Origin of the sequence: uncultured Barnesiella sp. (assembly GCF_946496565.1) — a bacterium.
Taxonomy (GTDB): Bacteria; Bacteroidota; Bacteroidia; order Bacteroidales; family Barnesiellaceae; genus Barnesiella; species Barnesiella merdigallinarum.
Map to the genome: position 1 here is coordinate 1 of NZ_CAMMHD010000022.1, position 42,623 is coordinate 42,623.

At 56.2% G+C, this 42,623-nt stretch carries 31 protein-coding genes and 2 tRNA genes; 17 read left to right on the forward strand and 16 right to left on the reverse strand.

Annotation, left to right across the window (positions count from 1 at the left end; translation table 11 throughout):
• The first annotated feature begins 84 nt into the window (after positions 1-84).
• From Q1K76_RS10780 to Q1K76_RS10790, 3 genes are all read left to right on the forward strand, one after another.
• A tRNA-Leu gene (locus Q1K76_RS10780) sits at positions 85-169 on the forward strand.
• A 23-nt stretch (positions 170-192) separates the two neighbouring features.
• Positions 193-276 (forward strand) — tRNA-Leu (locus Q1K76_RS10785).
• A gap of 459 nt (positions 277-735) precedes the next feature.
• Positions 736-2,082, forward strand: coding sequence for a hypothetical protein (locus Q1K76_RS10790; RefSeq protein WP_300133265.1), 1,347 nt, complete (start codon positions 736-738; stop codon positions 2,080-2,082).
• 46 nt (positions 2,083-2,128) lie between these two features.
• On the opposite strand, the gene Q1K76_RS10795 is transcribed toward Q1K76_RS10790, so the two are convergent.
• Entirely contained in the window at positions 2,129-2,899 is a 771-nt protein-coding gene (locus Q1K76_RS10795; protein ID WP_300133267.1) for a hypothetical protein, read from the reverse strand.
• A 281-nt stretch (positions 2,900-3,180) separates the two neighbouring features.
• On the opposite strand from Q1K76_RS10795, the gene dnaN reads away from it, so the two are divergent.
• From dnaN to Q1K76_RS10835, 8 genes are all read left to right on the forward strand, one after another.
• Complete coding sequence (gene dnaN, locus Q1K76_RS10800; RefSeq protein WP_087409463.1) at positions 3,181-4,308, forward strand: DNA polymerase III subunit beta; 1,128 nt, start codon at positions 3,181-3,183, stop codon at positions 4,306-4,308.
• 27 nt (positions 4,309-4,335) lie between these two features.
• Positions 4,336-5,136: a 3'-5' exonuclease gene (locus tag Q1K76_RS10805; RefSeq protein ID WP_087409462.1), complete on the forward strand. Its 801-nt coding sequence runs from the start codon at positions 4,336-4,338 to the stop codon at positions 5,134-5,136.
• A 34-nt stretch (positions 5,137-5,170) separates the two neighbouring features.
• Positions 5,171-6,379, forward strand: a complete 1,209-nt coding sequence (gene coaBC, locus Q1K76_RS10810; RefSeq protein WP_300133270.1) for a bifunctional phosphopantothenoylcysteine decarboxylase/phosphopantothenate--cysteine ligase CoaBC — start codon at positions 5,171-5,173, stop codon at positions 6,377-6,379.
• Between the two features lie 52 nt (positions 6,380-6,431).
• Complete coding sequence (locus tag Q1K76_RS10815; RefSeq protein ID WP_087409460.1) at positions 6,432-7,328, forward strand: DUF4835 family protein; 897 nt, start codon at positions 6,432-6,434, stop codon at positions 7,326-7,328.
• Between the two features lie 16 nt (positions 7,329-7,344).
• Complete coding sequence (gene recN, locus Q1K76_RS10820) at positions 7,345-9,027, forward strand: DNA repair protein RecN (protein WP_300133273.1); 1,683 nt, start codon at positions 7,345-7,347, stop codon at positions 9,025-9,027.
• Entirely contained in the window at positions 9,014-9,757 is a 744-nt protein-coding gene (gene rlmB / locus Q1K76_RS10825; protein ID WP_300133276.1) for a 23S rRNA (guanosine(2251)-2'-O)-methyltransferase RlmB, read from the forward strand. Before recN ends, rlmB begins: the two co-directional genes overlap by 14 nt.
• A gap of 92 nt (positions 9,758-9,849) precedes the next feature.
• The gene (locus Q1K76_RS10830) at positions 9,850-10,401 is read left to right on the forward strand and encodes a Crp/Fnr family transcriptional regulator (RefSeq protein ID WP_300133279.1); all 552 of its coding nucleotides are present in this window, start codon (positions 9,850-9,852) and stop codon (positions 10,399-10,401) included.
• Positions 10,402-10,616: 215 nt separating this feature from the next.
• Positions 10,617-13,238 carry a hypothetical protein gene (locus Q1K76_RS10835; RefSeq protein ID WP_300133282.1) on the forward strand — a complete coding sequence of 874 codons (2,622 nt, stop codon included), beginning with the start codon at positions 10,617-10,619 and terminating at the stop codon, positions 13,236-13,238.
• Positions 13,239-13,369: 131 nt separating this feature from the next.
• Here the strand turns inward: Q1K76_RS10835 and Q1K76_RS10840 are convergent, their stop codons facing one another.
• The 4 genes from Q1K76_RS10840 to Q1K76_RS10855 form a co-directional block, all read right to left on the reverse strand.
• Complete coding sequence (locus Q1K76_RS10840; protein ID WP_300133284.1) at positions 13,370-13,876, reverse strand: copper resistance protein NlpE N-terminal domain-containing protein; 507 nt, start codon at positions 13,874-13,876, stop codon at positions 13,370-13,372.
• Between the two features lie 182 nt (positions 13,877-14,058).
• Entirely contained in the window at positions 14,059-15,027 is a 969-nt protein-coding gene (locus Q1K76_RS10845; protein WP_258327919.1) for a hypothetical protein, read from the reverse strand.
• Positions 15,028-15,029: 2 nt separating this feature from the next.
• Positions 15,030-15,560 carry a hypothetical protein gene (locus tag Q1K76_RS10850; RefSeq protein ID WP_258327918.1) on the reverse strand — a complete coding sequence of 177 codons (531 nt, stop codon included), beginning with the start codon at positions 15,558-15,560 and terminating at the stop codon, positions 15,030-15,032.
• Between the two features lie 353 nt (positions 15,561-15,913).
• On the reverse strand, positions 15,914-16,468 hold the full coding sequence (locus tag Q1K76_RS10855; RefSeq protein ID WP_300133287.1) for an N-acetylmuramoyl-L-alanine amidase: 555 nt from the start codon (positions 16,466-16,468) through the stop codon (positions 15,914-15,916).
• 229 nt (positions 16,469-16,697) lie between these two features.
• Between Q1K76_RS10855 and Q1K76_RS10860 the strand changes: the two genes are divergently transcribed.
• The 3 genes from Q1K76_RS10860 (at position 16,698) to Q1K76_RS10870 (ending at position 18,955) form a co-directional block, all read left to right on the forward strand.
• On the forward strand, positions 16,698-17,393 hold the full coding sequence (locus Q1K76_RS10860; RefSeq protein WP_300133289.1) for a hemerythrin domain-containing protein: 696 nt from the start codon (positions 16,698-16,700) through the stop codon (positions 17,391-17,393).
• Positions 17,390-18,007, forward strand: a complete 618-nt coding sequence (locus Q1K76_RS10865; RefSeq protein WP_300133292.1) for a response regulator transcription factor — start codon at positions 17,390-17,392, stop codon at positions 18,005-18,007. Before Q1K76_RS10860 ends, Q1K76_RS10865 begins: the two co-directional genes overlap by 4 nt.
• A 150-nt stretch (positions 18,008-18,157) precedes the next feature.
• The gene (locus Q1K76_RS10870; RefSeq protein ID WP_300133294.1) at positions 18,158-18,955 is read left to right on the forward strand and encodes a Cof-type HAD-IIB family hydrolase; all 798 of its coding nucleotides are present in this window, start codon (positions 18,158-18,160) and stop codon (positions 18,953-18,955) included.
• A gap of 75 nt (positions 18,956-19,030) precedes the next feature.
• Here Q1K76_RS10870 and Q1K76_RS10875 read toward each other — a convergent pair whose 3' ends face one another.
• The 9 genes from Q1K76_RS10875 to Q1K76_RS10915 form a co-directional block, all read right to left on the reverse strand.
• Complete coding sequence (locus tag Q1K76_RS10875) at positions 19,031-21,796, reverse strand: substrate-binding domain-containing protein (protein ID WP_300133296.1); 2,766 nt, start codon at positions 21,794-21,796, stop codon at positions 19,031-19,033.
• Positions 21,797-22,059: 263 nt separating this feature from the next.
• Entirely contained in the window at positions 22,060-22,956 is an 897-nt protein-coding gene (locus tag Q1K76_RS10880; protein ID WP_087409450.1) for a carbohydrate kinase, read from the reverse strand.
• A 39-nt stretch (positions 22,957-22,995) separates the two neighbouring features.
• Positions 22,996-24,159 (reverse strand): MFS transporter, encoded by a 1,164-nt coding sequence (locus tag Q1K76_RS10885; RefSeq protein WP_087409449.1) that lies wholly within the window; start codon positions 24,157-24,159, stop codon positions 22,996-22,998.
• A gap of 100 nt (positions 24,160-24,259) precedes the next feature.
• Entirely contained in the window at positions 24,260-26,455 is a 2,196-nt protein-coding gene (locus Q1K76_RS10890; RefSeq protein WP_300133299.1) for an alpha-galactosidase, read from the reverse strand.
• Positions 26,456-26,474: 19 nt separating this feature from the next.
• Positions 26,475-28,361, reverse strand: a complete 1,887-nt coding sequence (locus tag Q1K76_RS10895; protein WP_087409447.1) for a DUF4980 domain-containing protein — start codon at positions 28,359-28,361, stop codon at positions 26,475-26,477.
• A 253-nt stretch (positions 28,362-28,614) separates the two neighbouring features.
• Positions 28,615-30,903 (reverse strand): TonB-dependent receptor, encoded by a 2,289-nt coding sequence (locus Q1K76_RS10900; protein ID WP_300133301.1) that lies wholly within the window; start codon positions 30,901-30,903, stop codon positions 28,615-28,617.
• Between the two features lie 333 nt (positions 30,904-31,236).
• Positions 31,237-33,105 (reverse strand): alpha-L-fucosidase, encoded by a 1,869-nt coding sequence (locus Q1K76_RS10905; RefSeq protein WP_300133304.1) that lies wholly within the window; start codon positions 33,103-33,105, stop codon positions 31,237-31,239.
• A 142-nt stretch (positions 33,106-33,247) separates the two neighbouring features.
• The gene (locus Q1K76_RS10910) at positions 33,248-33,970 is read right to left on the reverse strand and encodes a LytTR family DNA-binding domain-containing protein (protein ID WP_087409445.1); all 723 of its coding nucleotides are present in this window, start codon (positions 33,968-33,970) and stop codon (positions 33,248-33,250) included.
• Positions 33,967-34,977: a histidine kinase gene (locus tag Q1K76_RS10915; RefSeq protein ID WP_087409444.1), complete on the reverse strand. Its 1,011-nt coding sequence runs from the start codon at positions 34,975-34,977 to the stop codon at positions 33,967-33,969. Before Q1K76_RS10915 ends, Q1K76_RS10910 begins: the two co-directional genes overlap by 4 nt.
• Before the next feature lie 217 nt (positions 34,978-35,194).
• Between Q1K76_RS10915 and Q1K76_RS10920 the strand changes: the two genes are divergently transcribed.
• From Q1K76_RS10920 to Q1K76_RS10930, 3 genes are read left to right on the forward strand one after another with little or no spacing between them, the layout of a single operon-like run.
• The gene (locus tag Q1K76_RS10920) at positions 35,195-36,316 is read left to right on the forward strand and encodes an efflux RND transporter periplasmic adaptor subunit (protein ID WP_300133308.1); all 1,122 of its coding nucleotides are present in this window, start codon (positions 35,195-35,197) and stop codon (positions 36,314-36,316) included.
• Positions 36,313-39,459, forward strand: coding sequence for an efflux RND transporter permease subunit (locus Q1K76_RS10925; protein WP_300133311.1), 3,147 nt, complete (start codon positions 36,313-36,315; stop codon positions 39,457-39,459). The genes Q1K76_RS10920 and Q1K76_RS10925 overlap by 4 nt, the downstream gene beginning before the upstream one ends.
• Positions 39,460-39,485: 26 nt before the next feature.
• A complete protein-coding gene (locus tag Q1K76_RS10930) occupies positions 39,486-40,844 on the forward strand; it encodes a TolC family protein (RefSeq protein WP_087409441.1) in 1,359 nt (452 codons plus the stop codon).
• A gap of 101 nt (positions 40,845-40,945) precedes the next feature.
• Here the strand turns inward: Q1K76_RS10930 and Q1K76_RS10935 are convergent, their stop codons facing one another.
• Positions 40,946-42,007: a hypothetical protein gene (locus Q1K76_RS10935; protein ID WP_300133314.1), complete on the reverse strand. Its 1,062-nt coding sequence runs from the start codon at positions 42,005-42,007 to the stop codon at positions 40,946-40,948.
• A 6-nt stretch (positions 42,008-42,013) separates the two neighbouring features.
• Positions 42,014-42,559 carry a hypothetical protein gene (locus Q1K76_RS10940; protein ID WP_300133316.1) on the reverse strand — a complete coding sequence of 182 codons (546 nt, stop codon included), beginning with the start codon at positions 42,557-42,559 and terminating at the stop codon, positions 42,014-42,016.
• Positions 42,560-42,623: the final 64 nt, after the last annotated feature.

Consider the following 42,623-nt stretch of genomic DNA (forward strand, 5'->3'; position numbering starts at 1 on the left):
GAGCACAACCTTGCCAAGGTTGGGGTCGCGGGTTCGAGTCCCGTTTTTCGCTCCATCGGTATCTCTATCGATGAACAATAAAATGCCCAGGTGGCGGAATTGGTAGACGCGCACGTTTCAGGTGCGTGTGTCGAGAGGCATGCAGGTTCGAGTCCTGTTCTGGGCACCAAGATGAGAGACGAGATACCGTATGTCCGGGTGGTGGAATTGGTAGACACGCTACTTTGAGGGGGTAGTGGGCGTTGGCTCGTGTGAGTTCGAATCTCATCTCGGACACTCGAAAAGGTCGGTAATCTTGCGGTTACCGACCTTTTTGTTTTTGTGCCCTTCTGGCCCCGTATCCCCTGCGAGGGGCCTCGCCTGTCATACCGCGCTACGACGCGGTATCCAGAAATACCCAGCCCGTCATTTCGCATTCGATGCGGAGGTTTGGGGCATACCGCACTTGATGCGGTATCCAGAAATTTTCTCAAGCCTATTCGGTGGTCAATCTGTTGGAGGTTATTGTGCGGGGTGGGGTAAATCCGGTAAGTCTATTTGTGGCAAGGAGAGGAAGGTCTATATCTTTTTTTTCCGATTTCTGTAAAGGAGAAAAATGAATGGCTGAATAGCAAAAGCGGTGTTATTTATTTTGTATTTTCTTAATTTAATCTATATTTGTAAATAATTTGAATTTACAGGGACTGTATCTCAGGGGACGACAGACACATTCATTTATCATAAAACCCGACGACCATGTGGAAGTGGATATTCAAACCGATAGTTTGGATTTTTTCGAAATTCCTGAAGCTGCCGCTGTGGGGGCAGATGGCTATTCTTGTGGCCGTTTCGGTGACTGCGCTTGTGCTGATGACTGTCAGTTTCGGGCATAAGGCCGATTACCGGACTGTCGCTGTGGCCGAGGGGCCGATGTTTGTGGGGCGGGGAGGTGATCTCTCCGATACCTTGCATATTTCGCCGGGCGATTCGCTGCGACTGTTGGCCCGTCAGGGCGAGATGGTCTGGGCCGAGACACCCGACGGCCGTTTCCGGGGCGTGATTCCGGCCGGGGTGGCGGTGGCTCCCGAGGGGTTGCCGGAGCGCTCACTCAAGCAGGACCGTAAGATTTCGTTCCGTAAATACCTCCGAATGGTCGACGACCCGGACTTTTCGATGGAGCGGCTGTACGATCGGGTGACGGTCAACAGCGTGAAGACGACGCCCGACTCGATTGTGGTGGTGCCCAATCTGGTGCTGCTCGACGACTGGTGGAACATGTTTCGGGTCTCATTTACCTTTAACCCCGACGGCTCGTTTGCCGGGTCGCATTATTGGCCAACCTCTTTCCGACATTGGCTTTCGGCGGTTACCTCGCACGAACCGATGATGGGGGGCGATGGCTTGCGGGCTCATATCACCGACCTCTTTTCGTGGGTCATTTCGCGCCCCGAATTTCCGGCCGTGATGTCGACCTGGCTGCTGTCGGGGATATTCCTGAATCTGGTTCCCTTTCTGCCGCTCTGTCTGCTCATGGGGCTGCTGGCGTTGCGTCGCCCGCTCTACTATGTGCCCAACTGGGCGGTCAATCTGCTGATAGCGGCCTGCATTCTTTTCGGTTTCTGGCTGTGGCCCAAGCTGATGCTGTTGCGGGGCTATCCCTTTATCTCGGCCTATCCGCTGGTGTGGGTCATTACCATTCTGGTCGTGGGGCTCTTCTGGGGGCTCTACCGAGGGTTGAGGTGCCCTCGCTGCAAGCGGCTCGAAGATCACGAACTGGTGAGTACCGAGGTACTCAGCCAGCGGTATAGGGACCGGAAGGGCGAGACGGTGAAGCGCCGCACGCATACCGGCACGACGACCGCCTACACCGAGCGTACCCGCAACGGGCAGGTAGAGGGGCGTGAAAAGGAGTGGGAAGAGAAGCACTTCGACGAGGAGGTCGAGACCTGGGTCGACCGGGTGCGCATCGACAAGGTGAGGGAGCTGTACCGATGTCGCCATTGTGGCCACGAACGGGTGAAGATACGACGCAAGGAGTCGTGGGTGAGCCGCCGCGATACCGGTAGCGAGAATCGCAAGACCTCCGATTTCAAACGATTTTGAAGGAACTTCCCGGATGTACGGCCTCAGGCTGTTGCGTTCGGGAGTGTCAGCCCGCTGTCCCGTTCCCTGTTGCAGGGGGCGGGACATTTTTTGTGTCTCGGGCGCTGTCGGTCGGGGTGGCCGGGAGGGTGTCGGGTGCGGAGGTGTGAGGATAGATAGTCTGCCCCTGCCAGCGGCCGGAACTGCGGTAGCCCAGGTCGTTGACCTGAAGCAGAAGTCGGGCGGGGGCTTGAATGTCGAGCGAGCGCAAGGTTTTGGTAAACTGCTCGCGGCGAGCCAGTACGTCGACCGTTTCGAGGGCTTCGCGGAAGGGAGCCGACTCGAACGAGAAGGCCATCACTCCCGGGGCCGAAAGGGTGTGCAGGAAAGTACCGTTGCGCAAAGGATAGTGGCGCACGGATATTTCGTCATGCGTGTGGTATACAGGTCGATAGTCGTTTGAGAGCAGACGGGGCAGCCGCCGGGCAAGGCTCTTCTGCTCTTGTGGGGAGGTGCGGTACCACAGGGTCACATTGCCGTCGCGGGTGAATGAGAGTACGATGGTATCGACTTCGGGCAGGGCCGATGCCGTGCGAATCTCTTGCCACAGGCGCACCAGCGTGCGGGCGCGTTGCCAATAGGGCAGGGCGGCGGTCGAGTCGGGCGGCAGGGCCGGGGTGGTCTCGAGAATGGCCCGGCTCTCTCCGGCCGGGATGTAGTCGTAGGGCGAGGCCGTTTGGCAGGCTTGGGCGAGCCGGTAGTTTTGCCGCGCGATATAGCCACCCGCGAACAAGATGCACAGGACGATGCACAGTATGCTGATATGTCTGGGATTCACCCTATTGGCCTGCATGATTGACAAATATAACGATAATATTCGAAAAATGAACGGTCGAGGGGGTGAAAAGCATTTCGGGCAGGGTGGGTATAACGGTGTTGATAACTTATTCATTTATTCTTGCGAATTAGTCGGTCGAGCCAAAAATTTTCATTACATTTGTTCGTTAAAGAGATGAGGAACCGTTCGGCCTGACGGCGGTTCGCCTGCTCGGGTCTGCAGGGCGCTGTCCTTTTGCAGGGAAAACAGACTAAGAAACAAATAAACAAAAAGATATATCTATGAAATTTATCGTATCCAGCACCTTGTTGCTATCACATTTGCAGACTATCAGCCGGGTAATTAACTCGAAAAACTCGATGGCTATCCTCGACAACTTCCTGTTTCGCCTCGAGGGCACGCGCCTCTCGATGACCGCATCGGACCAGGAGACTACCATGACTACGGCTATCGACGTGATGGAGGCCGAGGGCGAAGGCGTCTTTGCCGTGAATGCCAAAATCTTGCTCGAACCCCTCAAAGAGTTGCCCGACCAACCGCTGACTTTCGAAATCGACGACAATAATCTGGAAATTTTCCTCTATTTCCAGAATGGCCGTTACAACTTTATCGGCGTGAATGGCGACGAATATCCCACCAAGATGCCGATGGATACCTCGGCCGTAACCCTCTCGCTCGATGCGCAACAGCTGCTCGGCGGCATAGGCTGCACGCTGTTTGCCACGGCCGAAGACGAGTTGCGCCCCATTATGAACGGTATCTATCTCGACATCTTCGAAGACAGTATTTCGTTCGTGGCTTCCGATACTCACAAGCTGGTACGTTTCAAAAATCAGGCCGTGGCTCCCGGGGTGCGTGCCTCGTTTATCCTGCCCAAGAAACCGGCCAATCTGTTGAAGTCGATTCTGCCCAAGGAGAACGGCAACGTAGAGCTCTCGTTCGATTCGAAGAATGCCTGCTTCAAGCTCTCCGATTTCGTACTCAACTGCCGCCTTATCGAGGGGCACTATCCCAACTACAACTCGGTAATCCCTACCAACAATACCAACCGACTTATCATCGACCGCTCCCTGTTTGTGAATGTGCTGCGTCGTGTGTCGGTATTTGCCGATGCCGCTTTGGGTCTGGCCAAGCTGCAGCTGAAGAACGGCGAGCTGCTCGTGTCGACCGAAAACAAAGACTACTCCATCTCGGCCGAGGAGAAGGTGGCCTGCAACTACACGGGCGACGACCTCACCATCGGCTTCAAGGCGTCGTTCCTCATCGAGATACTCAACAATATCCCCTCTACCGAGGTGCTGGTCGAGCTCTCCGATCCCACCCGTGCCGGTATCATCGTACCGCTGGAGAACAAGGAGAACGAAGACCTGCTCATGCTGTTGATGCCCATGATGCTCAGCGATTTTTAATCAACCCAAGCTATTGAACAGTAAATCATGCAACTGAACTTAAAGAACCCGCTCGTCTTCTTCGACCTGGAGACGACGGGTACCAATATTACCACCGACCGCATTATTGAACTGGCCTATGTCAAGGTGTTCCCTAATGGCGAGGTGGAAGAGAAAGACATATTTGTCAACCCCGGCATGCCCATTCCGCCCGCTTCGACGGCGGTGCATCACATTACCGACGAGATGGTGGCCGACAAGCCCCTCTTCAAGGAGGTAGCCCGCAACATCGCCAAGGTGTTCGAGGGGGCCGATATTGCCGGGTTCAATTCCAACCGCTTCGATGTGCCTTTCCTTATCGAAGAGCTGCTGCGGGCCGGCGTCAATCTCGACATCTCGAAACGCAAGTTCGTCGACGTGCAGACCATCTACCACATCATGGAACCCCGCACCCTCAAGGCCGCCTACAAGTTCTATTGTGGCGCGCCGCTGGTCGATGCCCATTCGGCTCTGGCCGATACCCGGGCCACCTACGAGGTCTTCAAGGCGCAGCTCGACCGCTATACCGAGGCGGTGAAAGACGAGTATGAGGGAAAATACCTCACCAACGACATCGACTCGTGGGTATCGTTCTCGACCCAAAACCGCAACGTCGATTTCTCGGGCCGCATCATTCTCAACGAGCACGATGTGCCGGTATTCAATTTCGGCAAGTACAAGGGGCGTTCGGTCGAGGAGGTGTTCCAGCTCGAGCCCAGCTATTACAGTTGGATGATGCAGGGCGATTTCCCCCTGAATACCAAGAATGTGATTACCGAGATATACACCCGCGCACGCCGTCGCTTCTGACGGTGCCCGGGTCTCTCTCCAAAGATTCGAAACTATGTTGAAAGGCAAACATATCATACTGGGCATTACGGGCAGCATCGCTGCCTACAAAGCCGCCTATCTGCTGCGGTTGTTCATCAAGCAGGGGGCCGAGGTGCAGGTGGTGATGACCCCTGCGGGCAAAGAGTTTATTACGCCCGTCACCCTCTCGTCGTTGAGCGGGAAGCCTGTGGTGAGCGAATTTTTTACCGCCAATACCGGCGAGTGGCACAGCCACGTAGACCTGGGCCTGTGGGCCGATGCCATGATTGTAGCCCCCGCTACGGCCTCGACCATCGGCAAGATGGCCCACGGCATAGCCGACAACATGCTCGTGACCACCTACCTGTCGTGCAAGGCGCCGGTGTTTGTGGCCCCGGCCATGGACCTCGATATGTATGCCCATCCGTCGACCCGGCACAATCTCGATCTGTTGCGCTCCTATGGCAACCACATCATCGAGCCGGCAACCGGCGAGCTGGCCAGCCACCTCACCGGCAAGGGCCGCATGGAAGAGCCCGAGCAGATCGTGGCCGTGCTCGACCGGTTCTTTGACCGCCCGCAGCCGCTGGCCGGAAAGCGGGTACTCGTGACGGCCGGGCCCACCTACGAAAAGATAGACCCGGTGCGATTCATCGGCAACTACTCGTCGGGCAAGATGGGTTTTGCCCTGGCCGAGGCCTGTGCCGAAGCCGGAGCCGAAGTGACTCTCGTGGCCGGGCCGGTGAGCCTGACGACCTCGCATGCGTCGATACATCGGGTCGATGTGGAGTCGGCTGCCGAGATGTACCGGGCCGCCGTCGATGCCTACGACCGGGCCGATGCCGCCATCATGTGTGCCGCTGTGGCCGACTACGCTCCCGAAACGGTGAGCGACGTGAAGCTGAAACGGAGCGGCGACGAGCGTGTGTTGCGCCTCAAACCCAACCCCGACATCGCTGCCGAGTTGGGTCGCCGCAAGCGCCCCGGGCAGTGCCTGGTAGGTTTTGCCCTCGAGACCAACGACGAGGAGAGCAACGCCCGCCTGAAGATGGAAAAGAAAAATCTCGACTTCATCGTGCTCAATTCGCTGCGCGACGCAGGCGCCGGATTCCGTTGCGACACCAACAAGGTGACCGTCATCGGGCGCGAGGGCGAGCCGGTCGAGATTCCCTGCAAGCTCAAGACCGAGGTGGCCGCCGATATTGTGGACATCCTGGCCCGCTATCTGACCGACAGCCATTGACGGGCTGCGGGTCGGAAACCATTTGCGTAACCCTGTTTCAAACGATGAGAATATGAAAAGAAATCTCTTGTATGTGCTGCTCCTCCTTTGTCCCTTCCTGTCGGTAGCCCAGGAACTGAACTGCCGTGTCGAGGTGAACAGCGACCAGATACAGGGCACGAACAAGGAGGTGTTTACCACCCTCAAGGAGGCCATTACCGAGTACATCAATGACCGTAAATGGTCTACGGCACAAATTTCGCCCGTCGAACGGATAGACTGCTCGATGCTCTTTACCGTCAAGGAGTATGCCGACAACCGCTTTGTGTGCGAGTTGCAGGTGCAGTCGCGCCGTCCGGTCTACAACAGCTCCTACACCACGACGCTGATCAACTTCAAGGATACGCAGGTCGAGTTCAATTATCAGGAGTACGAGCCGCTGGTCTTCTCCGAAACCAGTATCGAGAGCAACCTCACGGCCGTCATCAACTTCTATGTCTATATGATTCTCGGGGTCGACTTCGACAGCTTCTCGCCCATGGGCGGGACCCCCTTCTACGAGTTGGCTCGCCAGGTGGTCAACCTGGGGCAATCGTCGATGGAGACCGGTTGGAAAGCCTTTGAGGACAACCGCAACCGTCACGCGCTGCTGTCGGCCTTTGTCGAGCAGAGCACGGCCGGGTTCCGCCAGTTGTGGTACGACTATCACCGCGGCGGCCTCGACGAGATGGCTCTGAGTGTAGACAAGGGACGGGCCAAGATTACCGAGTCGCTGCAACAGTTGCAGAAGGTCTACGAGGCTTCGCCCATGTCGGTGGTGATTACCCTCTTCCGCGATGCCAAACTCGACGAACTGGTGAATGTCTATTCCAAAGCTCCCACTTCGGAGAAGGAGACCGTCTACGATATACTCACCGGTATGTATCCCACCGATAGAACCATTCTCGACAAGATTAAACAGACCGAATAAAGAGAGAAACGCAATTATGATAAAGAAACTGAGTGTCTCCAACTATACGCTCATCGACGAGCTCCACATCGACTTCTCGGCCGGTTTCTCGGTCATTACGGGTGAGACGGGAGCCGGCAAGTCGATTATTCTGGGGGCTCTGTCGCTGATACTCGGCCAGCGGGCCGACCTCAAGTCGTTGCGTCGCAGCGGCGAGAAGGCTGTGATCGAGGGGGTGTTCGACATCGCATCGTATCACCTGCGCGATTTCTTCGACGAGAACGAGCTCGACTACGACGAGGGCGAGTGCATCTTGCGCCGCGAGATTCTGCCCTCGGGCAAATCGCGAGCCTTCATCAACGATACGCCCGTGTCGTTGGCTCAACTGAAAACCTTGGGCGAACAGCTCATTGACATACATTCGCAGCACCAGAACATGCTGCTGGCCGACTCGCGGTTTCAACTGCGGGTGGTCGATACCATGGCCGGCGATGCCGCTCTGCTGGCCGACTACCGCGAGCACTACCGCCGGTGGCGCGAGCGGTTGCAGGCCTATACCCGCCTGCAGGAGGAGAATCGCTCGGGACGCGAAGAGGAGGACTACCTGCGCTATCAGTTGGCCCAACTCGATGAGGCCCATCTGCAGGAGGGTGAGCAGGAGGAGCTCGAGGCCGAGTTGCAGACGCTGCAGCATGCCGAGGAGATCAAGAACGAACTGGCCGTGCTGCAGGAGTTTCTGCACGCCGAGGAGACCGGCGTCGTGTCGTTGCTCAATGCCACCCTCTCGCGCATGCGGGCCCTCTCGCGCCTCTATCCCGAGGTGGACGAGTGGGCGGGGCGCCTCGAGTCGGACTACATCGACCTCAAGGATATTGCCTCGACTGTAGACCGTTCGCAAGAGAACCTCAACATGGACCCCGAGCGGCTGGCCTGGGTCGAGAACCGGCTCGACACCTACTATTCGCTGCAACAGAAGCATCGCCTCGCCAGTGCCGCCGAGCTGCTGGCCCTGCGCGACTCGTTTGCCGAGCGGCTCACCCGCATCGAAAACTACGACGAAGAGCTGGCTGCCCTCAAGCACGAGGTCGACGAGGCCGAGAGCCAGGTGCGCAACCTGGCCGAGCAGCTCACCCGGGTGCGCCGGCAGTCGGCCGCCAACATCTCGAGCACTCTCACCGAGCGGGTCAAACCGTTGGGTATGCCTCACCTGCAATTCGAGATAGAGGTTTCGACCCGACCGCAGTTCGACGAGACGGGCGGCGACGCCATCCGGTTCCTCTTCTCGGCCAACAAGAACCAGCCCCTGCAACCCGTGTCGGAGGTTGCCTCGGGCGGTGAAATTTCGCGACTGATGCTCTCGCTCAAGGCGTTGGTTGCACACGCCATGGCCCTGCCTACCATCGTGTTCGACGAGGTAGATACCGGGGTCTCGGGCGAGATTGCCGACAAGATGGCCCGCATCATGCGCGAGATGTCCCGCTGCATGCAGGTCATCAGCATCACCCACCTGCCCCAGGTGGCTGCGTGGGGACAGACGCACTATCGCGTCTACAAGAGCGACACCGCCACCGCTACGGCCACCCATCTGGTGCGCCTTACCGATAGCGAGCGGGTCGAGGAGATTGCCCGCATGCTGAGCGGCTCGTCGCTCACGGCTGCGGCCCTCGACAACGCCCGCGAATTGTTGAACCGTAACGAACAGAACAATGGAAAAGAATGAAATGATATTTGGCATTCGGGCCGTTATCGAGGCCATCGAAGCCGGTAAGGAGATAGACAAGATTCTGATACGCAAAGAGCTGCAGGGCGACCTGGCCAAGGAGCTTTTCGACCTGATCAAGGGGCGTGGCTTCCTGGTACAGCGGGTGCCGGTCGAGCGGCTCAACCGCATCACCCGCAAGAACCATCAGGGGGTGGTCGCCTTCATCTCGTCGATTGCCTACCAGCGGCTGGGCGACATTGTGCCCACCCTCTTCGAGGAGGGTAAGGTGCCCTTCATCGTGCTGCTCGACGGGGTGACCGATGTGCGCAACTTCGGTGCCATAGCCCGCACCTGCGAGTGTACCGGTGTCGACGCCATCGTGGTGCCCGAGCGGGGCAGCGTCAGTGTCAATGCCGATGCCGTGAAGACCTCGGCCGGTGCCCTGCTGCACATCCCCGTTTGCCGCGAGCGGTCGATACACAGTGCCATCCGTTACCTCAAGGATAGCGGCATACAGGTCGTAGCCGCGTCGGAGAAGGCCTCCCTCAACTACACCCGGGCCGACTACACGCTGCCCGTGGCACTGGTCATGGGGGCCGAAGATACCGGTGTCGACCCCGACAACCTGCGCCTGTGCGACGAGATGGTAGCCATTCCCCAGGTGGGAAATATCGGGTCGCTCAACGTCTCGGTAGCAGCCGGGGTGATGATGTACGAAGTGGTGCGGCAGCGGATGTCCGAGGTTTAGGACCGATGCTCCCGGAATAAAAGACAGTATAGTAGATACCAGTAATTTTATACAAGATTCAACCGATTCGAGAAGAGATACGAGACTTGTTTTTGAAAAACTATCAGGTAGAGGAGAAGGATTTCGAACTGCTCTTTTCGAAATTCCGTCGGGTAGAGTATGCCAAGGGCGAAATCATTATCGGAGCCGACAGGTTGTCCGACGAGATTTTTCTGGTCGAGAGCGGTCTTACACGCGATTACTTCTGGGATACCAAAGGCAACGAGGTCACCGAGTGTTTCGGGGTGAGCGGCGACCTGTTTGCCTCGATGTTCTGCTACTTCAAGGGCGAGCCGGCTTTTCTGCAATACGAGGCGGTGACCCAAATGGTGCTCTATTCTATCCGTAAAGACGATTTGGAGGAGCTCTGCCGGCAGAATCCGGCTATCTCGAACCTCTTCCGTACCATCTGCATCGAAGAACTTTATTGCCTGGAACGCAAATGCAAGATCTTCGGGAAAGACGACGCCCTCAGCCGGTACATCAGCCTGATAAAGGTGCGCCCGCAAATTGTCAAGAAGGTGTCTCTCAAGCATATAGCCTCTTATCTGGGCATCACCCAGCAATCGTTGAGCCGGTTGCGCGCTTCGATTAAGAACCAGTAAACAATACACTTACACGAGTCTCGAGCCTCTATATTGCCCCCGACCGAGGGGGGATATGGCTGTCGGGGACAAATAGTATTTCCTGTTATTTTATATGGTGTGATAAATATCTTTTTATCATATGTTAATTGTTTTGTCGATAATTTTCTTTTATTTTGTAAGAAATTATCGACATTTTATTAAAATATATAGGATTGAACTAAATTTTTGTGATTATGAGAAAGTTTTACTTGTTTGCTGTGTTTTCCTTGATGGCAGGGCTGGCATTTGCCGCCGATGCTGATTCGGGGAAAAGGCTCGACCATGTATTTGTGTATGCGGGCAGCGAGGTGAGTTCGAAGATTATTTACATCTACAACAGCGACGGCTCTTTGCAGTCTATGGAGACCATGATGCTCAACAACGACGGTGTGCTGACCAACAACTCGCGCGAGGTGTATGGCTATGATGCCGAGGGCCGCATGAACGACTATGAGAGCTATGTGTGGCACGCCTCGTCGATGTCGTGGCTGGGCAGTCCCAAAGAGGATGCCAAGAAGCACATGACCTTCGACGACCAGAACCGTATTGCCGAGGTCGACTATTACAAATGGGACAGTTCCATCGAGAAGTGGGGCGAGCACGTATACCTGCACGGGGTCTATACCTACGACGGCAACGTCGCTATCGAGGACCGGGAACGGTGGCTCAACGACAAGTTCTCTACCGCCGACCGCCGTCGCTACGAATACGACGACGCAGGCCGCCTCGTCACCTATGTGCGGTACAGCAACGGGGCCTTCAGTTTCGAGGTGGGCGACTATGTCTATACCCCTACCGACAGTGTGGTGTACAGCTACGACGACCACGGCAACATTACCGAGCAGTCCTCCTTCATGTACATCGATTCGTGGGTAGACGGCGAACGCCTGAAGTATGAATATACTTACGACGAGTATGGCAATATCGCCACCAAGACTTCGTATCGTTGGGACGACTGGACCGACGACTGGATGTCGGGGTCGACGCTCACCTACGAGAACCACTACCTGGCCGACACCGATACCTACGACCTGCCCTATACACGCGACTATGCACAGTCGGGGGCCCTCGAGGCTACCGATGCGGTCGACGGCAATGCCGACGGGTCGACCTGGCGTATCGAAAACGGGGCTTTGGTCTGCTCCTCGAGCACGGCCTCCGAAGCTCCCGATATTCTCTATCTGCCGCCGTTGAACATGGCTTCGGATACCGAGGTAAAGATTGTCTTCAACGCCCGCCTGGCCAACGACTGCGATTCGGCACAGATACAGATGATTCTGTGCAGCAACGACGAGGAGCTCACCCCGCTGGGTGCTGTCGGCAACATTCACACCATCGAGCCGGGCGAGGGCAGCGAAATCGAGGGATATATCATTGCCCCCCAGAACGGAGCTTTCCGCATAGGTATCTGTTTCAACAACAGCCTCGTGGGCTCGCAGGTGGCCATCGACACGCTCACGGTCTACAACTACCGGCCTTCCAATACCCCCATGGAGCCTTACGGCTTGAGTGCTATTGCCGCCAACGACCAGTCGCTGCAGGTACAAATTGATTTCTACGCACCGGTCTATACCATCGGGGGCGATCTCCTCGGTAGTGTCGACAAGATGGAGGTTTACCGCAACGGTTCGGCCGAACCGGTCTACACCACCGAAGAGGTGGGTGCCTCGCTGGTAACCCGCTGGGTCGATACCCATGCGGTGAAGGGCGAGAATACCTACGAGATATATGCCTATGCCAACGGGCAGAAGAGCGACCCGGCTACCATTCTGGCAGTGGCCGGTTATGCCCGTCCGGCCGAGGTGCGTAACCTCTCGATTGTCGAGCAGGCCGACTACTCGTGTGTCATCTCCTGGGACAAACCCGAGGGTATCGATGGCGGCGAGATGTACGACTGCCCCATCTACTACACCGTTATCCGCAACAACGAAACCATTGTGGCCAATGCCGTCACCGAAACTTCGGTAGTCGACAATACCATACCGTGTGAGTACGGACAAACACCGGTATTCTATACGATTCTGTCGAGCAACCTCTCGGGCGAAGGCCGCCGCACCTACTCCGAACTCTACTTTATCGGAGCTCCCTATTCGGCACCCTATGCCGAATCGTTTGCCGGCGGTGCCATGAACACCATGTGGCTCTCCGATAAACTCGAAGGACTCGACAGCGGTTGGGGTATAGGCGAGCAGGCCTATTCGCCCGACGCCCAGCCGCAGGATGGCGATGGCGGTCTCGCTTCGTTCATGGCTACCAACGTGAACGTGGGTACCAAGACCCGCCTGACCAGTGCCAAGATCAACATCGGCAACCTGTCCGAGCCGGCTCTGGGATTCTATATCTATCAGACCACGGGCGAGAAGAGCAACGACAACCTCACCGTAGAGGTTTCGCGCAGCAACGGTGAATTTGTGGCCGTAGCCGGGCCCCTCTACGCATCGGGCAACGAAACCGAAGGTTGGGTGAAGAAGGTGATTCCGCTCGACGCCTATCAGGGCGAGACGGCTTTGCGCCTCTCGTTCGTGGGCGAGGCTGTAGACGGTACGACCAACATCAATATCGACAATATCCAGGTACAGGAGCGCTCGGTGGTTGGTATTGCCGACAACAGAGCCGACAAACATCTGGTATATGCCACTGCCGAGGGGCAGATTGTGGTGAAGGCACAGCCCGGTCGTGAATACGCAATCGATGTATATGGCATCGGTGTCCAGAAGGTATATGCTACACAAGGGGACGAGGCTGTCGTCGATGTGGCTCCCGGTATCTACATTGTCGATGTGGAGGGTGCCCGTTACAAGGTAGCCGTGAGATAACCCGGACAACGGCAGGGAGACAGACACCTCTCCCGCCTATGACGAAAGCCTGAAAAAAAGACGGGAGGTTCGGTTTCTGACAACCGGGCCTCCCGTCTTCCTCTCTATAAACCTAAAACAATATTGCAAGATTACAGGTGGTGCTTGTGATGTTTTACCGCTTTGAGCCGATGCTTGTCGGGTTTGTCCGGGGCCTTCATCTGGTCGTCGAGCAATACGACCGTCGTATCGGTCTCGACCCACAGGTTTACCGTCTGGTTCGAACCGCTGTCGGGAACCAGTTTATACACCTTGGCCGCTTTGTTCTGCGGGGTGCCTCGCTGGAACAGCTTCTTACCCTTGCTCTTCATCTGCTGGCCGGCTTTGCCGTCGGCCGTCACATAGGTTTGGGTCATCTGGTACACCCCGTTTACCGTGTCGATTTGCTGGGTGATAATCACCATGTAGTCGATGCTGTCGCCTTGGCCCGACTCCGACGGTACCACGCCTTCGTAGGCAAAGATGTCCACCATACCGGTCGAGTCGGTACCCATCATCTCTACGGCTTCGCCTTCGTCGATCATTTGATTTTTGTTATTGTTCGATTGGCAGGCTATGAGTGCCGCCGCAGCAAGAACTGTAAAAACAATTTTTTTCATATCGTTGTATAATTGGTTTTCTCCTATAACATGCGTGGCGGCGAAAAGTTTACCGATTGGAGGAAAATAGTTTTACGGGTAGGAGAAGAAAACCAAAAAGTCGCTTCATCTCCCGGTTATGGGAGCGAAGCGACTTTTCAGTAATTGGATAAGAAATAAATTGTCAATCCCCTTGAGAATGATTATTCTTCTTCCTTAATGAGATTGAATTTGGTCGCAATTTCTTTCTGGTCGATTGCTTGTCGCAGGTTGAACCGTTTCTTTTGAACTACGTAACCGGCTTTTTCACAAACGATTTCGATTTGTATATTCCCCGAATTATTGAATGTAAGCCCCTTTATGTCAAATGCCTCTGTCGTTTCATAAGGCGTAGTCCCCACATATGTTTGGTTGGTATTCTTTACTTCAGGAGTCGATGAAATGACGCGAGTATATACATCGGCGCCTTTGGGCGTAGAGTCGACAAACCAACGTATAATGGTCGATTCGAGAGCCGTATTGCCCTCGCCGGTCACTTGCTTGTTTTTCTCCTGTGAAGGGCTCGATTGACGTTTCAGGAAGAAAGCGATGCGATCCCAGTCAATATCTTCCAGAGCCCGTTCATAGGCCAGATTGAGTACATTTGAAGCTAGAGTGAAGTTCTGTCCGTTCCCTTGTTGGGTGGCTCGTCCCGAAACCGTCACCGTAGGATATACGGGTTGATGGTCTTTGTCGGTGACAGAAACCTGCATTTGTACCGTAGCGGCCCATCCCATTCCCGAGAGATAGTTTATTTTGTACTCGTTAACCGATACACTCATCAAGTAGTCGGTTGCAATATCGGCATCGAGGTTGAAGCCCATGACGCGCATATAGCGGCGCATGCTTTCCGATACAAAATCTTGCACATCGGGTTGGACCGAAACCTGAGGGGTAGAAACCACATAGCTGTCGTGTTTCTGCAAAATGCGGCTGTCACTTCGCAAGTCTCGTATCTGTAATCTGATGCCGTAGTCCATATCGACATACTTGTTGGGTACTGCATTGGCCGTTAAATTCAGATATATAACGTGAGTCTGGGGTACGATGTTCTTTTTGGTTATGGAACACCCCGTCAGCAGGATACCTGAGATAAGAGATACAAGGCTGTAATATAGAATCTGTTTCTTCATATTTATCTGTCGGCTTTAAGTTTTATAATTTTGGCTTTGATGATGGTGCGATACACGATTTTTTTCCCTTGTTGTTCGACGTTGGTCGAGATGGTAGGTTCGATAATACCGTCGGCACCCTCTTGCTGAGCCATGTTTATCAGTCGGTATGTGGCAAAACCGCGGGCAATATCCGAGGGATTGGTCAGTTTTACCGGCTTTTGGTTGCGGTAGTCGTTGGCCAAATATCCTATGCGTACTATTCCTTTATACTTGGTGGTGTTTCCGGCACTGTTGAGTTTATGAGTTATTTCAAACTCTTGATTGGCTTCCTCTATATTGATTTCCGAGCGGGATGCCTGGTAGAAGACCAATGCCTCTGCCGTAATTGTGTTCAATACCGTATAGTCGCTTCTTTGCAGATTCAACTCGTTAAAAGTGGTGGCATGAATGGTATTTACGGCTTCGGGTATGACCGACGTGGTTACTTGGGTTGTTTGGCAAGCCGATAAAACAAAGGCACATACGGCTGTAAGAAGAATTGTCTTTTTCATTTGTCTTTGGTGTTTAATGGTAATACGATAAGTTTTTAAGGCAGGCCCTGAGAAGTAGACAAATAAAAAAGCGCGGACCTATTTTTTATCGGATTCTGCGGTCTTCCACAACCTTGCCTCCAACAAGAAATAAAGTCCGCACTGTGATATACAGCACGGACGTTCAACTTTATTTCTTGGAGGCATCTTGAATGAGTGGAAGTTTCAGAATCCCGAAATAAAAGCTAACGCCTTTTTATCAATATGTCTTTTAGTTGTTCGTTTTACATAGGCTATTCAATTATGATTTCCCTACAAATGTAAATATAAATTTTAAAAAATCAAATTTAGACATAAGTAGTACAATGATATGATTAGATTTTCAGAATGCGTTGTATCGATTCGACATGCCAGCGGGCTATCCGGTCGCGACCCTCGGGCGAGAGCAGTATCCGGCAGTCGTGCTCGTTGTCCATGAAGAGGCTTTCGGTGAGCAGGGCGGGGCAGAGGCTGTCGCGCAAGATGGCGAAGTTGGCCTCCTTGCACCCTCTGAAACGCAGGTCGGGGAAGACGAGGGGCCACACCTCGTCGAAGAGGCGGGCATACTGCCGGCTCTTGTCGGCACCCGGGTAGCTGTATACCTCGCCGCCGCTCCCGCCGCCGGCGTTGGCGTGGACCGAGACCAGCAGGCAGTCGCCCTGGCGGGCCCACTGGTTGGCACGTCGGCACCGCTCGGACAGGGCGATGTCGGTATCTTCGGGAACCAGGCACCGGCAGGCGATGCCCGCCTGGTCGAGTTGTTGGGCCATGCGCGAAACGATGTCGCGGTTGAACTCCCATTCGAGCAGTTGGCGCCCGTCGGGCCACACGGGCGATCGTTTGCCCGGCGTGTCGCAGCCGTGGCCGTTGTCGAGTAGTATCATCATCATCTTTTACGGTCTTTTTACGGCGTAAAATTAGGTGGGCCGTCTGCTCCGTTTGTGGCATGACGATACAAACTCCCAACAATTAGGTAGGGACAGGCGTTAGATTCATCTGAAAAGGGGATTGTACAGGTGACTGAAATGTAGTTCCTTTGCTGTGTCGAAAGACGATAGTGCCGGTATATGGGGATAAGATGTTATCTTTGCCCTTGTAAAGAACGAAAAAGAAGAGAATATGTATAAACTGGGAACCTATAATCGAGACAATCGCATGAGCGATTTGGTGTGCGACAACTACCCCGTACTGCTGGTGATGAGCCGCTTCGGCATCGTCTTGGGTTTCGGCGACAAAAGCATAGGGCAGGTGTGCGACGAGAACGGCGTGCATACCGATACCTTCCTGGCCGTGGTCAATCTGTTGCTCGACGAGGGTGACCCCGAGGAGTACAAGAGCGACATATCGGTGGGGGCCCTGCTGGGCTATCTGCACAACTCGCACGACTACTTCCTCAACTTCAGGCTGCCGGCCATCCGGCGCAATCTGCTGGGGGTAATCGACTGCGGGGCCAAGGATATAGCCATTGCCATACTTCGCTTTTTCGACGAGTATGTGGCCGAGGTGCAGAAGCACATGCGTTACGAAGAGCGTACGGTCTTTCCCTATGTGACGGCTCTGCTCAACGGCGTGCATCCCGGCGAATACAGCATTGCCGTCTTTCGCAAGCGGCACGACCAGGTCGAGGCCAAGCTCACCGAGCTGAAAAACATACTCATCAAGTATTACCCGGCCACGAGCAGCAACGAGTTGAACAGTGTCTTGTTCGACATCTTTACCTGCGAGCAGGACCTGGCCTCGCACAACTATATAGAAGATTACCTGTTTGTCCCGGCCATTCAAGAGCTGGAAAACCAAATAGACGAAACGAGATGAAGCCTGTCGTAAAAGTGATTGTAGCCGAGCCCTCGTTGATTATCCGCAAGGGGTTGCTCTCGGTGCTGAAGAAGTTGACCACCATCAATATCGAGACGACCGAGGTGGCCGACGTGCAGCAGCTCACCGCCTCGCTGGCGTGGCGTAAGCCCGATGTGCTCATCGTCAACCCCGGGTTGGCGGGGGTGGTCTCGGTCGCGCAGATCAAGAAGGGTGCCGACGGACCGGCCCCGAAGTGTATCGCCCTGCAAAACTCGTTGGTCGATGCCTCGGTCCTGAAACTGTACGACGAGGTCATCTCGATTTACGACACGGCCGAGCAGATACGCGAGAAGTTCGACCGCCTGGTACACGCCGCTCCCGAGGAGACGGTGCGCCAGGAGCCCCTCACCGAGCGTGAGAAAGAGATTATCATCGGCGTAGTCAAGGGCATGACCAACAAGCAGATTGCCGAGCAGCTGTGCCTGTCGGCCCATACGGTCATCACCCACCGGCGCAACATTGCCGGCAAGTTGCAGATACACAGTCCGGCCGGGCTCACCATCTACGCCATAGTCAACAAGTTTGTCGATATCAACGACATAAAGGATTCCATTTATAACCGTGAGGAGTGATTACTTCGTTATATAAGTTATTTGATGTTGTTTTTGGGAAAATCCGTCTGCTCGTTCAGGCGGATTTTTTCATGCCCGGCAGAGTCGGGAGCCTCGTGAAAAAAGGTTATATCCGGCTCGAGTCTGCGCGCTTTGATGTATCTTTGCCGTATGGAAAAGGAAAGAGAAATTAAAGCCCTGTTTTTCGATATAGACGGCACGCTCGTCAGTTTCAATACCCACCGTATTCCCCGCTCGACCATCGAGGCCATCGAGGCGGCCAAGCAGAAGGGAATCAAGATTTTTATCGCCACGGGCCGACCCCTGGTCTACATCAACAACCTGGCCGACATAGCTCATCTCGTCGATGGCTATGTGACCACCAACGGCGCCTGCATCGTCATCGACGGGCAGGTGGTGGCCTGCCATGCGATACCCGAAGCCGATGTGCGCACGATGATGCGCTTCTCCGACGAGCGTCATTTCCCCTGCATTCTAGTGGGCGAGATCGATGCCTTGCTCTACAACGCTACGCACGAGGTCGAGGAGTTTTTCCACCGTCTGCTCGACCTGCAACAGATTTCGAGCCCCGTATCGCTCGACGCCCTGTTGCAGCAGCGCATCACCCAGATGACCCCTATCATTACGGCCGATGTCGAGGCCGAGATTATGCCGCTGCTCCCCTCGTGCGAGTCGAGCCGGTGGTATCCCGCCTTTGCCGATGTGACCGCTCGCGGGGTCGATAAGGGCGAGGGGGTGAAGACCGTAGCCCGTCACTTCGGTTTCCCCGTCGAGGCCACCATGGCTTTCGGCGACGGGGGCAATGATACCCGCATGCTGCAGGTAGCCGGCATCGGGGTGGCCATGGGCAACGCCAACGAACCGCTGAAGGCTGTGGCCGACTATGTGACGACCTCGGTCGACGACGACGGGGTGAAGCGTGCTCTCGAGCATTGGCACGTGCTGTAACCGGCGCAGGCCGCTGTCTGGCATGTCTGTGAGGATACCGGGAAAAATAGAGATAGATTAGAGGCGAGGGCGGAGTCAGCTTTCGCCTTTTTTCCGTTTGAGAAATTCGGTAGGAATCTCGCCGAAATACTCCTTGTAACATTTCGTGAAGTACGAGGGCGAACTGAAGCCCACCTCGTAGGTAATCTCGGCCACCGTCTTCTCGGTCGAGGCCAGCAGCGAGGCCGCCCGTTTGAGGCGTGCGATGCGCATCAGTTCGTTGGGCGAGTAGCCATACAGCGCCTTGGTCTTGCGGTAGAGCTGCACGCGGCTCAGCCCAATCTGTTCGCCCAGCTCCTCGACGCTGAAGTTGGCATTCGACAGATTCTCGTCGATGATGCGGCGCAGCTTTTCGGCAAAGCCCTTGTCTACGTCGCTTACCGGAGTCTTTGCCGGGGAGAGAGGCGTATTGCCGTTCTCGGTAAAGATGTTTTGCAGGCGGTGCCGGTTCTCGATGAGGTTGTGCAGACGCACGGTGAGCAGCCGGGCACTGAAGGGCTTGGCAATGTACGAGTCGGCTCCGCACTCATAACCCTTGATTTTCTGCTCGTCCATGGCATAGGCGGTGAGCATCATCACGGGGATGTGCGAGGTTTGCAGCTCCGACTTCAGCCGGCGGCAACACTCCAGCCCATCCATCACGGGCATCATCACGTCGCAGATGATGGCGTCGGGCACGTACTTCATGGCCAGGCGTATGCCCTCTTGGCCGTTGGCCGCCTCGATAACCTGGTATTGGTCTTGCAGTATGGTCCGCACATAGTCGCGTATGTCTTGATTGTCGTCGATAACGAGCACACTCGGTTTGTCGTCGGGCGTCGTCTCGCGCGGCTGGGCCTGCAACGTCTCCTGGTCGGCAGCCAGTACGGCCCCCTCTTTCAGGTTGGTAAGCACGGCACTGCGGGTAGTGTCGGGGTCGAGAGCTCCCGACTGCCGGGCCGGCATCTCTATGGTGAAGCAGGTACCTTGCCCCTCGGTCGTCTCCACGCGTATGGTGCCGTGGTGCATTTCGACAAAGGCCTTGACCAGAGCCAGCCCGATACCCGAGCCGGCATGGTGGACGTCTATCTGGTAGAAGCTGTCGAAGATGTGCTGCACATGCTCGGCCGGCATGCCCACGCCGGTATCGGCGACTTGCAGCCGCAGGTAGGGCTCGCCCTCGTGGTCGTATCGGGCGAGGGTGATGCGAATCGAGCCATTGTCGGGTGTGAACTTGAAGGCGTTGGAGAGCAGGTTGTAGACGATGCGCTCCAGTTTCTCGGCATCGGCCGTGACGGTAAAGTCGGTATCTTCTTCGGCCTGGATGTCGAAGTGGATGTGCTTGCGGTAGGAGAGGGTGCGGAAGGCGTCGCTCCACTCGGCAAGCGAGTTGCGCAGGTCGAACTGGCTCAGGCGCAATTGCAGTTTGCCATCCTCGAATTTACGGAAGTCGAGCACCTGGTTGACGAGCCGCAACAGCACCGTCACGTTTTTGTGGATGATGTTGAGCAGAAAGCGCTCGTGCTTGTCGAGGTGCTGGCTCTGGCCGAGCTGGTCTACCGGGTCGGCAATGAGTGTGAGCGGTGTGCGGAAGTCGTGCGACACGTTGGTGAAGAAAGCCAGTTTGGCATGGGTGGCATCTTCGAGCTGGCGCGAGAGGGTGATGAGCTGGTCGCGCTGTTCCTCGAGTTGCCGTTTCTGGTCCGACAGTTCGGTATTGAGCCGGTTTTTGGTCCAGAAGGCCCGCACGACAATCACGAGCAGGATACCCACCAGCACCAGAATCACGATACAGGCATAGAGGAACATGCGTTGGGCCGAGTAGCGCATCAGGAAGGCGTCGAGCTGACTGTTGAGCCGCTCGATTTTCTCGTCGAGGGTGCTGATGTGTGCATTCTGCATCTGCATGATGCGGGCATTCTGATGGTTGACCAGTGCCGTCGAGAGCAGCGTTTCGCGCGGGAAGTCGCGTCCTTCGAGTATATCCATGGCTACCTGCACCACCCGGTCGCCCCCCGTGGGGTAGATAAAGGTGGCATCGAGTATGCTGTCGGCAACCAGTCCCACGCCCATCTCTTTACCCGACAGGGCATCGACTCCCACAAAGAGCATGTGGCCGGCACGGCCCTCGCGCACGGCTGCCTCGTGAGCTCCGGCGGCCATGCGGTCGTTGTGGGCAAAGACGAGATCGATGCGGGGTTGCCGGGCCAGAATGGAGTCGAAAGCCTCTTCGGCCGACTGCTGGAACCAACCGGCATCGGCTGTGGCTACGATGTGGATACCGGGATGATGCGAGAGGGCATCGACCAATCCCTGGTGGCGGTCACGGGCCGGGGTAGAGCCCTTCAATCCTGTGAGTTCTACCATGTTGCCCTGTCCGTGCAAGCGGCTGGCAATGTAGGTACCTATCTGGTAGCCCATGTCGTAGTTGTCGGCTCCGATATAGGCGGTATAGTGGTCCGAGTCGGTTTTGCGGTCGACCAGTACGACGGGTATTCCCTGGCTGTAAGCCTTCTCCACGATGGGGGCAATGGCTTCGGCCTCGTTGGGAGCCACCACGATGAGGTCGGCCCCCTCGTCGATAAAGTATTCGATGTCGGCAATCTGGCGTTGGTTATCGTCGTTAGCCGACCGAATCTCCACATCCAATCCGGGATAGAAGAGCGCTTCGCGGCGGATTTCCTTGTTCATCTGGGTGCGCCACTCGTCGTCGCTGCATTGCGATACCCCTATAAGAAAACGGTTTTTCTCCTGGGTACAGGCGGTAAGCAACAGCACGAGAGTGCACGAGGCGAGGAGCAAAAGAAAGGGTAGGCGTCTCATAGCTTCTCATTTTGAGGATTAAGATAGGCAAAGATAAAAAATTTAATGAGAAGAGCATGCCTGCCAAGTGAAAGAATTGCGGTACAGCCCCTTTGTCGAGCTGCCTTCGGGGTTGCCCCGGCCGGGTTTCGGCTGTTGCGCGAGTGGCGTAGGGTAGCCTGTTAAATGCTGGATATGAGAAAAAAACGGTTATACGACGAGGACGACCGCCCCGGTTCGTATCGGGAGGATCGCCCTCGTCAAAATAAAAGGAAAAAGTAGTATTAAGCCAACCGACTGGTGAGGCTCTCGGGTAGCACGGGCATGGCTCCTTGCTGCGTGCACACGTAGGCCGAGGTGTCGACGGCCAGCTGGTGGGCCTCACGTACCGAACGGCCGCGGATGATGGCGGCGGTAAAGGCGGCGGTGAACGAGTCGCCCGCACCTACGGTGTCGGCCACCTGTACGGTGGGAGTCTCTACAAACGACACATGACCCGGGGTAAAGACATAGCTGCCGTTTACGCCGCAGGTGAGGATGAGCATCTTCAGGTTATACTTGGCCAGCAGAATCCAGCACTTGTCTTGCAGGTCGATGCCGGGGTAGCCAAACAGACGGCTTACCGTTACCAGCTCCTCGTCGTTTATCTTCAGCACGTTGCAGCGGCTGAACGAGTCGCACAGAATCTCTTTGGTATAGAAGCTCTGGCGCAGGTTGATGTCGAAGATTTTCAACGTCTCAGGTGTATCGGGCATGGTGGCGAGGAATCGGGCTATGGTCTCGCGCGAAACGATGCTGCGCTGTGCCAGCGACCCGAAGCAGATGGCCTGTGTCTGGCGAGCCAGTTGGTCCAGTTCTTCGGTATAGGGTATGTTGTCCCAGGCTACTCCCTCTTTGATGTCGTAGCAGGGCACACCCTCGTTGTCGAGCGTAACCTGCACGGTGCCGGTGGGGTAGGGTACCGTTTCGATAATCCCTTGCAGCCGTTTCTCGCGGAAGTTGTCGAGTATTTCGGTGCCCAGCTTGTCCTGGCCTACGGCACTTACTACCCGGCTGTTCAAGCCGAATTGCGATACGTGATAGGCAAAGTTTGCAGGAGCTCCACCCAGTTTCTTTCCTTCGGGCAGCACGTCCCACAGTGCTTCGCCCATTCCTACGATGATATGGTCGTTATTGTTCATGGCGTTATAATTAGTGTTTGAATTTAATAAGTCGATAAGTTATTTTTTCAGTTTGATGGTGTATACAATCAGGTAGAGAACCCCTACGGTCATCACGGCTATGGCACCGGCCTGACCCACGGCGTCGCTGGCCACACCCATCAGCAGCGGGAATATGGTGCCGCCGAAGAGGCCCATGATCATCAGTCCCGAAGCCTCGTTCTTTTTGTCGGGAACGGCGGTAAGAGCCTGGGCAAAGATGATGGAGAAGACGTTGGAGTTGCCGAAGCCGATGAGGGCGATGCAGGCGTAGATGACGGGGAGCGACTCGGTAGAGAGCAGCCCGATCATGGCTACCAGCATGCAGGCCACACTGATGGCCAGGAATTTACGGCCCGAAAGGTGACGCAGGATAAAGGTTCCCAGCAGACACCCGGCCGTACGGAAGATAAAGTAGAGGCTGGTGGCAAAGCCGGCCTCCTCGAGGGTGATGCCCACCCGCTCGATCAGCAGCTTGGGAGCCGTGGTGTTGGTACCTACGTCGATGCCTACGTGGCACATGATACCCAGAAAACAGAGCAGGATGAAGGGCTTGCCCAGCAGGCGCAGGCATTCGCGGAATCCCGAAGCCTTGTCGGGTTTCTCTTCATCGATGGGGGTCGACGAGAGCCACAGGATGGCGATGATGGCAATGACCATGTAGATGGGGAAGAGCACGCGCCACCCCAACCCGAAGGTAGGCATGGCCTGCGTGGCACCCCACATGGCGATATAGGGGGCCAGGAACGAGGCGATGGCCTTGACAAACTGCCCGAAGGTGAGCGAACTGGCCAGACGGTCGCCCGAGATGATGTTGCTCAGCAGTGGGTTGAGCGAGGTCTGCATCAAGGCATTGCCGATGCCCAGCAGCGAGAAGGAGCAGAGCATGAGTCCGTAGCCGTCGCCAAAGAGGGGCAACAGCAGCGAGACGGCGGTCACCACGAGGCTCAGCAACACGGTGCGTTTCCGCCCGATGCGGTTCATCAATACGCCCGTGGGTACCGAGAAGATGAGGAACCAGAAGAAGACGAGCGACGGGAAGATATTGGCCTGCGAATCGGTGAGGCCCAGGTCGGCCTTCACATAGTTCGAGGCGATACCTACCAGGTCGACGAAACCCATGGCAAAGAAGCAGAGCATGACGGGGATAAGTCGGCCGTATTTTATTTGTTGTTTAGCTGTCATAATCGTTATATAGAGTAATTGTTGTTTCGTTTTCTGAAGAGAGGGAGAGAGAAGGGCCGCCACACAGAGCGGTCACCTCTCTCGTCCCCTCTTGCTTCTATCAATCTATCGCGGTAATTTCTATTACATGGCTTCGCATGGGGGTGAAACCCAGCACGTCGAGGCCTACCTTCATCAGATAGTCGCCCGAGAGCTCTTTGCCGTTGGCCGGCAGGGTAGACTCTACACCGGGCATGAGGTTTATCTCTTCGACCTTGTAGCGCTTGTGCGGGTCGAGGCCCTGCAGCTTCACGGGGAGCAGCTTCTCCTGGTAGCGCGGGTAGAGGTCATAGGCAAAGAGCACCGCCTTGAGGCTGTCGGCCCCGACATAGTTCACGGCCATGTGGTTGCTCTCGTAGGGCGAAACCAGGCGATACTGACTGCCGTCGAGAATAACCGGTTGCAACCGTTTCCAGTTGGCCACAGCCTCCTGGCAGTAGAGCAGTTCGTCGGCACTCAACTCCTTCAACCCCAGGTCGAAACCCAACTTGCACATCGACGCCACATCGGTGCGGAACTTGATCGACGCCTCTTTGTTCCAGCTCGTCACGTGGGCACACATGGCCTTGGCCGGGAAGAAGTGCGAGAAGCCCCACTGAATATAAACACGTTCCACGGGGTCGGTGTTGTCGCTGCACCAAAATTCGGTAAAGTATTTCAACGCCTCGTAGTCGCAGCGGGCACCGCCGCCCGAGCAGAGCATCATGGCCACCTGCGGGTAGTTGTCGTGCACCCGTTGCATCACCCGGTATATGCCCCGCACATGGTCGATGTAGAGTTGTCCCTGGTCGGCCTTGAGGTAGGGCGAGTAGATGTTGGTGATGGGGCTGTTGCAGTCCCACTTGAAGTAGGCGATGTCGGGGTTCTCCTTCAGCAGGTTGTCGACGATGCCATATACATACTCCTGCACGGCGGGGTTGCTCATGTCGAGCACCAGCTGGTTGCGGTAGTAGTAGGTTTCGCGGTTGGGGTAGTGGATGGCCCACTCGGGGTGACGCTCGAAGAGCTCGCTCTTGGGGTTCACCATCTCGGGCTCGATCCACAGGCCGAATTTCACACCCGCCTCGCGGGCTGCCTTTGTGAGGGCGGGGATACCGCCGGGCAGTTTGTCGTGAGTCACCTCCCAGTCGCCCAGTCCGGCGCGGTCGTTCTCGCGGGGATATTTGTTGCCGAACCACCCGTCGTCGAGCAGGAACATGTCCACGCCCAGCTCTTTGGCCTCGCGCATCAGCTCGGCCAGCATCTCCTGGTCGAAGTCGAAGGCCGTGTTTTCCCAGTTGTTGAGCAGTGTGAGGCGCGGCCCCTTGCCCTCTTTCAACTGGTAGTTGCGGGCCCAGGCCTGCAGGTCGCGGCTGCCTTGCCCCATGCCCTCGGTGCTGAGGGTGAAGATGAACTCGGGCGTCGTGAAGGTCTCGTTGCGCTTGAGCTTATAGGCCGAGGCGTAAGGGTTGATGCCGGGAATCACGCGCAGGTTGCCCACGTTGTCCACCTCGAAGGTGAAGCGGAAGTTTCCCGTCCAGGCCAGCGTACCCATGAGCACCTCGCCTTGACGCTCCTGTGCAGGCTGGTCGAGCCCGACGACAAAGAAGGGGTGGGTGTGCATGGCGGCCCGGCTGCCCAGCTTGGTGTCGAGCACCTTCTTGCCGAATTGCAGGGGCTGGCAGCTCATCTGCGCCTCTTTGGCCCAATCGCCGCTGAACTCGGTCAGGTAGTAGGCCGGTCGGCTGAAGTAGAGCATGGTCGAGGCATAGGTCGAGAGCACGATGGGATTCTTCTCCTCATGACGTATGTCGCTCCAGGTCTTGATGACATTCTCGCGGGGGTAAGCCACATAGTGCAGGGTCACTTCTACGGGATACTTGTCGTCGCGCAGCACGATGTCGGTCTGCACGCCCCCCTCGACCGCATGGGTCGAGGAAGAGACGTAGTAGAGCCACGTCGAGGGATTGCCGTCGTTGTGGGTGATGGCCAGGGCCGGTTCGAAGAAATCTTCGTTACCCGAGCCGCTGCATACCTCCCATCCGCGGCGGCATACACTGCCGTCCGATGCCGGGTGTACGCTCCACCCCAGCTCCTTCAGGTCGGCCTCGTTGAGCAGCTTTTCGCCGAAGTAGCTCTGGTAGAGGCGCCCGTTCTCGGCTACTTGCAGCACGAGGTCGGTGCGGTCGGTCGAGATGCGTATCTGTTTCATATCACTGGCATTCAGTGTCGTTATGGCAAGTAACGAAACTGCTGCTAAAACCAGATTGTGTTTCATGGAATACGAGTGATAGGAATTACAGACTCAGTTGGTATATATTCAAATTTTTGATTTGGGCTTCACCATCCTTGGAATAGAAACGCAGTGCACTGTAAGGAGCCGTGGGGAACACGAGGTTGGTCATGGCAATGCGGCCACCGTCTACGAAAATCTCGATCGAGCATTTGTCTACGAATACATCGAGGTGGTAAGTCTTGCCGTTGCACAGCGAGAGGGGTGCCCAGGTACCCAGCGCAAAGTCGTTCACGTAGTTTACCGACAGTTTCTTGCGGTGGTCGTCGGTCTCCTTGGCGTGTACGGTCACTTCGCCGTAGCGGCTCAGGTCGGTGATACCGCTTTGTGTACGGTCCATGACGATGCGGCCGCCCTTCAGGTCGAGGTAGATGTCTACCTTTTCGCCCTTGTCGTTGAGGAGAGCGAAGCCTACGGTGTCGGCGTTATTCGGCGTGATGTCCATCTCCAGTTCGCAGGCACCTTCGGGTCCGGTCTTCATCGGGTTTACGGTATACTCGTCCTTCAGGTCGATGTCGGCGATGGTCGTGGTACCTTTGCGCAAGCCTTGGGTCTCTTTCACGGCATTGGCAGCCATGTAGATTTCGCCGTCCTTGGTGTAGAGCGAGAGCTCACGGGGCAGGGCGTTGGCGCTGCGGTACTGGAGGTTGGGGGTAGCGTTGGCATATTGCCAGTTGCTCATCCAGGGCACGGCAATGGTGCGGTCGCCCGTGTTGGAGAAACATACGGTAGCATAGTGGTCTTTACCGAAGTCGAGCCATTTGGTCACGCTCTTGTCGTTGTCGCATTTGAACTCTTTGCCGTCAAACTCGCCTACGAAATATTCGGTAGCGCTACCGCCGAAGGGGCAACCCGGGTTGATGTTGACAATCATCACCCATTTCATGTGGTTCTTGTCGCCGTCGACAGGCAGTTGGATGAAGTCGGGGCATTCGAACTGGTTGGGCTGTACGCCGTAGCCTTCGCCAAACTGGCTCAGGTATTCCCAGTGTTTCAGGTCGGTCGAGTTGTAGAAGCGCATGTTCTTGTCGGCCGATACAATCATGTACCATTTCTGAGCCGGTTCGTACCAGAATACTTTCGGGTCGCGGAAGTCTTTCAGTCCGTCGAACGGCGTGAGGATGGGGTTACCCTCGTATTTGGTGTAGGTGCGGCCGTTGTCGGTGCTGTAAGCCATGCACTGAATCTGACCGTACTTGTCGCTGGCCGAGGTATAGAAGGCAATCAGAGCATCTTTGCCATAGCCGGCGCTGTTGAAGTGGTCGACTACCGAGCTGCCCGAGAAGATGTGACCCAGCGTATCGCGGGCGATAGCCGGTGCCAGGTGTTCCCAGTGGATGAGGTCTTTGCTCACCGAGTGGCCCCAGTGCATGTTGCCCCATTTGGAACCGTAGGGGTTGTATTGGAAATAGAGGTGATACTCACCGTCTTTGTATACCAGACCGTTGGCATCGTTCATCCAGCCATAGAGCGGGGTGTGGTGATAGACGGGGCGGTAGTAGTCGGTGTTGGTCGTGTCGAACGTGTCGGCCAGACGCAGGCTGTCCCAGCACATGGCGTTGGCGGCAACCTGTCCTATGGTTACGGTAGCCTCTTTGGTACCCTCGGGCAAGGCGAAAGGCACATAGTAGTCTACGCTGTCTACGGCCAGACGGATGTCCATGGTTACATCGGCAGGACTGCCGGTGTCGAGTTTCACTTTACCTTCGGGACGAGACTCCTGGATGGGGAGAATCAGGTATTTCGAGGGATTGGTGATGTGAACGATGGTGAGCGTATCGCCCTGGTGTTCGAGACTGATACTGCCTTTTTGCGGTTGGCAAGCTGCGAGAGCGGCCACTGCGGCTGCTGTTGCCAGCACTTTTGTCGAATGTCTGAAATCTATTTTCATGGTCGTTTTTATTTATTGAATGTTTGAAAAATCGTACTTGTAAATAATAACCTAAAACAATTTTTTTACCTCTCCCTATTTTTTCAGAGCCCGAGCAGAGTGGGCTCGCCTTGTTCCGGGTTGGGGTCTCGGCGAGGCTTGTAACCTGAGCCTCGCCGAAACGCCTCTTTGTCTCTACTGCTGTCCTTGGATTGAATCTTTCTGTCCCGGAAAATAAACACCTATGATTTTATCATGTATAGAAGAATCTGTATCAGAATTTGAGACTGGCGGTAAACTCTACGGTGAACGGCCGTATGTAGCTGCCGGCCATGACGTGTCCGGCATATTGCCCGGCATCCTCTTTCTCGATGAGCTCGGCACCGGCGATACTACCCTTGGCTCCCGTTTGGTTGAGGAAGTTGACTACGGTGCAACCCAGAGCCAGCTTCTTGTTTACCTGCCAGTTTACTCCGCCGAAGGTCTCCCAGCGGCCATTGAAGTAGTAGGCGTCGTTGATGTTGGCGTAGGTCTTGCTGAAGTAGCGGAAGCTGGTCCAGATCTTCAGGTAGTCGGTAATCATGTAGCTGGGGTCGATCTCGATGATGATTTGCGGAATCTCGGCTACGATGTTGCCCGTGGCGTTGATTTTACCTACGTAACCGTCGTCGAAGGTGACCGAAGTCTCGTACTTCTTGTAGGTAGGTTGCTGGTAGGTAAAGAGGAAGTGCAGGTCGAAACCCTTGAACGGTGTGGTTACCACGTCGGTGGTCCAGCCCAGCGTCTGTATGTCGAAGTTGAGCGGTGCAGCTTTTATGTCGAGAATTCCGTTCGCCATTTTGTGCTGCAGGTTCAGTGTCGAGTTGTTGTTGGTCTTCGAGATGTAGGAGAAGAGCGAAGTCAGGCTCAACCAGCTGTTGTTGTAGTAGATACCGGCGCGGCCCAGCGGTACCGAAATCTCACCCACGTTGGGGAGCGTGGCCGGAGCGAAGTTCTCGATTTTGGGGTGCTGGGTGATGTAGGTGAAGTCGCCCGTGAATCCGAACTGCTTGTTCAGTTTGTAGGTGACAGCGGCGGTGAGGGCATAGTTGAACCAGTCGTGGTCGATATTGGTGGGGGCAATCAAAGTCCCGCTTTTGGGATCGGTAGCTCCCAGATAGTAGTTGGCAAAACGTCCCACATATTCACCGGCAGCATTCTTTACGGCTGCGTTTTCACCTCGCAGGGCCTGGTATTCGAGACGGGCACCGTAGTAGAGGTTCAACCGGTCGAAGATGTCCCAGTCGTGCGTGAAGTAGAGCGCTACTTTGTTTTCATATCCCTTGTAATACTCTGAGGCGTTTTTGTTGAAGTCGTAGTAGTATCCGTTACCGGCATAGGCACGGTCGGCGTATGTGGCAAAGTCGGAGTTGAAGAGGCGCACGGGATAGCTGCCGTCCATGGGTACCGACTGGTCATACATGGTGGTCGACGAGGTATAGTCGATGTGGTAGTACCACTCGTTCACACCCAGCCTCCACGTGCTGTTGGCCGTTTGGCGAGAGAGTTCGCTGGTAAACATCAGCGAGTTGATGAAACCGCGGTTGAGGCACGACATACGGCTCTGCACATAGTCGCCGGTGTAGGGTTGCAGGCTGCCGTCGGCCGCTTCGTACTGGTAGTTGATGCCGGCTTCGTTCTGGTCGAGCGACATGGGCGTCTGGTACACACACGAACCGGTCGAGTGGTCGTACTTGACGATGGCTTTCCAGTTGAGTCCGTTGTCCCACGTGTAGTTGTTCATCAGCGTAACCATGCTTCCCAGGTTTTGGGTGGCGTCGTAGAGGTTGGTCTTCTTAACCTCGCCGGTGCGCATGTCGCGATATACCATCTCGTTGTCGACAGGCAGGTAGGAGGTGGTACCCAGGGCAAAGTCGCCGAACTCGCGCACGCTACCGTCGCCTACATAGATGAAGGGGGCCGATTGCGTGGCATAGTTGTAAACCGGGTGGCTGTTGCTGTAGTGGTAGATGGCGGTCAGTTCGCCCCGGTTGTCATTGTACTTCTTGGTGAGGGCTACCTTGTAGATTTGGGTACGGTCCTGGAAAGGAGTCGATTTGATTTTGAAGGTTCCCGGGTCGAAATCCTGGTAGATGCTGCCGCTGTAGTACCAGTCTTTGCCAATGCCGCCGTTGACGTTGAGCGAGAACTCCTGCATGCCGAAGTGGTTGCTCTTGTAGTTGAGCGTGCCGTGGAATCCCTTTTCGCCCAGTTGCGAGAAGGAGTTGACGGCATAACCGATGTTACCGGTCGTGATGGCCGTCTCCGAGATTTTGAGAAGTCCCACATGGCTGAGGCTGGCGTCGGCACGCCACAGCGAGTTGACGGAGTGGGGATTGGTGGCGTAGGTCACGAGCATGCCGTTTTCGAGCACGTTGACATCGGCCGAGGGTAAACCTATTTGTATTTCGCGGGGCCCGTTGGCGCTGGCTGCGTTGAGCATCACATTGCGGTTGCCCTCCTCTTTAGAGGTAGAAGCATTTTCGCTCTGGTTGGCATCTCCTTTTTCTTGTTCTTGTGCCATTGCGCTTCCACAAGTCAGGGTCACGAGCAACAGGGCTGTGCCTGCTTTTAGTAGAATTTGATTTACAATACCTTTTTTCATGGTAGCGTAAAAATAAAATTTGTGTTAAGTTCTTGTTTTTGGCTTAGCGAGAGCAAAAATAGAAAATGGTTCACGCCGGTACATAGAACAAATGTTGCGAAAGCTCCTAAAAATGTTGCACGAAACCTCGTTGATAGTGAATGTAACATTTTTAATAGTCTTGGAGCGGGCCATTTAAAGCGGCAGCACCCGGTCTCACGGGGTGTGAGCGGGTGCTGCGGTATGCGTTGGATGTATGGATGGGTCGGGAGGTCAGGGAGCCACGACGCCCAGCTCGGCTACCGAGGTCTGGGCTCGGCCGTCGATCTCTTCGAGGGGCTCGAGTTTCAGGTATCGGGTTTGGGGGATATTCTCCAGCGCGACTACCTGGGGGATGGGGTTGTTCTTGATGTTGCTGAACTCGCCGTTTGCGACAATGCGCTCCCACGTCTGGCCGTCGTTACTGCGGTAGAGGTGGTAGCGGAACAGGGTTCCCTCGGTGTTGCCTTCGGCTACGGGGGTGTAGCAGAATCCTGTTATCGCCTTGGGTTCGCCCAGGTCGACGACGATGGGCACGAGGCCCTCGCCACGGGCGGTGGTAGTGCTGTTACCGTCGATGGCCTGGGGGGCGGGCTGGTTGCCCAACCGGCAGCTCTTGGGGGCGATGAGGTTCAACCCCTCGGTGTCGGTGGTTTCGATGATGGGTTGCGCGTAGTAGAGACCCACGCGGGCGATTGAGAAGTCGGCTCTCGAGCGGTCGATGGTCACCCGCAGTTTGTCGGCCACGAGGTTGTCGAACCGCACGAGTCGTTTGTAGCCCACGGTGGTACCCTGGGCAATCGGGAGCCAGGTGCCGTCGATCGAGGCCTCTACGGTGAAGGCTTCGATGCGTTGCCCCTGCTCGATGTCCTCTTGCAGCATCAGGGTATTGACGGGGACGTTGTCCTGTATCTCGATTTCGAACGAGTCGCCCTCCCGGCCGGTAAACGTGCGGTTGCCGGCGAGGCTGTAGTCGGTAGCGAAGGTGCGTTGGATGTACTGCCCCAGTTCATGCAGCCGCCGGGCATCGTTCTCGTGGATGAGTCCCCGGGTGTCAGGCGGGATGTTGAGCAACAGCACCGAGTTGTAGCCCACCGACTCGAAATAGATGTCGACGAGGCGGGCGAGCGATTTCACCTGATTGTCCTCGGCCGGGTGATAGAACCACCCCGGACGGATGGAGACGTCGACCTCCGACGGGTACCAGAATAGCTCGTTGGCCCGGGCCAGCAGCTCGCGGCTGCCCAGGTCTTCGCTCTTATTGGCCAGTCCCAGAGCCTGGTTCACGCTGTCGGCCCGCTGGTAGATGCCCGGCACGAGAGCCGTGGCGCTCCACTCGGTCTCCCGGCCGAATCCCTTCTCGTTGCCTACCCACCGCACGTCGTCGCCCATGATGGCCATCACGGCGTTGGGTTGCAACCGTTGTATGGTCTTGTAGAAGGCATCCCAGTCGTAGACCTGTTTCTTGCCGTTGGGGCCTTCGCCGCAAGCACCGTCGAACCACACTTCGTGAATCTCGCCGTAGTGGGTGAGCAGCTCGGTGAGCTGTTGGATGAACAGCTGGTTGTAGCGGGGCGAGTCGCCGTAGCACTCGGCATTGCGGTCCCAGGGCGAGAGGTATACACCGAACTTCAGACCGTATTTGTCGCAAGCCTCCTTCAGCTCTTTCACCACATCGCCTTTACCCTCTTTCCAGGGCGACGAGGCTACCGAGTGGCGCGTGGTTGCCGTGGGCCACAGGCAGAATCCGTCGTGATGCTTGGCCGTGAGGATGACCATCTTGAAGCCCGCCTCCTTGAGCGTGCGGGCCCATTGCTCGGCGTCGAGCTGGGTGGGGTTGAAGAGGCGGGGGTCTTCCTGTCCGTCGCCCCACTCCTTGTTGGTGAAGGTGTTGATGCCGAAGTGCAGGAAGGCGGTCAGCTCCAGTTGCTGCCATTGCAGCTGCTGGGGCGACGGGGTCAGGCGCGAGGCCATGTCGACTTTCTGTTCGAGGGTGGCTCCTTCGGGAAATACGAGATGCTTTTCGTAATACTGGGTTTTGCTCGACTGGCAGCCCATGAGCAGCAGCCCCAGTAAAGCAGCGGTGATGCAGGTGTGTTTCATTGCGGGTAATTTGTTGTTTATGGTCACAAAGATAATGTTTTTGTCCAAAGAAAACAGAGCGAGGGGAGACTTCGTCGGATAAAATCGAGTAGGGGGGACGAAGAGGCACCGGCGGTCGTTGGTGAACCCGGGCAGGGAACCGTCACAGATTGGTCCGGCTGCCCCCCGAGTTGCGGGCAATGAGTAGGTCGTAGATGTGGTTGGCAAACTGCCGGCCCACGGGCAGCAGTGTCTCTTGCCCGGCGAGCTTGATTTTCTTTTTGGAAAACATCTCCACGCGGTCTATCGGTACGATGTAAGAGCGGTGTATGCGCAGGAAACTCTCCTCGGGCAGAATCTCCTGAAGGGCCTTCATGTTGGTGCGCGACAGGATGTAGCCGCCGCTCTCGCGGAAAATCTTGGTGTAGTTTTCCATCGCTTCGATATAGAGAATATCGTTGGTGGGGATGGTCACGTTGTTGTATTCCTGCTTGACCACGATGCTGTCGGGGGTGCGGTCGCGCTCGGTCTCGATGCGGCGGATGGCCTTCTCGACCGCCTTCTCGAACCGCTCGTAGGCAAAGGGCTTGTGCAGGAAGTCGACGGCGTCGAGCTCGAAGCCGTTGAGGGCATACTGGGCGTGAGCCGTGGTGAAGATGAAACAGCACTCCTCGGGCAGGTCGCGGGCTATGTCGAGGCCGCTGATGCTGTTCATCTCGATGTCGAGAAACACCAGGTCGGGCTTGCGGCGGCGTATCTCCTCGAGCCCCACGAGGGGTTCGCTGAAGGTGGTCAGCTCCAGCCCGCCGAATCGTTCGCAGAACTGGGTGATGACGAGCAGAGCCAGAGGCTCGTCGTCGATGGCTATGCAGGTGGCTTTTTTCATTGTAGTTGAATAGTCAGTCGGGTTTTAAACTGGTTGCCTTCCCGGCCGGTCGTGAGCGAGAAGCGGCCGGGGTAGAGCAGCTCCAGCCGTTTGCGGCAGTTCTCGATGCCGATGGCCGGGGTCGGCTCCTTCTTCTCCTTCATAATGGTGTTTTCGGTCTCGAAGTGCAACACCCCCTCCTTCACGGCAATCTGGATATAGATGGTGCAGTCGACATCGGACGAGGTGCCGTACTTGAAGGCATTTTCGACAAAGGTGATGAGAATCATGGGCGGTATCTGGGCCTGCTCGTCGTCGGTCTCGGTGTGGAAGTCGATGTGGGTATGGCGGTTGAGGCGCAGCGACTGCAGGTCGACATACTGCCTGATGTATTCGATTTCGTTGCAGATGGGTATGGTGTCGAGTGTAGTCTGGGTGTACATGTACTTGAGGATGTCGGAGAACTGGATAAAGGCCGACTCCGTCTTGTCCGACTTGGTGAGCACCAGCCCGTAGAGGGCATTGAGCGTGTTGAAGAGGAAGTGCGGGTTGATCTGTGCCTTGTAGAGCGCCAGCTCGGCCTTGTTCTTCTCGGCTTCGATTTCCTGCTTCGAGAGTATCTGCTTGAAGAGTTCGAACATCAGCTCGATGGCCAGGCTGAACCCCGTGACTACGAAAAAGAAAAACCACACGCTCAGGCTCCGGATGTGCTGGCGTATGCCCCAGTCGCGAGGCGACTCGATGAAGTCGTCTTTCGGGATAGGTATCTGGCTGATGGCCCAGGTGATAAAGATGAGGACCACCATGAGCAGCACGACGAGCCTGAACTGCCGCTGCATGATGAGCCCCGGTATATTCACCTTGCGGTAGGTGAAATAGAGCAGATAGACGTAGACAATGAGCAGGAGCATGAAGTAGGTGTGGTGAATAATCCACTTCTCTACCGGTACCAGCATGATGAGGAGCGGCAAGATTATGAAGCTGAAAATCAAGTCGATATAGATGCTGATGCGTGTGTAGTTGGTCATGGCTCTGGTATTTGCGTGGTGCGAAGGCGGCCCCTCGCGTTATCACAAAGGTAGTTTATTTTTAAGAATCTGCCGTGCCGTTAGGCATCACTTTTTTGCCGTTTATCAATAAATGTTCCGATATTGTGAGATAGTTTATAAATTTGAGAATTGGTTTAAGATAGGTATTTTCTATTCCATACGCATTATTTAGTATTTATCACATAAAACAGCAACAATGAAAAAGATTATCATTCTGGCTATGGCAGTCTTGCCTTTGCTTGTGGCTTGCAAGGAGCAGAAATCGAGCGAGGGTGCAAAGTACAAGCTACTGACCGTAGAGCCTAAGAATCAGACATTGACATCGGACTACACGGCAACCCTCCGCGGCCGTCAGTTCGTAGAGGTACGGCCGCAGGTGAGCGGCATCATTACCGAGATTCGCATCGACGAGGGCGATGTCGTGCGCAAGGGGCAGACCCTCTTTATCATCGACCAGGTGCCCTACAAGGCAGCCCTCGAGACAGCGGTAGCCAACGTGCGCAGCGCCGAAGCCCAACTGGCTACGGCCCAGCTCTCGGCCGAGAGCAAGGAGGCGCTTTACAAGGAGCGGGTAGTCTCGGAGTTCGATTTGCAAACCGCCCAAAACACGTTGGCCGAAGCCAAGGCCTCTTTGGCTCAGGCCAAGGCGCAAGAGATAAATGCCCGCAACAACCTCTCCTATACCGAGGTGAAGAGCCCCGTCGACGGCGTGGCCAGTATGATTCCCTACCGGGTGGGGGCGTTGGTCAGCAGCTCCATTACCGAGCCGCTGGTTACCGTCTCGGACGATGCCGAGGTCTATGCCTACTTCTCCATGACCGAGAGTCAGATACTCGACCTCATTCAACAGTATGGTTCGCTGCAGAAGGCCAAGGAACAGATGCCCGAGGTGAAACTGCTCATGAGCAACGGCAGCACCTATGCCTTGCCGGGAAAAATCGACGCCATCAGCGGTACGGTCGATGAGGGCACGGGTGCCGTAAGCCTGCGGGCTGCCTTTGCCAACCCCGACGGGCTGTTGCGCAACGGCGGCAGCGGTTCGGTAGAGATTCCTACCGTCTACAAGAACAGCCTTGTGATACCCAAGACAGCCACCTACGAGTTGCAGAACCGCATCTTCGTGTGGAAGGTGGTCGACGGCAAAACCCAGTCGGCACCCATCACCGTCTATAAATACGACGACGGGCAGAACTACATCGTACTCTCGGGCCTGACGGTAGGCGACGTAATCGTGGCCGAGGGTGCCGGTCTGCTGCACGAGGGTATCGCCATCGATATAGAACAGTCTACAACCCAGCCAAACGATAGTGCCTTATGAAGATAAGAACCTTTATCGACCGTCCCATCTTTGCCGGGGTTATCTCGGTATTGATTCTTATCCTGGGAATTATCGGTTTGACTCAATTGCCTATCGAGCAGTTTCCCGAGATTGCTCCGCCTACGGTGAGCGTATCGGCCTCCTATACCGGAGCCAATGCCGAGACGGTGCAGAAGAGTGTGGTGGTGCCTCTCGAGGAGGCCCTCAACGGTGTGGAGAACATGACCTACATGACCTCTACCTCGTCCAACAACGGCTCGGCCCGTATCACGGTCTACTTCCGTCAAGGTACCGACCCCGATATGGCTACCGTGAACGTGCAGAACCGGCTGGCTTCGGCACAGGGTTTGCTGCCGGCCGAGGTAACCCGCAGCGGTGTGAACGTGCGCAAGCGCCAGACGAGTAACATCAAGCAGCTGGCCGTCTACAGTCCCGACGATTCGTTCGACCAGGCTTTCCTGGCCAACTATATGAAAATCAACATCGAGCCTCGCCTGTCGCGTATTGCCGGCGTGGGCGAGGTGAATGTGTTCGGTTACGAGTATGCCATGCGCATCTGGCTCGACCCGAGCAAGATGAAGAAGTACGGACTCGTTCCCTCCGACATTACCGGCGTGCTCGACGAGCAGAACATCGAGGCCGCTACCGGTACGTTGGGAGCCGAGGCCGAGAACACTTTCCAGTATGTGCTCAAATACCGGGGCCGTTACGAAAACGAGGTCGACTATGAGAACATGGTCATCAAGTCGCTTCCCGGTGGCGAGGTATTGCGCCTGAAGGATGTGGCCACCATCGAGCTGGGTACCCGTTCCTACGACTACATCGGCGAGGTGAACGGTCACCCGGGCTGTATCATCATGATTTCGCAAACCTCGGGCTCGAACGCCAACGAGATTATCGAGGAGATAGACCGCTCGTTGGCCGAGATTTCCAAGACCCTGCCCAAGGGTATCAAGATTGTCGACCTGATGAGTACCAAGGACTTCCTCGACGCCTCGATCAAGAGCGTGGTCAAGACCCTCATCGAGGCCATCCTGCTGGTGGTGCTGGTGGTCTATATCTTCCTGCAGAGCTTCCGCTCCACCTTTATTCCCACGGTTTCGATTATCGTGTCGCTGGTGGGAACCTTTGCCTTCCTTTATCTGGTAGGCTTCAGTCTCAACATGCTTACGCTGTTTGCCCTCGTGCTGGTTATCGGTACGGTGGTCGACGATGCGATAGTGGTGGTCGAGGCGGTGCAGGCGAAGTTCGACGAGGGGTACAAGTCGGCCTACCTGGCCACCATCGACGCCATGGACGGCATCACCTCGGCTCTGGTCACTACCACCTTTGTCTTCATGGCCGTGTTCATCCCCGTGAGCTTTATCGGCGGTACCACGGGTACCTTCTATACGCAGTTCGGTCTCACGATGGCGGCGGCCGTGGCCATCTCGCTGCTCAACGCCCTGACCTTGAGCCCGGCTCTGTGTGCCCTCATTATGACACCCCACCAGACCGGGGCCGACGGCAAGAAGCTCAGCTTCTCGTCGCGCTTCCACATGGCCTTCGACACGGCTTTCCACCGGCTGGTGATGAAGTATAAAGGGGGCGTATTCTTTATGATCAAGCGCAAATGGCTGGCCGGCGTGCTGCTGGTGATTGCCTGCGTGGGTTTCTTTGTGTTGCTCAAGACCACCAAGACCGGTCTGGTGCCCAACGAAGATATGGGTACCGTCTTTGTCGACATACGTACTTCACCGGGTAACAGCATATACGAGACCCGCAAGGTCATCGAGCAGGTCGATAGCTGCCTGCGCACGATTCCGCAAATCGAGGTGCTCTCGAATATTACCGGTAACTCGATGCTGAGCGGGCAGGGTGCCTGCAACGGTATGTTCACCATCCGGTTGAAGGACTGGAGCGAACGTCCCCGGAAAGAGGATGCCGTCGATGCCATCATCGAGGAGATACAGCGCCGCACGGCCTTCATCTCGAGTGCCGACATCATGGCCTTCACCCGACCCATGATTCCGGGTTATGGCGTGAGCAGCGGTTTCGAGGTCTATGTGCAGGACCAGAAGGGCGGCACGATTGAGGACTTGCTGAAGTACACCCGCAACTTCCTTACCGAGCTCAACAAGCGGCCCGAAATCGGACGGGCCACCACCTCGTTCGATACCAAGTTCCCGCAATACCTCGTCGAGGTCGATGCCGCGCTGTGCAAGCGCAACGGCGTGTCGCCCACCGACGTGCTCAGCACCCTCTCGGGCTACATCGGCGGTAACTATGCGTCGAACATGAACCGATTCTCCAAGCTCTACCGCGTGATGGTGCAGGCTCCGCCCCAATACCGGCTCGACACCGAGGCGCTCAACAACATCTTCGTACGCAACGATGCGGGCGAGATGAGCCCCATCGCCCAATACCTGAAACTCACCCGTATCTACGGCTCCGAGGTGTTGACCCGTTTCAACCTCTTCTCGGCCATTCAGGTGAACGGCGCACCGGCCACGGGCTACAGCTCGGGCCAGGCCATCCAGGCGGTGAAGGAGGTAGCTGCCCAGACGTTGCCTACGGGCTATGGCTTCGAGTTCGGCGGCATGTCGCGCGAGGAGTCCAGCACGGGCAATACCACGACGCTGGTCTTTGTCATCTGCGTGGTCTTTATCTACCTCATTCTGTGTGCCCTCTACGAGAGCCTCTTCATCCCGCTGGCGGTGATTCTTTCGGTACCCTTCGGTTTGGCCGGCAGTTTCCTCTTTGCCAAGATGTTCGGGCTCGAAAACAACATCTATCTGCAGACGGGTCTGATCATGCTCATCGGTTTGTTGTCGAAGACGGCCATCCTCTTGACCGAGTATGCCTCGGAGCGTCGCCGTCACGGCATGACCATCTCGCAGGCAGTCATCTCGGCGGCTCAGGTGCGGTTGCGTCCTATCCTGATGACCTCGCTCACCATGATATTCGGTATGTTGCCCATGATGTTCGCTTCGGGCGTAGGGGCCAACGGCAACATCTCGATTGGCGTGGGTACCGTGGGCGGTATGCTCATCGGTACGATAGCCCTGCTCTTTATCGTGCCGGTGCTCTTCATCGTGTTCCAAACCCTGCAGGAGAAGCTCATGCCCGAGCGTAAGTTGCCCAAGATAGAAGAAAAGAAATGATACGACTTCCTGAATCACCATTCGATATGAAAAAGATATTTATAGGTTTGTTTCTGTTGACCGGCCTGGCCGGTTGTCAATATCGGACGTACGAACGTCCCGCGATTGCCGAGACCGACAGCCTCTACCTGCGCTCGACCGCCTCGGCCGATTCCGCCTCGATTGCCGACCTCTCGTGGAGGGAGCTCTTTACCGACCCTCTGCTGCAGAATCTCATCGACAGCGGCATCGCCAATAATACCGACCTGAACATCGCCCGCCTCAAGGTGGAAGAGGCGCAGGCGCTGCTCACCGCTTCGAAGTTGGCCTACCTGCCATCGGTATCGCTTACCCCGCAGGGGACCCTCCGCAGCGTCGAGGGCGGTAGCACTACCAAAAGCTACGACCTGGCCGCCTCGGCCGATTGGGAGATCGACCTCTTCGGCCGCATCACCAACGCCAAGCGCGAAGCCAGAGCGGTGCTCGAGCAGAGCGAGGCCTACCGGCAGGCCGTGCAGACCCAGTTGGTGGCTACCATTGCCAACAGCTATTACTCCCTGTTGATGCTCGACAAGCAATACGAGATAAGCCGCTCGACGGCCGAACTGTGGGCCGAGAACCTGCGGGTGATGCGAGCCTTGAAAGAGGCCGGACAGACGACCGAGATGGCCGTGGCCCAAATCGAGGCCAGCAAGCTGGCGGTCGATGCCTCGCTGCTGACGATGCAACAGCAGATTACCGAGATGGAAAACTCCATCTCGTCGCTGCTGGGCGATGTGCCCCGGCAGATCGAGCGCTCTACGCTCGATGCCCAGTCGTTCCCCGACACCCTGTCGGTGGGTGTGCCCCTGCAACTGCTGCAGCGGCGCCCCGATGTGCGTCAGAGCGAGGCTGCCCTGGCTGCCGCCTTCTATGTGACCAACCAGGCCTATGCCGCCTTCTACCCCTCGATTACCCTCAGCGGGTCGGCCGGCTGGACCAATGCGGCCGGTGCCGTCATCACCAACCCTGGGCAATGGCTCTTCACGGCTGTGGGTTCGCTGGTGCAGCCGCTCTTCAACCGGGGGCAGAATGTGGCCAACCTGAAAGTGGCCAAGGCACAGCAGCAGGAGGCGTTGCTCACTTTCCGCCAGTCGTTGCTCGATGCCGGTACCGAAGTGAACAATGCCCTGTTGCAATGGCAGACGGCCCGGCAACGGCTCGTGATAGACCAGCAGCAGATAGCGTCGCTCCAGTCGGCCGTGCACAGTTCCGAGCTCTTGATGCTGCACAGTTCGCAGAACTACCTCGAGGTGCTCACCGCCCGGCAGACACTGCTCGAGGCCGAGCTCTCGGCCGTCTCCGACCGCTTCGACGAAATACAGGGGGTCATCAATCTCTATCATGCCCTGGGTGGCGGATATTGATACATCGAATCCTGCAATAAAAAAAGGCGAGAGCGTCCGGCTTCACAGTCGGGCGCCCTCTATGTGTAGGGTTACTTATGATGAAGAGTGGTTTTTCCGTTTTATTCGCCAGTGGTCTCGAGCTGTTTCGATTGACGGTGAACGACCCGCCAGATTTGGGCCAGCCGCCACATGCGTCGGGGGCGGATGAGCCACCGATAGTCCGAAGCCAGAATAGCTAGTAGAATGACGATGGCAACGATGACGGCATAGCCGTAGACCTCCTTCAGGCTCACCAGGAGTATCTGCCGTTGAAACTCGCCGTACAGCGTTATGAACGAGTGGGCCATGGGGTGCATGGCATCGATTTCGCCGCCCAGGGTGGCCGTGTTTTCCAGACTTGCGTATTTGAGCAGTCGGGCAAGAATGGCCGAGTTGAGCGGAGCCCCGAAGCTGGTGCGGATAAAGCCGATGACACACATGGCCTCGAAGTAGTGCACGAAGGTCACGCTTCCGGTCAGTGCATAGGTGAGCGAGGTGTATACCAGGCTCACTCCGGCCCCTTTGAATACCAGCGGCAGGTAGAGCATGTACTTCTCGGTCGAGGCGTCGATGAGGAAATAGAGCATCACCTGATAGAGCAGAAACGAGAAGAAGCCGGCAAGCACGATACTCTTTACCCGCCATTTCCAGCGGGTCAATGCCAGGTAGAAGATGCCGGTACCCACTGCGATTCCCGTGAGTACACCCCAGTTCAGGTCGGCATTGTGGCGGGCGTCGAACCCCAGTATCGAGTTGGTGAAGACATTCTGGGTCGAGGTGGCTGTGGCCGACATCAGGGTCATGCACCCGAACAGAATAAAGATGAACAGCATGTTGTGCTGCGAAAAGGCTCCCAGACTGATGTAGGGGTGGCGTATGGTGGCGGCCCGCTGGATGCACAGTATCAGCAGCACCACGGCAAAAAGCAGGGCTACCCGTATGGGTTCGCCGTCGAGCCAGTCGTAGTGGTCGCCGTATACGCAGATGAAGACGATGCAGAGCAGCCACAGGCTCCACAGGATGCCGCCCAGATAGTCGATGCCCTTGAACGGGATATAGGGGCTCTGCCGGTAGTTGCGCCGCATGCCGAAGTAGACCAGGGCAAAGACCACGATGAAGGCGCCTATCGTGATGCGGTGCATGGCCCGTCAGTCGAAGGCATAGAGGCTGTACCCCGTGACGATGTTGGCCAGTTGTACGCTCCCCAGCACAAAGGTGAAGAGGAAGGGGAAGAAGACGGCAAAGTCGCGTTTGGGGGTAATCTTGAGCTGTACGTTGCTCCAGCAGACAAAGGTGCCTACAATCTTGAAGAAGCCGCTGACAAACGAGAGCAGCACCACCAGCGGCAGAAAGTCGCAGACCATGCACAGGTAGTCGCTCACGATGAAGACCCCGGCCGAGAAGAGCAGCAGGTTGCGCGGCTGGAAGCGGAACAGAATGCGGAACAGCAGCGGAAAGGCCATGGTCAGTCCCGTCATCGAGGCGTAGCCGGCCATCATGATGTCTTCGGTAATCCACGACAGGCTGCCCGACATCTCCGAGACGGCCGACATGTATACGCCTCCCGAAAACATGTAGACGATGATGATGAAGAGGATGAGTGGAAAGCGCAGCGGCAGGGGGATGAACTCCTTCCACACCTGGATGCGGCGGGCCGAGGCTACCTCTTCGGGCGATGGTATGGGTGCAGGCATGGCGTCAATTGTGCTATAACAACAGATTCGCTACATTAGCTTGCCGCATTTTTACGCTCGTCGG

Bases quoted from the DNA above. Each gene is read 5' to 3' on its own strand.
- Q1K76_RS10870 (WP_300133294.1), top strand. From the start codon at position 18,158: ATGGAAAAGGAAAGAGAAATTAAAGCCCTGTTTTTCGATATAGACGGC.
- Q1K76_RS10850 (WP_258327918.1), bottom strand. From the start codon at position 15,560: ATGAAAAAGACAATTCTTCTTACAGCCGTATGTGCCTTTGTTTTATCG.
- Q1K76_RS10855 (WP_300133287.1), bottom strand. From the start codon at position 16,468: ATGATGATGATACTACTCGACAACGGCCACGGCTGCGACACGCCGGGC.
- Q1K76_RS10865 (WP_300133292.1), top strand. From the start codon at position 17,390: ATGAAGCCTGTCGTAAAAGTGATTGTAGCCGAGCCCTCGTTGATTATC.
- coaBC (WP_300133270.1), top strand. From the start codon at position 5,171: ATGTTGAAAGGCAAACATATCATACTGGGCATTACGGGCAGCATCGCT.
- Q1K76_RS10840 (WP_300133284.1), bottom strand. From the start codon at position 13,876: ATGAAAAAAATTGTTTTTACAGTTCTTGCTGCGGCGGCACTCATAGCC.
- Q1K76_RS10925 (WP_300133311.1), top strand. From the start codon at position 36,313: ATGAAGATAAGAACCTTTATCGACCGTCCCATCTTTGCCGGGGTTATC.
- Q1K76_RS10885 (WP_087409449.1), bottom strand. From the start codon at position 24,159: ATGACAGCTAAACAACAAATAAAATACGGCCGACTTATCCCCGTCATG.
- Q1K76_RS10930 (WP_087409441.1), top strand. From the start codon at position 39,486: ATGAAAAAGATATTTATAGGTTTGTTTCTGTTGACCGGCCTGGCCGGT.
- dnaN (WP_087409463.1), top strand. From the start codon at position 3,181: ATGAAATTTATCGTATCCAGCACCTTGTTGCTATCACATTTGCAGACT.
- Q1K76_RS10905 (WP_300133304.1), bottom strand. From the start codon at position 33,105: ATGAAACACACCTGCATCACCGCTGCTTTACTGGGGCTGCTGCTCATG.
- Q1K76_RS10895 (WP_087409447.1), bottom strand. From the start codon at position 28,361: ATGAAAATAGATTTCAGACATTCGACAAAAGTGCTGGCAACAGCAGCC.
- Q1K76_RS10805 (WP_087409462.1), top strand. From the start codon at position 4,336: ATGCAACTGAACTTAAAGAACCCGCTCGTCTTCTTCGACCTGGAGACG.
- Q1K76_RS10935 (WP_300133314.1), bottom strand. From the start codon at position 42,007: ATGCACCGCATCACGATAGGCGCCTTCATCGTGGTCTTTGCCCTGGTC.
- Q1K76_RS10860 (WP_300133289.1), top strand. From the start codon at position 16,698: ATGTATAAACTGGGAACCTATAATCGAGACAATCGCATGAGCGATTTG.
- Q1K76_RS10900 (WP_300133301.1), bottom strand. From the start codon at position 30,903: ATGGCACAAGAACAAGAAAAAGGAGATGCCAACCAGAGCGAAAATGCT.
- Q1K76_RS10835 (WP_300133282.1), top strand. From the start codon at position 10,617: ATGAGAAAGTTTTACTTGTTTGCTGTGTTTTCCTTGATGGCAGGGCTG.
- Q1K76_RS10815 (WP_087409460.1), top strand. From the start codon at position 6,432: ATGAAAAGAAATCTCTTGTATGTGCTGCTCCTCCTTTGTCCCTTCCTG.
- Q1K76_RS10940 (WP_300133316.1), bottom strand. From the start codon at position 42,559: ATGCCTGCACCCATACCATCGCCCGAAGAGGTAGCCTCGGCCCGCCGC.
- Q1K76_RS10915 (WP_087409444.1), bottom strand. From the start codon at position 34,977: ATGACCAACTACACACGCATCAGCATCTATATCGACTTGATTTTCAGC.
- Q1K76_RS10790 (WP_300133265.1), top strand. From the start codon at position 736: ATGTGGAAGTGGATATTCAAACCGATAGTTTGGATTTTTTCGAAATTC.
- rlmB (WP_300133276.1), top strand. From the start codon at position 9,014: ATGGAAAAGAATGAAATGATATTTGGCATTCGGGCCGTTATCGAGGCC.
- Q1K76_RS10845 (WP_258327919.1), bottom strand. From the start codon at position 15,027: ATGAAGAAACAGATTCTATATTACAGCCTTGTATCTCTTATCTCAGGT.
- Q1K76_RS10890 (WP_300133299.1), bottom strand. From the start codon at position 26,455: ATGAAACACAATCTGGTTTTAGCAGCAGTTTCGTTACTTGCCATAACG.
- recN (WP_300133273.1), top strand. From the start codon at position 7,345: ATGATAAAGAAACTGAGTGTCTCCAACTATACGCTCATCGACGAGCTC.
- Q1K76_RS10880 (WP_087409450.1), bottom strand. From the start codon at position 22,956: ATGAACAATAACGACCATATCATCGTAGGAATGGGCGAAGCACTGTGG.
- Q1K76_RS10920 (WP_300133308.1), top strand. From the start codon at position 35,195: ATGAAAAAGATTATCATTCTGGCTATGGCAGTCTTGCCTTTGCTTGTG.
- Q1K76_RS10875 (WP_300133296.1), bottom strand. From the start codon at position 21,796: ATGAGACGCCTACCCTTTCTTTTGCTCCTCGCCTCGTGCACTCTCGTG.
- Q1K76_RS10910 (WP_087409445.1), bottom strand. From the start codon at position 33,970: ATGAAAAAAGCCACCTGCATAGCCATCGACGACGAGCCTCTGGCTCTG.